This is a genomic window from Sphaerisporangium corydalis, from assembly GCF_025506355.1.
Taxonomy (GTDB): domain Bacteria; phylum Actinomycetota; class Actinomycetes; order Streptosporangiales; family Streptosporangiaceae; genus Sphaerisporangium; species Sphaerisporangium corydalis.
In genome coordinates this window covers 2,847-58,340 of record NZ_JANZYP010000067.1, presented here as the reverse complement: position 1 = coordinate 58,340, position 55,494 = coordinate 2,847, and the positions used below count along the sequence as shown (strand labels likewise).

The 55,494-nt window shown below is 71.5% G+C and carries 53 protein-coding genes; 30 read left to right on the top strand and 23 right to left on the bottom strand.

Going from position 1 to position 55,494, the window contains the following annotated elements:
- Window positions 1-192: 192 nt before the first annotated feature.
- Window positions 193-810, top strand: coding sequence for a DUF47 domain-containing protein (locus NYZ98_RS33715; RefSeq protein WP_262847847.1), 618 nt, complete (start codon window positions 193-195; stop codon window positions 808-810).
- Complete coding sequence (locus NYZ98_RS33710) at window positions 811-1,809, top strand: inorganic phosphate transporter (protein WP_262847845.1); 999 nt, start codon at window positions 811-813, stop codon at window positions 1,807-1,809.
- A gap of 53 nt (window positions 1,810-1,862) precedes the next feature.
- On the opposite strand, the gene NYZ98_RS33705 is transcribed toward NYZ98_RS33710, so the two are convergent.
- A complete protein-coding gene (locus tag NYZ98_RS33705) occupies window positions 1,863-5,723 on the bottom strand; it encodes a tetratricopeptide repeat protein (protein WP_262847843.1) in 3,861 nt (1,286 codons plus the stop codon).
- A 108-nt stretch (window positions 5,724-5,831) separates the two neighbouring features.
- On the bottom strand, window positions 5,832-6,755 hold the full coding sequence (gene mshD, locus NYZ98_RS33700; RefSeq protein WP_262847841.1) for a mycothiol synthase: 924 nt from the start codon (window positions 6,753-6,755) through the stop codon (window positions 5,832-5,834).
- A gap of 100 nt (window positions 6,756-6,855) precedes the next feature.
- Between mshD (NYZ98_RS33700) and NYZ98_RS33695 the strand changes: the two genes are divergently transcribed.
- On the top strand, window positions 6,856-8,568 hold the full coding sequence (locus NYZ98_RS33695; protein ID WP_262847839.1) for a bifunctional metallophosphatase/5'-nucleotidase: 1,713 nt from the start codon (window positions 6,856-6,858) through the stop codon (window positions 8,566-8,568).
- A gap of 132 nt (window positions 8,569-8,700) precedes the next feature.
- On the opposite strand, the gene NYZ98_RS33690 is transcribed toward NYZ98_RS33695, so the two are convergent.
- Window positions 8,701-9,420 (bottom strand): winged helix-turn-helix transcriptional regulator, encoded by a 720-nt coding sequence (locus NYZ98_RS33690; RefSeq protein WP_262847837.1) that lies wholly within the window; start codon window positions 9,418-9,420, stop codon window positions 8,701-8,703.
- A gap of 212 nt (window positions 9,421-9,632) precedes the next feature.
- Here NYZ98_RS33690 and NYZ98_RS33685 point away from each other — a divergent pair, with 212 nt between their 5' ends.
- The gene (locus NYZ98_RS33685) at window positions 9,633-10,250 is read left to right on the top strand and encodes a DUF47 domain-containing protein (protein ID WP_262847847.1); all 618 of its coding nucleotides are present in this window, start codon (window positions 9,633-9,635) and stop codon (window positions 10,248-10,250) included.
- Window positions 10,251-11,249, top strand: coding sequence for an inorganic phosphate transporter (locus NYZ98_RS33680; RefSeq protein WP_262847845.1), 999 nt, complete (start codon window positions 10,251-10,253; stop codon window positions 11,247-11,249). It begins immediately after the preceding gene.
- A gap of 53 nt (window positions 11,250-11,302) precedes the next feature.
- Here NYZ98_RS33680 and NYZ98_RS33675 read toward each other — a convergent pair whose 3' ends face one another.
- Entirely contained in the window at window positions 11,303-15,163 is a 3,861-nt protein-coding gene (locus NYZ98_RS33675; protein ID WP_262847843.1) for a tetratricopeptide repeat protein, read from the bottom strand.
- A 108-nt stretch (window positions 15,164-15,271) separates the two neighbouring features.
- The gene (gene mshD / locus NYZ98_RS33670) at window positions 15,272-16,195 is read right to left on the bottom strand and encodes a mycothiol synthase (RefSeq protein WP_262847841.1); all 924 of its coding nucleotides are present in this window, start codon (window positions 16,193-16,195) and stop codon (window positions 15,272-15,274) included.
- Between the two features lie 100 nt (window positions 16,196-16,295).
- Here mshD (NYZ98_RS33670) and NYZ98_RS33665 point away from each other — a divergent pair, with 100 nt between their 5' ends.
- On the top strand, window positions 16,296-18,008 hold the full coding sequence (locus NYZ98_RS33665) for a bifunctional metallophosphatase/5'-nucleotidase (RefSeq protein ID WP_262847839.1): 1,713 nt from the start codon (window positions 16,296-16,298) through the stop codon (window positions 18,006-18,008).
- Window positions 18,009-18,140: 132 nt separating this feature from the next.
- On the opposite strand, the gene NYZ98_RS33660 is transcribed toward NYZ98_RS33665, so the two are convergent.
- Window positions 18,141-18,860, bottom strand: a complete 720-nt coding sequence (locus NYZ98_RS33660; protein ID WP_262847837.1) for a winged helix-turn-helix transcriptional regulator — start codon at window positions 18,858-18,860, stop codon at window positions 18,141-18,143.
- A gap of 292 nt (window positions 18,861-19,152) precedes the next feature.
- Between NYZ98_RS33660 and NYZ98_RS33655 the strand changes: the two genes are divergently transcribed.
- The 10 genes from NYZ98_RS33655 (at window position 19,153) to NYZ98_RS33615 (ending at window position 25,650) form a co-directional block, all read left to right on the top strand.
- On the top strand, window positions 19,153-19,410 hold the full coding sequence (locus tag NYZ98_RS33655; RefSeq protein WP_262847835.1) for a MoaD/ThiS family protein: 258 nt from the start codon (window positions 19,153-19,155) through the stop codon (window positions 19,408-19,410).
- Between the two features lie 144 nt (window positions 19,411-19,554).
- Window positions 19,555-20,232, top strand: a complete 678-nt coding sequence (locus NYZ98_RS33650) for an LmeA family phospholipid-binding protein (RefSeq protein WP_262847833.1) — start codon at window positions 19,555-19,557, stop codon at window positions 20,230-20,232.
- Entirely contained in the window at window positions 20,225-20,776 is a 552-nt protein-coding gene (locus NYZ98_RS33645; RefSeq protein ID WP_456115262.1) for a sigma-70 family RNA polymerase sigma factor, read from the top strand. Before NYZ98_RS33650 ends, NYZ98_RS33645 begins: the two co-directional genes overlap by 8 nt.
- Window positions 20,773-21,591, top strand: a complete 819-nt coding sequence (locus tag NYZ98_RS33640; RefSeq protein WP_316249630.1) for an anti-sigma factor family protein — start codon at window positions 20,773-20,775, stop codon at window positions 21,589-21,591. Before NYZ98_RS33645 ends, NYZ98_RS33640 begins: the two co-directional genes overlap by 4 nt.
- 177 nt (window positions 21,592-21,768) lie before the next feature.
- On the top strand, window positions 21,769-22,140 hold the full coding sequence (locus tag NYZ98_RS33635) for a thioredoxin family protein (protein WP_262847855.1): 372 nt from the start codon (window positions 21,769-21,771) through the stop codon (window positions 22,138-22,140).
- Window positions 22,141-22,172: 32 nt separating this feature from the next.
- On the top strand, window positions 22,173-22,256 hold the full coding sequence (locus tag NYZ98_RS41610; protein ID WP_380708059.1) for a putative leader peptide: 84 nt from the start codon (window positions 22,173-22,175) through the stop codon (window positions 22,254-22,256).
- 116 nt (window positions 22,257-22,372) lie between these two features.
- Window positions 22,373-22,783, top strand: coding sequence for a DUF4395 domain-containing protein (locus tag NYZ98_RS33630; protein ID WP_262847828.1), 411 nt, complete (start codon window positions 22,373-22,375; stop codon window positions 22,781-22,783).
- Between the two features lie 14 nt (window positions 22,784-22,797).
- Window positions 22,798-23,637: a sulfurtransferase gene (locus tag NYZ98_RS33625; protein ID WP_262847826.1), complete on the top strand. Its 840-nt coding sequence runs from the start codon at window positions 22,798-22,800 to the stop codon at window positions 23,635-23,637.
- Complete coding sequence (locus NYZ98_RS33620; protein ID WP_262847825.1) at window positions 23,637-23,936, top strand: DUF1416 domain-containing protein; 300 nt, start codon at window positions 23,637-23,639, stop codon at window positions 23,934-23,936. The genes NYZ98_RS33625 and NYZ98_RS33620 overlap by 1 nt, the downstream gene beginning before the upstream one ends.
- 235 nt (window positions 23,937-24,171) lie before the next feature.
- A complete protein-coding gene (locus NYZ98_RS33615; protein WP_262847823.1) occupies window positions 24,172-25,650 on the top strand; it encodes a hypothetical protein in 1,479 nt (492 codons plus the stop codon).
- On the opposite strand, the gene NYZ98_RS33610 is transcribed toward NYZ98_RS33615, so the two are convergent.
- From NYZ98_RS33610 to NYZ98_RS33600, 3 genes are read right to left on the bottom strand one after another with little or no spacing between them, the layout of a single operon-like run.
- Window positions 25,544-26,407 carry a hypothetical protein gene (locus NYZ98_RS33610; RefSeq protein ID WP_262847821.1) on the bottom strand — a complete coding sequence of 288 codons (864 nt, stop codon included), beginning with the start codon at window positions 26,405-26,407 and terminating at the stop codon, window positions 25,544-25,546. The genes NYZ98_RS33615 and NYZ98_RS33610 overlap by 107 nt on opposite strands.
- The gene (locus tag NYZ98_RS33605) at window positions 26,407-27,060 is read right to left on the bottom strand and encodes a hypothetical protein (RefSeq protein WP_262847819.1); all 654 of its coding nucleotides are present in this window, start codon (window positions 27,058-27,060) and stop codon (window positions 26,407-26,409) included. Before NYZ98_RS33605 ends, NYZ98_RS33610 begins: the two co-directional genes overlap by 1 nt.
- Entirely contained in the window at window positions 27,060-27,737 is a 678-nt protein-coding gene (locus NYZ98_RS33600; protein WP_262847817.1) for a hypothetical protein, read from the bottom strand. The genes NYZ98_RS33605 and NYZ98_RS33600 overlap by 1 nt, the downstream gene beginning before the upstream one ends.
- Before the next feature lie 216 nt (window positions 27,738-27,953).
- Here NYZ98_RS33600 and NYZ98_RS33595 point away from each other — a divergent pair, with 216 nt between their 5' ends.
- Window positions 27,954-29,318: a hypothetical protein gene (locus tag NYZ98_RS33595; protein WP_262847815.1), complete on the top strand. Its 1,365-nt coding sequence runs from the start codon at window positions 27,954-27,956 to the stop codon at window positions 29,316-29,318.
- Between the two features lie 2 nt (window positions 29,319-29,320).
- Here NYZ98_RS33595 and NYZ98_RS33590 read toward each other — a convergent pair whose 3' ends face one another.
- The 3 genes from NYZ98_RS33590 to NYZ98_RS33580 form a co-directional block, all read right to left on the bottom strand.
- Entirely contained in the window at window positions 29,321-29,983 is a 663-nt protein-coding gene (locus NYZ98_RS33590; protein WP_262847813.1) for a hypothetical protein, read from the bottom strand.
- Window positions 29,984-30,077: 94 nt separating this feature from the next.
- Window positions 30,078-30,737: a hypothetical protein gene (locus tag NYZ98_RS33585; RefSeq protein WP_262847811.1), complete on the bottom strand. Its 660-nt coding sequence runs from the start codon at window positions 30,735-30,737 to the stop codon at window positions 30,078-30,080.
- Complete coding sequence (locus NYZ98_RS33580; protein WP_262847809.1) at window positions 30,737-31,390, bottom strand: hypothetical protein; 654 nt, start codon at window positions 31,388-31,390, stop codon at window positions 30,737-30,739. The genes NYZ98_RS33585 and NYZ98_RS33580 overlap by 1 nt, the downstream gene beginning before the upstream one ends.
- A gap of 215 nt (window positions 31,391-31,605) precedes the next feature.
- On the opposite strand from NYZ98_RS33580, the gene NYZ98_RS33575 reads away from it, so the two are divergent.
- The 4 genes from NYZ98_RS33575 to NYZ98_RS33560 all read left to right on the top strand — a co-directional run bounded on the left by NYZ98_RS33575 (window position 31,606) and on the right by NYZ98_RS33560 (window position 38,690).
- A complete protein-coding gene (locus NYZ98_RS33575) occupies window positions 31,606-33,537 on the top strand; it encodes a hypothetical protein (RefSeq protein WP_262847807.1) in 1,932 nt (643 codons plus the stop codon).
- Between the two features lie 62 nt (window positions 33,538-33,599).
- Window positions 33,600-36,683 carry an ATP-binding protein gene (locus tag NYZ98_RS33570; protein ID WP_262847804.1) on the top strand — a complete coding sequence of 1,028 codons (3,084 nt, stop codon included), beginning with the start codon at window positions 33,600-33,602 and terminating at the stop codon, window positions 36,681-36,683.
- Between the two features lie 71 nt (window positions 36,684-36,754).
- A complete protein-coding gene (locus NYZ98_RS33565; RefSeq protein ID WP_262847801.1) occupies window positions 36,755-37,984 on the top strand; it encodes a DUF1727 domain-containing protein in 1,230 nt (409 codons plus the stop codon).
- A complete protein-coding gene (locus NYZ98_RS33560; RefSeq protein ID WP_262847799.1) occupies window positions 37,974-38,690 on the top strand; it encodes a type 1 glutamine amidotransferase in 717 nt (238 codons plus the stop codon). The genes NYZ98_RS33565 and NYZ98_RS33560 overlap by 11 nt, the downstream gene beginning before the upstream one ends.
- Window positions 38,691-38,805: 115 nt before the next feature.
- On the opposite strand, the gene NYZ98_RS33555 is transcribed toward NYZ98_RS33560, so the two are convergent.
- The gene (locus tag NYZ98_RS33555; protein ID WP_262847796.1) at window positions 38,806-39,168 is read right to left on the bottom strand and encodes a DsrE family protein; all 363 of its coding nucleotides are present in this window, start codon (window positions 39,166-39,168) and stop codon (window positions 38,806-38,808) included.
- A 99-nt stretch (window positions 39,169-39,267) separates the two neighbouring features.
- Here NYZ98_RS33555 and NYZ98_RS33550 point away from each other — a divergent pair, with 99 nt between their 5' ends.
- From NYZ98_RS33550 to ygfZ, 3 genes are all read left to right on the top strand, one after another.
- Window positions 39,268-39,756, top strand: coding sequence for an FABP family protein (locus NYZ98_RS33550; RefSeq protein WP_262847793.1), 489 nt, complete (start codon window positions 39,268-39,270; stop codon window positions 39,754-39,756).
- 463 nt (window positions 39,757-40,219) lie between these two features.
- Window positions 40,220-40,660 (top strand): Fur family transcriptional regulator, encoded by a 441-nt coding sequence (locus NYZ98_RS33545; RefSeq protein WP_262847791.1) that lies wholly within the window; start codon window positions 40,220-40,222, stop codon window positions 40,658-40,660.
- Window positions 40,661-40,669: 9 nt separating this feature from the next.
- Window positions 40,670-41,731, top strand: coding sequence for a CAF17-like 4Fe-4S cluster assembly/insertion protein YgfZ (gene ygfZ, locus NYZ98_RS33540; protein ID WP_262847789.1), 1,062 nt, complete (start codon window positions 40,670-40,672; stop codon window positions 41,729-41,731).
- An 83-nt stretch (window positions 41,732-41,814) separates the two neighbouring features.
- Here ygfZ and dtd read toward each other — a convergent pair whose 3' ends face one another.
- Window positions 41,815-42,240, bottom strand: a complete 426-nt coding sequence (gene dtd / locus NYZ98_RS33535) for a D-aminoacyl-tRNA deacylase (RefSeq protein WP_262847787.1) — start codon at window positions 42,238-42,240, stop codon at window positions 41,815-41,817.
- 180 nt (window positions 42,241-42,420) lie between these two features.
- Here dtd and NYZ98_RS33530 point away from each other — a divergent pair, with 180 nt between their 5' ends.
- Complete coding sequence (locus tag NYZ98_RS33530; RefSeq protein ID WP_262847785.1) at window positions 42,421-43,377, top strand: asparaginase; 957 nt, start codon at window positions 42,421-42,423, stop codon at window positions 43,375-43,377.
- A 73-nt stretch (window positions 43,378-43,450) separates the two neighbouring features.
- Here the strand turns inward: NYZ98_RS33530 and NYZ98_RS33525 are convergent, their stop codons facing one another.
- The 6 genes from NYZ98_RS33525 to NYZ98_RS33500 form a co-directional block, all read right to left on the bottom strand.
- Window positions 43,451-45,073: a DUF2207 domain-containing protein gene (locus NYZ98_RS33525; RefSeq protein WP_262847783.1), complete on the bottom strand. Its 1,623-nt coding sequence runs from the start codon at window positions 45,071-45,073 to the stop codon at window positions 43,451-43,453.
- A gap of 101 nt (window positions 45,074-45,174) precedes the next feature.
- Window positions 45,175-45,507: a DUF2516 family protein gene (locus NYZ98_RS33520; protein WP_262847781.1), complete on the bottom strand. Its 333-nt coding sequence runs from the start codon at window positions 45,505-45,507 to the stop codon at window positions 45,175-45,177.
- A gap of 286 nt (window positions 45,508-45,793) precedes the next feature.
- Entirely contained in the window at window positions 45,794-46,234 is a 441-nt protein-coding gene (locus NYZ98_RS33515; RefSeq protein WP_262847779.1) for a hypothetical protein, read from the bottom strand.
- A gap of 3 nt (window positions 46,235-46,237) precedes the next feature.
- Window positions 46,238-46,714 carry a helix-turn-helix domain-containing protein gene (locus NYZ98_RS33510; RefSeq protein WP_262847775.1) on the bottom strand — a complete coding sequence of 159 codons (477 nt, stop codon included), beginning with the start codon at window positions 46,712-46,714 and terminating at the stop codon, window positions 46,238-46,240.
- 69 nt (window positions 46,715-46,783) lie between these two features.
- Complete coding sequence (locus NYZ98_RS33505; protein WP_262847773.1) at window positions 46,784-47,704, bottom strand: M56 family metallopeptidase; 921 nt, start codon at window positions 47,702-47,704, stop codon at window positions 46,784-46,786.
- 2 nt (window positions 47,705-47,706) lie between these two features.
- Window positions 47,707-48,063: a BlaI/MecI/CopY family transcriptional regulator gene (locus tag NYZ98_RS33500; protein ID WP_262847771.1), complete on the bottom strand. Its 357-nt coding sequence runs from the start codon at window positions 48,061-48,063 to the stop codon at window positions 47,707-47,709.
- 128 nt (window positions 48,064-48,191) lie between these two features.
- Here NYZ98_RS33500 and NYZ98_RS33495 point away from each other — a divergent pair, with 128 nt between their 5' ends.
- Complete coding sequence (locus tag NYZ98_RS33495) at window positions 48,192-48,713, top strand: O-acetyl-ADP-ribose deacetylase (protein ID WP_262847769.1); 522 nt, start codon at window positions 48,192-48,194, stop codon at window positions 48,711-48,713.
- A gap of 237 nt (window positions 48,714-48,950) precedes the next feature.
- On the opposite strand, the gene NYZ98_RS33490 is transcribed toward NYZ98_RS33495, so the two are convergent.
- A complete protein-coding gene (locus NYZ98_RS33490; protein WP_262847768.1) occupies window positions 48,951-49,793 on the bottom strand; it encodes a class I SAM-dependent methyltransferase in 843 nt (280 codons plus the stop codon).
- Between the two features lie 90 nt (window positions 49,794-49,883).
- On the bottom strand, window positions 49,884-50,624 hold the full coding sequence (locus NYZ98_RS33485; protein WP_262847766.1) for an SDR family NAD(P)-dependent oxidoreductase: 741 nt from the start codon (window positions 50,622-50,624) through the stop codon (window positions 49,884-49,886).
- A 182-nt stretch (window positions 50,625-50,806) separates the two neighbouring features.
- Between NYZ98_RS33485 and mshA the strand changes: the two genes are divergently transcribed.
- The 3 genes from mshA to NYZ98_RS33470 all read left to right on the top strand — a co-directional run bounded on the left by mshA (window position 50,807) and on the right by NYZ98_RS33470 (window position 53,459).
- Complete coding sequence (gene mshA / locus NYZ98_RS33480; RefSeq protein WP_407696438.1) at window positions 50,807-52,087, top strand: D-inositol-3-phosphate glycosyltransferase; 1,281 nt, start codon at window positions 50,807-50,809, stop codon at window positions 52,085-52,087.
- A 115-nt stretch (window positions 52,088-52,202) separates the two neighbouring features.
- Window positions 52,203-52,697 (top strand): type III secretion system chaperone family protein, encoded by a 495-nt coding sequence (locus NYZ98_RS33475; RefSeq protein ID WP_262847764.1) that lies wholly within the window; start codon window positions 52,203-52,205, stop codon window positions 52,695-52,697.
- An 18-nt stretch (window positions 52,698-52,715) separates the two neighbouring features.
- Window positions 52,716-53,459, top strand: a complete 744-nt coding sequence (locus NYZ98_RS33470) for a phosphoglyceromutase (protein ID WP_262847762.1) — start codon at window positions 52,716-52,718, stop codon at window positions 53,457-53,459.
- A gap of 55 nt (window positions 53,460-53,514) precedes the next feature.
- Here NYZ98_RS33470 and phoU read toward each other — a convergent pair whose 3' ends face one another.
- Complete coding sequence (phoU, locus tag NYZ98_RS33465) at window positions 53,515-54,174, bottom strand: phosphate signaling complex protein PhoU (RefSeq protein ID WP_262847760.1); 660 nt, start codon at window positions 54,172-54,174, stop codon at window positions 53,515-53,517.
- A 127-nt stretch (window positions 54,175-54,301) separates the two neighbouring features.
- Here phoU and NYZ98_RS33460 point away from each other — a divergent pair, with 127 nt between their 5' ends.
- Entirely contained in the window at window positions 54,302-55,465 is a 1,164-nt protein-coding gene (locus NYZ98_RS33460; RefSeq protein ID WP_380708056.1) for a sensor histidine kinase, read from the top strand.
- Window positions 55,466-55,494 lie beyond the last annotated feature (29 nt).

Below are 55,494 nucleotides of genomic sequence, written 5' to 3'. Positions count from 1 at the left end.
GGGGGGAGCGGCTGGGGGTGGGGTGGAACGGTGGGGGGTGGGGGTGCGATGTATCGGTGTCATCGGGCGAACGGAGGGCAGCGAGGAAGCGAACGGAAAGTTACAAGAGGGAGTGCTAGTCACGAACTTCGCATTTCAGCCGGTACCCCTTACTCTTCTCTGCGGACCGTCCCCGCACATCTGGAGAACGACGTGCGCCTGCGTCTCACGCCTCGTGAGGACAGCTATTACGACTTGTTCGCCGACTCGGCGAACAACCTCGTCACCGCATCCCGCCTGCTGGTAGAGATCATCAGCGACGGGTCGGACAGGGAAGCCCTGGCCGAGAAGATGCGCGCCTGCGAGCACGCGGGCGACGAGCGTACTCACGCGATCATGAATCGGCTCAACGAGAGCTTCATCACGCCCTTCGACCGCGAGGACATCTATCGTCTCGCGTCGAATCTCGACGACGTGATGGACTACATGGAGGCCGCCGCCGACCTCATCGGCCTCTACAAGATCGACCATCTCCCCAAGGAGGTGGTCCGTCAGGTGGAGGTGCTGGAGCGGGCCGCGGAGCTGACCGCCGAGGCCATGCCGAGGCTGCGGTCGATGAGCAACCTCAACGAGTACTGGATCGAGATCAACCGCCTGGAGAACCAGGCCGACCAGGTCTACCGGCGTCTGCTCGCCAAGCTCTTCGGCGGTGAGTACGACGCTCTGACCGTGATGAAGATGAAGGAGGTCATCGACCAGCTCGAGATGGCCGCGGACGCGTTCGAGCACGTGGCGAACACGATCGAGTCGATCGCGGTCAAGGAAAGCTAAGTGGAGCTCGCACTTGTCATCGGCGTCATCGCCATAGCCCTGGTCTTCGACTACACCAACGGCTTCCATGACGCCGCCAACGCGATCGCGACCTCGGTCTCGACCCGCGCTCTCACGCCCCGGGCCGCGTTGTTCATGGCCGCGGCCATGAACTTCGTCGGCGCGCACATCAGCACCGAGGTGGCAAGGACGGTCGGCACCGGCATCATCGATCCGCCGACCGGATCGCACGGCCTGGTCATCGTGGGCGCCGGCCTGATCGGCGCGATCACGTGGAACCTCATCACGTGGTACTTCGGCCTGCCCTCGTCGAGCAGCCACGGGCTGATCGGCGGGCTCGTCGGGTCGGCTCTCGCGGCGTCCAGCACGATCCACTGGAGCGGGGTGCTGGAGAAGGTCGTCATCCCGATGGTCCTGTCCCCGATCGTGGGCTTTCTGCTGGGCGCCATCATCATGATCGCGATCCTGTGGATCTTCCGCAGGGCCAACCCGCACCGGGCCGGCAAGAACTTCCGGTACGCCCAGACGGTCTCCGCCGCCGCGATGGCGCTGGGTCACGGCCTCCAGGACGCCCAGAAGACGATGGGCGTGATCTTCCTCGCGCTCTACACGGGCGGTTACGTGGCGGCCAAGGACCCGATCCCGCAGTGGGTCATCCTGGCCGCCGCCGCGGCGATCTCGCTGGGCACGTACTCCGGTGGCTGGCGCATCATGCGGACGCTGGGGCGGCGGATCATCCACCTCACTCCGGCGCAGGGGTTCGCCGCGGAGACGGCGGCCTCGATCGTCCTGTACACGATGGCCATCGCGGCGAAGGCGCCGATCTCCACGACCCACACCATCACCAGCGCGATCATGGGCGTCGGCGCGACCAAGCGTCTGTCCGCGGTCCGGTGGGGGGTGGCGGGCAACATCGTCACCGCGTGGGTGCTGACGATCCCGGCCGCGGCCCTGGTGGCGGCCGTGTCCTACTTTTTCCTGCATTGGGTGATCGAGTAGCCGGAGACCAAGCCGGAGACCAGGCCGGAGACCAGGCCGGAGACCACCGAGCCTCAGGCGCCGCCGAAGGAACCGTCGACGGGACCGCCGAAGGAGCCGCCGAGCCATCGCTGGATGTTCTGGATGCGCTGCTCGCACTCCCGCATCTCGCGGACGTTCCCGACCGCCTCGTGCGACAGGCGCAGGGCCCTCAGCGCCTCCACCTGGCCGGAGTGGTTGCCGGTCTCGCGGTGCAGGCGGAGGTTCTCGTCGAGGTCGCGCAGCGCCCCCGCGTGGTCGCCGCGGTGCTGCGCGATCAGCCCGAGCGTGTGCCGGCACGCCGCCTGTTCCCGCAGGTCGCCCGCGTCCCTGACGATCTCCAGTGACTCCCTGGCGTACCGCTCGGACTCGTCGGGGCGGTCCATGGCCAGCAGGATCCGCGCCAGGTTGTTGATCGCGGACCCTTCGTACTGCCGGTCGCCGATCTCGCGGATGGCCCGGATGGCCTGTACGGCCTTGTCGAGGGCCTGCTCGGGCCTGCCCATGCGCAGCAGAATGCGGGCCATGGTGTCCAGGCCGATGCCCATGCCGTCCCCGTGGCGTTCCCTGATGGACAGCGACGTCTCCGCCGCGCGGAGCGCGTCCCGCTGGAGCCCCAGCCGGGCGTACGTGCGGGCGAGCCCGCCGAGGGTGCGGGCCTCGCCCGTCGGGACGTCGAGCTCCCGCCAGAGCTTGAGCGCCTCCAGGCCGTGCTGGAGCGCGTCCTCGTAGCGGGCGAGACGCCGCATGGTCCGGGAGAGGTTCTCCAGGTCCTGGGCCTCGCCGGCCCGGTCGGCGATCTCCCTGCGGATCTCCAGGGCGAGGTTGAGGTGCTCGCGCGACTCGGCGTACCGGCCGAGCTTGAAGTACACGACGCCGATGGCCGCGCGCGCCTCGGCCTCGCCGCGCTTGTGGCCGATCTCGTGCGCGAGCCGTACGGCGTGCCAGATGCGGGACAGGGCCTCGGCGTGGGCGCCGTCGTCGCGCAGCAGCTTGCCGAGGATGGTGAGGGTCTCGCCTTCGCCGTGCCGGTCGCCGCTGGCCCGGGAGACGCGCAGCGCCTGCTCGGCGTCGCGGCGGGCCAGGCCACGCAGCCCGAGCTGGCGGTGAATGCGGGCCAGCTCGCGGTACGGGTCGGCGGACTGGGGCTCGTCGGCGAGCCCGGCGGGCCCGGCCAGGTCGATGCGCAGGGACAGTGCCTCCAGCCCTCGCATGACGGCCTTTTTCGGGTCGCCCCAGAAGTAGTGCAGGCGGGCCAGGTTGAGCAGGGTCTCGGCCTCGCCGGCGCCGTCCTTGATCGCCCGGCGGATGCTCAGCGCACGCAGGGCGTGGTCCTCGGCGCTGACGTACTCGCCGAGCCGGCGCAGGTTCTGCGAGATCGTGTCCAGCGCCTCGGCCTCGCCCGCCCTGTTGCCGGCCAGGCGGTGCAGGCGCAGGGACTCCTCGGAGTGCTCGATCGCGAGCCGGTAGCGGCCGAGGACTCCGCGGACGTCGGCCAGGTTGTCCAGGGCGTTGGCCTCGCCGAGGCTGTCGCCGAGCCGTTTGAAGCCCCACCGGGCGTCCTCGCCGTAGCTGAGCGCCTTGACGTTCTGGCCGATGCTGCGGTGGGCGATGGCGAGGTGGTGCAGCATCTGGGCGGTGGCGGGCCATTCGTCCACCGCCTGCGCGGACGCCAGCCCGGCCTTGTGCACGTCGATGACGTCCCTGACGTAGCCGCGTGAGGTCATGAAGTCGTACACCGCGTCGGCGAGGTTGAATGCGTAGGAGTGCAGGCCGTGCCTGGCGGCCTGGTGGGCGGTGGCGACCAGGTTGCGGCGCTCGCTCTCGAACCAGGTCAGGTGCCGTTCGCGGTCGGCGCCGGAGGTGGACGGCGGGGGTACGGCGCGGGCGTGCAGGAGGCGCCGGTTGCGTCCGAGGGCGTCGCCGGCCCGCATGGCGGTGGCCAGGTAGTGGGTCAGCAGGCGCCGTACGGCTCCGGTGCGGTCGGCCTCGCCGTCCTCCAGCAGCATGCGCTCCCTGGCGAAGACCGCGAGCAGGTCGTGCACCATGAAGCGCTCCGCCTTGCCGTCCGGAGAACGCCCATTGTCCGAATCGTCCCCCGACCCGACACCGTCCCCCGACCCGACACCACCCACGGCCGCGACCAGGTGCAGGCGGTCGAGGGCACGCAGGTGGCGCAGAGTGGCGGGGACCGTCTCGTCCAGCAGCGCCGCGCAGGACTCGACGCCGAGATCCGGGCCGGTCATCAGCCCGAGGTACCGGAAGGCGCGCCGCAGCCCGGGCGGCAGCGCGCGGTAGGACACCTCGAACGCGGGCCGCACCGCCGCGCGGGGCTCGTCCTCCTGGGCCAGTTTGGACAGCCGGTCCTGCCCGTCCAGCTCGCGGACCGTGTCAGCGATCTGCTCGGCCGGGTTCTCCACCAGTTTGGCCGCGGTGATCCTCAGCGCCAGCGGCAGCATGGAGCACTGCCGTACGAGCCGGGTGGCGTCGGAGGGGTTCTCGCGGACCCGGGAGTCGCCGGGCCCGAGTACGGCGGCCATGAGCTGGACGGCCTCCTCCTCCGCCATGACGTCCAGGGGCAGCGGTTCGACGCCGTCGGCCGGGGTGAGGCCGGGACGTCCCGCGAGCCTGGCCTGGGTGGTGACCAGCAGGAGACAGCGGTTGGACGGCGGCATCAGGGCCCGGATGAGGTCGGGGCTCTCGCCCGCGTTCTCGACGACGATCAACAGGCGGCGGTCAGCGAGCCTGCGCTGGTAGGCGGCCACGAGGTCGCTCTCGTCCACGGGCATCTGGTGCCCGCTGACGCCGAGGCCGCGCAGGAGCTGCCCGACGGCCTCGGCGACGGTGAGGGACCGGTTGCGCACGCCGCGCAGGTCGAGGTAGAGCTGGCCGCCGCTGAAGTGCTCGTCCTTCACCGAGTGGCCCCAGTAGGTGGCCAGGGCGGACTTGCCGACCCCGGCCATGCCCTCGACGATCACTGCGCGCGGGCGGTCGGCGGCCGAGGCCAGGGCGTTGAGGTCCTGGAGCGCGGCCTTCCTGCCGGTGAAGCACGGGACGACCGGGGGGAGCTGGGCGGCGCCGGTGCCGGTGGCGGGGATCCTGATCGCGGGGACCTGCCGTTTGCCCGCGGCCCTGCCGGGGGTGCCGCTCGGGGTGAACGGCGCCGGGTCCCATTCAGCGGCCCAGGGCCCTGCGGCGGCGCGCAGGGCGTCCATGTCCTTCACCGTGATCGTGGTGCCGCGCTGTTCGAGGAGGTCGGCGTGCGCGTGGGCGCAGGTGGCGTGAGGGCCTTTGGGCCGCCATACGTGGAAGGCGCGCGCGACCGCGACCCGGTCGACGCCGGCGAAGCTCGCCAGGTCGGTCTGGGTGAGCGGCGGCCCGATCGTCACGCCCGTGCCGGACGGGCGGCCGAAGCGCAGAGCCAGCTCGATCAGGTGCAGCGCGATGCGGGCGGGCGCGCGTACGCCGGGGCCGGGGGCGCGGCGGCGGGCCACGAGGACGCGGCGGTGGCCGAGGCCCTTCATCAGGGCGGCGCCGGCGGACAGCTCCTCGGCGAGGAAGTTGACGAACCGGTCCTTGGGCACCTGTAAGGCCCGCACGGCGGTCAGGGTCTCGATGCGTCCCCGGTAGGGCCAGTCCCACAGGGCGAGTTCCCCTTCCAGGTGCCCTGGCCCGAAGATCTCGATGAGCGACTCGTCGCCGGCGGCGGTGCCGTACACCTCTTTGGCGTAGCCGTCGAGCAGGACGGTGACGCTGCCGGGCAGGGCGTCCCTGTCGCCGAGGGTCTCGCGGGGGGCGAACTCGCGGACCCATCCGATGGCGTGCAGGGATTCGCGTTCGATCTGGCCGAGCAGGGACCAGAACGTTCCTGGTCCCCCGGGGTGGAGGTTGGTCACGTTGTGCCTCGCTGTGCTTGTCGGCGCGGGGCGGCACGCGCTGGGGTGTGCGCGCGCTTACAGCGTGACTGTTCGCTTAAGGGTGGGATGTGTCAATTGACATACCTATTAGCCGTGCCGATACATCACATCGACCTTCCACCTGGTGAAGCCGAAAGATTGGTAAAGATGGATGGCCGAGGGATTGTCCTCGTCGACGTACAGCATCACCTGGTCCAGGCCGGCGGACCGCAGGTGGTCCAGGCCGGCCAGTGTGAGCGCCCGGCCGAGGCCGGTGCCCTGCTCGGAGGGGTCGACCCCCACGACGTACACCTCGCCGATCGGCGCGTGGGACAGCTCGGGGCCGCCGTCGGCGTGCACCTTGGTCCAGTGGAAGCCCGCGAGCCGGGCCCCCTCCCCGGCGGTCTCGCGCACGGCGAGGAAGAAGCCGGAGGGGTCGAACCACGGCTCCCGCTCGCGCAGCGTGAGGTCGTCCATGGTCCATGAGCCCTGCTCAGGGTGGTGGGCGAACGCACGGGCGTTCACGGCGAGCCACGCCTCCTCGTCCGCGCCCGGCTCGAACGCGCGCAGCCGCACCCCGTCGGGCAGCTTCGCGGGGGGCAGGGGGTCGGCCGTAGGCCGGCGCATCTGCCAGAGCGACCGGGCCCGGGTGAAGCCCAGCGCGGCGCCCAGCCGGGCCGCCTCGGGGCGGTCGCCGTGCGCCCACAGACGGAGCCGGCCGCCGCTCTCGGCGAGCGCCGCCTCGGCGAGCAGGCGGCCGAGGCCCTGGCCCCGGTGGCCCGGGTGGACGACCAGCTCGCCGCTCGGCCCCTCCTCGCCGTCCGCCCCGACGTGCGCGAAGCCCGCCAGCGTGTCATCCTGGTAGAGCAACAGGGCCTTGGTCCCGTCGCCGCCTCCGTGGCGCAGGTGGAGCATCACCTGCTCGTTGAGCGGGCTGATGGAGTCGGCTTCGGCGGCCGCGGCGGTCAGGGCGGCCACGTCGGCCACCTCCTGGTCGCCGAGGCGTTCCCTGATGTCCACGCGGGCATTCATGCTGGAACTCTAATCTGGCAGAAAACGCCACTAACTAGCGGGGTAAATCGTTACCTCTGGGTCGTTTTATGCTTGGCTTCCGTCTCTAACCTCGTGGGTTATGACCTCTCGATCGTTCATGCGGATCGCGGTCGCCGGAATCGTCGCGGCGACCGGTCTCGCTTTCACCGCCGGTACCGCGTCGGCGCACCCGAAACCCCCCAAGCCTCCCCAGACGGTGCCCGTACGGCTGGTGTCCATCAACGACTTCCACGGCAACCTGGAGCCCCCGACCGGCTCCGGCGGCGCGATCGTCGACGAGAGCGGGGTGTCGGTGCCTGCGGGCGGCGCCGCCTACCTGGCGACCCACCTCAAGTCCCTGGTCAACCGGGACAGCGTCGTCGTGGCCGCCGGTGACCTGATCGGCGCCTCGCCGCTGATCTCCGCCGCTTACCACGACGAGCCGACCGTCGAGCTGCTGGGCAAGCTCGGCCTGAAGGTGTCCTCGGTCGGCAACCACGAGTTCGACGAGGGCATCAGCGAGCTCAAGCGCATCCAGAACGGCGGCTGCCACCCCGTCGACGGCTGTTCCCCGGCCGGCCGGTGGCGTGGCGCGAAGTACGAGTACCTCGCGGCCAACGTGCTCAAGGAGAACAACGACCACTACGTGCTGCCGCCGGTCGCCGTCAAGGTGGTCAACGGGGTCAAGGTCGGCTTCATCGGCCTGGTCACGCAGACCACGCCGTCGATCGTCACCGCCTCCGGCATCGCGGGCCTGAAGTTCACCGAGGAGGTCGAGGCGGGCAACCGCGCGGCGCGGCTCCTGCGGCTGGCCGGGGTGAAGGCCATCGTGGCCATGGTCCACGAGGGTGACCAGATCGCCCCGAACCAGAGCCCGGACGCCTGCCCGGTCACCCCGGGCGCGGGCACCCGGATCGCCCAGGGCCTCAGCGCGGACGTCGACCTGGTCGTCATGGGCCACTCCCACCAGGCCTACATCTGCAAGACCCAGGACCCGGCCGGCCAGGACCGGTTCTACACCCAGGGTTCCTCGTTCGGCCGCGTGCTGACGACGGTCGACTTCAAGGTGGACAAGAAGACCGGCGAGGTCGTCCGGTCCTCGGTCGCGGCCGACAACCACGTTGTCACCCGGGACGTCACCCCCGACCCGGAGATCACGCAGTTCGTCCAGACCTGGAAGGACCGGGTCGCCACGGTCGCCAACAAGGCCATCGGCTCCATCACCGCCGACATCGGCAGGGCCGCGGGGCCGTCGGGGGAGACCGCACTCGGTGACCTGATCGCCGACGCGCAGCTCGAAGGCACCAGGACCGGCGGAAACGCCGAGATCGCGCTGATGAACCCGGGCGGGGTCCGCGCCGACCTGACGTACGCGCAGAGCGGGTCGGAGGGCAACGGCGTCGTCACCTACGGCGAGGCCTTCACCGTGCAGCCGTTCAACAACCTCATGCAGGTCGTGACGCTGACCGGGGCCAGGCTCGACGCGCTCCTGGAGCAGCAGTGGCAGAACGGCGGCGCGCTGGTGCGCATCCTGCAGCCGTCCGCGTCGCTGACCTACTCGATGAACCTCTCGCAGCCGATCGGCTCGCGGATCTCGGACATCAAGATCAACGGGACGCCGGTCACCGACGCACAGGAGATCCGGGTCGCGGCCAACAACTTCCTGGTCGGCGGCGGTGACGGTTTCACCGTCTTCCGCGAGGGCACGGGCCTGTGGAGCGGCCCGCTGGACATCGACGCGTTCGTCGCCTACTTCGGGGCGCACTCGCCGATCGCCCCGCCGGCGATCAACCGCATCACGGTCACCGGCTAGCCCCGGGACCGCGAGCGCGGTCACCGGGGATCACCCGGCAGCGAAACGCCCGGCGTCGTCGAGGACGGCGCCGGGCGTCACGCGTTCACGGCGTCAAGCGTTCACAGCGTCCAGGTCACGCGTTCACGGTGTCTATCGGCGGGCGGGAGCGGGCTCGCGGTCCTCGATCTGCTCGCCGCCGCGGTCGGGTACGAAGCGGTACCCAACGTTGCGCACGGTGCCGATCAGGGACTCGTACTCGGCGCCCAGCTTGGCGCGCAGGCGCCGCACGTGGACGTCGACGGTGCGGGTGCCACCGAAGTAGTCGTATCCCCATACCTCCTGCAGCAGCTGGGCGCGGGTGAAGACCCGGCCGGGGTGCTGCGCGAGGTACTTCAGGAGCTCGAACTCCTTGAACGTCAGGTCGAGCGCCCGGGTGCGGAGCCGGGCGGTGTAGGTGGCCTCGTCGATCGACAGGTCGCCGCTGCGGATCTCGTCCGGCACCTCTTCGGTGGCGGCGATCGACAGCCTGCCGACGGCCAGCCGGAGCCGGGCCTCGACCTCCGCCGGTCCCGCCGTGTCGAGGAGGACGTCGTCGGCCCCCCACTCGGCGGTCATCGCGGCCAGGCCGCCCTCGGTGACGATCACCATGAGCGGGCAGTCGATGCCGGTAGTACGAAGGAGACGGGAGAGGCTCTTGGCGTGCACCAGCTCCCTCCGCGCGTCCACCAGCACAGCGTCGGCGGGTGGTGCGTCGATCAGTGCCGACGCCTCCGCGGGGGCGACCCGGACCGAGTGGAGAAGCAACCCGAGGGCGGGCAGCACCTCCGCCGAGGGTTCCAGAGCGTTGGTGAGCAGGAGCAGGTTACTCACAGCACCTCCTAATCAAGAGGCTGACCCGGGGCTGGGGGTGGGGTGGAACGGTGGGGGGTGGGGGTGCGATGTATCGGTGTCATCGGGCGAACGGAGGGCAGCGAGGAAGCGAACGGAAAGTTACAAGAGGGAGTGCTAGTCACGAACTTCGCATTTCAGCCGGTACCCCTTACTCTTCTCTGCGGACCGTCCCCGCACATCTGGAGAACGACGTGCGCCTGCGTCTCACGCCTCGTGAGGACAGCTATTACGACTTGTTCGCCGACTCGGCGAACAACCTCGTCACCGCATCCCGCCTGCTGGTAGAGATCATCAGCGACGGGTCGGACAGGGAAGCCCTGGCCGAGAAGATGCGCGCCTGCGAGCACGCGGGCGACGAGCGTACTCACGCGATCATGAATCGGCTCAACGAGAGCTTCATCACGCCCTTCGACCGCGAGGACATCTATCGTCTCGCGTCGAATCTCGACGACGTGATGGACTACATGGAGGCCGCCGCCGACCTCATCGGCCTCTACAAGATCGACCATCTCCCCAAGGAGGTGGTCCGTCAGGTGGAGGTGCTGGAGCGGGCCGCGGAGCTGACCGCCGAGGCCATGCCGAGGCTGCGGTCGATGAGCAACCTCAACGAGTACTGGATCGAGATCAACCGCCTGGAGAACCAGGCCGACCAGGTCTACCGGCGTCTGCTCGCCAAGCTCTTCGGCGGTGAGTACGACGCTCTGACCGTGATGAAGATGAAGGAGGTCATCGACCAGCTCGAGATGGCCGCGGACGCGTTCGAGCACGTGGCGAACACGATCGAGTCGATCGCGGTCAAGGAAAGCTAAGTGGAGCTCGCACTTGTCATCGGCGTCATCGCCATAGCCCTGGTCTTCGACTACACCAACGGCTTCCATGACGCCGCCAACGCGATCGCGACCTCGGTCTCGACCCGCGCTCTCACGCCCCGGGCCGCGTTGTTCATGGCCGCGGCCATGAACTTCGTCGGCGCGCACATCAGCACCGAGGTGGCAAGGACGGTCGGCACCGGCATCATCGATCCGCCGACCGGATCGCACGGCCTGGTCATCGTGGGCGCCGGCCTGATCGGCGCGATCACGTGGAACCTCATCACGTGGTACTTCGGCCTGCCCTCGTCGAGCAGCCACGGGCTGATCGGCGGGCTCGTCGGGTCGGCTCTCGCGGCGTCCAGCACGATCCACTGGAGCGGGGTGCTGGAGAAGGTCGTCATCCCGATGGTCCTGTCCCCGATCGTGGGCTTTCTGCTGGGCGCCATCATCATGATCGCGATCCTGTGGATCTTCCGCAGGGCCAACCCGCACCGGGCCGGCAAGAACTTCCGGTACGCCCAGACGGTCTCCGCCGCCGCGATGGCGCTGGGTCACGGCCTCCAGGACGCCCAGAAGACGATGGGCGTGATCTTCCTCGCGCTCTACACGGGCGGTTACGTGGCGGCCAAGGACCCGATCCCGCAGTGGGTCATCCTGGCCGCCGCCGCGGCGATCTCGCTGGGCACGTACTCCGGTGGCTGGCGCATCATGCGGACGCTGGGGCGGCGGATCATCCACCTCACTCCGGCGCAGGGGTTCGCCGCGGAGACGGCGGCCTCGATCGTCCTGTACACGATGGCCATCGCGGCGAAGGCGCCGATCTCCACGACCCACACCATCACCAGCGCGATCATGGGCGTCGGCGCGACCAAGCGTCTGTCCGCGGTCCGGTGGGGGGTGGCGGGCAACATCGTCACCGCGTGGGTGCTGACGATCCCGGCCGCGGCCCTGGTGGCGGCCGTGTCCTACTTTTTCCTGCATTGGGTGATCGAGTAGCCGGAGACCAAGCCGGAGACCAGGCCGGAGACCAGGCCGGAGACCACCGAGCCTCAGGCGCCGCCGAAGGAACCGTCGACGGGACCGCCGAAGGAGCCGCCGAGCCATCGCTGGATGTTCTGGATGCGCTGCTCGCACTCCCGCATCTCGCGGACGTTCCCGACCGCCTCGTGCGACAGGCGCAGGGCCCTCAGCGCCTCCACCTGGCCGGAGTGGTTGCCGGTCTCGCGGTGCAGGCGGAGGTTCTCGTCGAGGTCGCGCAGCGCCCCCGCGTGGTCGCCGCGGTGCTGCGCGATCAGCCCGAGCGTGTGCCGGCACGCCGCCTGTTCCCGCAGGTCGCCCGCGTCCCTGACGATCTCCAGTGACTCCCTGGCGTACCGCTCGGACTCGTCGGGGCGGTCCATGGCCAGCAGGATCCGCGCCAGGTTGTTGATCGCGGACCCTTCGTACTGCCGGTCGCCGATCTCGCGGATGGCCCGGATGGCCTGTACGGCCTTGTCGAGGGCCTGCTCGGGCCTGCCCATGCGCAGCAGAATGCGGGCCATGGTGTCCAGGCCGATGCCCATGCCGTCCCCGTGGCGTTCCCTGATGGACAGCGACGTCTCCGCCGCGCGGAGCGCGTCCCGCTGGAGCCCCAGCCGGGCGTACGTGCGGGCGAGCCCGCCGAGGGTGCGGGCCTCGCCCGTCGGGACGTCGAGCTCCCGCCAGAGCTTGAGCGCCTCCAGGCCGTGCTGGAGCGCGTCCTCGTAGCGGGCGAGACGCCGCATGGTCCGGGAGAGGTTCTCCAGGTCCTGGGCCTCGCCGGCCCGGTCGGCGATCTCCCTGCGGATCTCCAGGGCGAGGTTGAGGTGCTCGCGCGACTCGGCGTACCGGCCGAGCTTGAAGTACACGACGCCGATGGCCGCGCGCGCCTCGGCCTCGCCGCGCTTGTGGCCGATCTCGTGCGCGAGCCGTACGGCGTGCCAGATGCGGGACAGGGCCTCGGCGTGGGCGCCGTCGTCGCGCAGCAGCTTGCCGAGGATGGTGAGGGTCTCGCCTTCGCCGTGCCGGTCGCCGCTGGCCCGGGAGACGCGCAGCGCCTGCTCGGCGTCGCGGCGGGCCAGGCCACGCAGCCCGAGCTGGCGGTGAATGCGGGCCAGCTCGCGGTACGGGTCGGCGGACTGGGGCTCGTCGGCGAGCCCGGCGGGCCCGGCCAGGTCGATGCGCAGGGACAGTGCCTCCAGCCCTCGCATGACGGCCTTTTTCGGGTCGCCCCAGAAGTAGTGCAGGCGGGCCAGGTTGAGCAGGGTCTCGGCCTCGCCGGCGCCGTCCTTGATCGCCCGGCGGATGCTCAGCGCACGCAGGGCGTGGTCCTCGGCGCTGACGTACTCGCCGAGCCGGCGCAGGTTCTGCGAGATCGTGTCCAGCGCCTCGGCCTCGCCCGCCCTGTTGCCGGCCAGGCGGTGCAGGCGCAGGGACTCCTCGGAGTGCTCGATCGCGAGCCGGTAGCGGCCGAGGACTCCGCGGACGTCGGCCAGGTTGTCCAGGGCGTTGGCCTCGCCGAGGCTGTCGCCGAGCCGTTTGAAGCCCCACCGGGCGTCCTCGCCGTAGCTGAGCGCCTTGACGTTCTGGCCGATGCTGCGGTGGGCGATGGCGAGGTGGTGCAGCATCTGGGCGGTGGCGGGCCATTCGTCCACCGCCTGCGCGGACGCCAGCCCGGCCTTGTGCACGTCGATGACGTCCCTGACGTAGCCGCGTGAGGTCATGAAGTCGTACACCGCGTCGGCGAGGTTGAATGCGTAGGAGTGCAGGCCGTGCCTGGCGGCCTGGTGGGCGGTGGCGACCAGGTTGCGGCGCTCGCTCTCGAACCAGGTCAGGTGCCGTTCGCGGTCGGCGCCGGAGGTGGACGGCGGGGGTACGGCGCGGGCGTGCAGGAGGCGCCGGTTGCGTCCGAGGGCGTCGCCGGCCCGCATGGCGGTGGCCAGGTAGTGGGTCAGCAGGCGCCGTACGGCTCCGGTGCGGTCGGCCTCGCCGTCCTCCAGCAGCATGCGCTCCCTGGCGAAGACCGCGAGCAGGTCGTGCACCATGAAGCGCTCCGCCTTGCCGTCCGGAGAACGCCCATTGTCCGAATCGTCCCCCGACCCGACACCGTCCCCCGACCCGACACCACCCACGGCCGCGACCAGGTGCAGGCGGTCGAGGGCACGCAGGTGGCGCAGAGTGGCGGGGACCGTCTCGTCCAGCAGCGCCGCGCAGGACTCGACGCCGAGATCCGGGCCGGTCATCAGCCCGAGGTACCGGAAGGCGCGCCGCAGCCCGGGCGGCAGCGCGCGGTAGGACACCTCGAACGCGGGCCGCACCGCCGCGCGGGGCTCGTCCTCCTGGGCCAGTTTGGACAGCCGGTCCTGCCCGTCCAGCTCGCGGACCGTGTCAGCGATCTGCTCGGCCGGGTTCTCCACCAGTTTGGCCGCGGTGATCCTCAGCGCCAGCGGCAGCATGGAGCACTGCCGTACGAGCCGGGTGGCGTCGGAGGGGTTCTCGCGGACCCGGGAGTCGCCGGGCCCGAGTACGGCGGCCATGAGCTGGACGGCCTCCTCCTCCGCCATGACGTCCAGGGGCAGCGGTTCGACGCCGTCGGCCGGGGTGAGGCCGGGACGTCCCGCGAGCCTGGCCTGGGTGGTGACCAGCAGGAGACAGCGGTTGGACGGCGGCATCAGGGCCCGGATGAGGTCGGGGCTCTCGCCCGCGTTCTCGACGACGATCAACAGGCGGCGGTCAGCGAGCCTGCGCTGGTAGGCGGCCACGAGGTCGCTCTCGTCCACGGGCATCTGGTGCCCGCTGACGCCGAGGCCGCGCAGGAGCTGCCCGACGGCCTCGGCGACGGTGAGGGACCGGTTGCGCACGCCGCGCAGGTCGAGGTAGAGCTGGCCGCCGCTGAAGTGCTCGTCCTTCACCGAGTGGCCCCAGTAGGTGGCCAGGGCGGACTTGCCGACCCCGGCCATGCCCTCGACGATCACTGCGCGCGGGCGGTCGGCGGCCGAGGCCAGGGCGTTGAGGTCCTGGAGCGCGGCCTTCCTGCCGGTGAAGCACGGGACGACCGGGGGGAGCTGGGCGGCGCCGGTGCCGGTGGCGGGGATCCTGATCGCGGGGACCTGCCGTTTGCCCGCGGCCCTGCCGGGGGTGCCGCTCGGGGTGAACGGCGCCGGGTCCCATTCAGCGGCCCAGGGCCCTGCGGCGGCGCGCAGGGCGTCCATGTCCTTCACCGTGATCGTGGTGCCGCGCTGTTCGAGGAGGTCGGCGTGCGCGTGGGCGCAGGTGGCGTGAGGGCCTTTGGGCCGCCATACGTGGAAGGCGCGCGCGACCGCGACCCGGTCGACGCCGGCGAAGCTCGCCAGGTCGGTCTGGGTGAGCGGCGGCCCGATCGTCACGCCCGTGCCGGACGGGCGGCCGAAGCGCAGAGCCAGCTCGATCAGGTGCAGCGCGATGCGGGCGGGCGCGCGTACGCCGGGGCCGGGGGCGCGGCGGCGGGCCACGAGGACGCGGCGGTGGCCGAGGCCCTTCATCAGGGCGGCGCCGGCGGACAGCTCCTCGGCGAGGAAGTTGACGAACCGGTCCTTGGGCACCTGTAAGGCCCGCACGGCGGTCAGGGTCTCGATGCGTCCCCGGTAGGGCCAGTCCCACAGGGCGAGTTCCCCTTCCAGGTGCCCTGGCCCGAAGATCTCGATGAGCGACTCGTCGCCGGCGGCGGTGCCGTACACCTCTTTGGCGTAGCCGTCGAGCAGGACGGTGACGCTGCCGGGCAGGGCGTCCCTGTCGCCGAGGGTCTCGCGGGGGGCGAACTCGCGGACCCATCCGATGGCGTGCAGGGATTCGCGTTCGATCTGGCCGAGCAGGGACCAGAACGTTCCTGGTCCCCCGGGGTGGAGGTTGGTCACGTTGTGCCTCGCTGTGCTTGTCGGCGCGGGGCGGCACGCGCTGGGGTGTGCGCGCGCTTACAGCGTGACTGTTCGCTTAAGGGTGGGATGTGTCAATTGACATACCTATTAGCCGTGCCGATACATCACATCGACCTTCCACCTGGTGAAGCCGAAAGATTGGTAAAGATGGATGGCCGAGGGATTGTCCTCGTCGACGTACAGCATCACCTGGTCCAGGCCGGCGGACCGCAGGTGGTCCAGGCCGGCCAGTGTGAGCGCCCGGCCGAGGCCGGTGCCCTGCTCGGAGGGGTCGACCCCCACGACGTACACCTCGCCGATCGGCGCGTGGGACAGCTCGGGGCCGCCGTCGGCGTGCACCTTGGTCCAGTGGAAGCCCGCGAGCCGGGCCCCCTCCCCGGCGGTCTCGCGCACGGCGAGGAAGAAGCCGGAGGGGTCGAACCACGGCTCCCGCTCGCGCAGCGTGAGGTCGTCCATGGTCCATGAGCCCTGCTCAGGGTGGTGGGCGAACGCACGGGCGTTCACGGCGAGCCACGCCTCCTCGTCCGCGCCCGGCTCGAACGCGCGCAGCCGCACCCCGTCGGGCAGCTTCGCGGGGGGCAGGGGGTCGGCCGTAGGCCGGCGCATCTGCCAGAGCGACCGGGCCCGGGTGAAGCCCAGCGCGGCGCCCAGCCGGGCCGCCTCGGGGCGGTCGCCGTGCGCCCACAGACGGAGCCGGCCGCCGCTCTCGGCGAGCGCCGCCTCGGCGAGCAGGCGGCCGAGGCCCTGGCCCCGGTGGCCCGGGTGGACGACCAGCTCGCCGCTCGGCCCCTCCTCGCCGTCCGCCCCGACGTGCGCGAAGCCCGCCAGCGTGTCATCCTGGTAGAGCAACAGGGCCTTGGTCCCGTCGCCGCCTCCGTGGCGCAGGTGGAGCATCACCTGCTCGTTGAGCGGGCTGATGGAGTCGGCTTCGGCGGCCGCGGCGGTCAGGGCGGCCACGTCGGCCACCTCCTGGTCGCCGAGGCGTTCCCTGATGTCCACGCGGGCATTCATGCTGGAACTCTAATCTGGCAGAAAACGCCACTAACTAGCGGGGTAAATCGTTACCTCTGGGTCGTTTTATGCTTGGCTTCCGTCTCTAACCTCGTGGGTTATGACCTCTCGATCGTTCATGCGGATCGCGGTCGCCGGAATCGTCGCGGCGACCGGTCTCGCTTTCACCGCCGGTACCGCGTCGGCGCACCCGAAACCCCCCAAGCCTCCCCAGACGGTGCCCGTACGGCTGGTGTCCATCAACGACTTCCACGGCAACCTGGAGCCCCCGACCGGCTCCGGCGGCGCGATCGTCGACGAGAGCGGGGTGTCGGTGCCTGCGGGCGGCGCCGCCTACCTGGCGACCCACCTCAAGTCCCTGGTCAACCGGGACAGCGTCGTCGTGGCCGCCGGTGACCTGATCGGCGCCTCGCCGCTGATCTCCGCCGCTTACCACGACGAGCCGACCGTCGAGCTGCTGGGCAAGCTCGGCCTGAAGGTGTCCTCGGTCGGCAACCACGAGTTCGACGAGGGCATCAGCGAGCTCAAGCGCATCCAGAACGGCGGCTGCCACCCCGTCGACGGCTGTTCCCCGGCCGGCCGGTGGCGTGGCGCGAAGTACGAGTACCTCGCGGCCAACGTGCTCAAGGAGAACAACGACCACTACGTGCTGCCGCCGGTCGCCGTCAAGGTGGTCAACGGGGTCAAGGTCGGCTTCATCGGCCTGGTCACGCAGACCACGCCGTCGATCGTCACCGCCTCCGGCATCGCGGGCCTGAAGTTCACCGAGGAGGTCGAGGCGGGCAACCGCGCGGCGCGGCTCCTGCGGCTGGCCGGGGTGAAGGCCATCGTGGCCATGGTCCACGAGGGTGACCAGATCGCCCCGAACCAGAGCCCGGACGCCTGCCCGGTCACCCCGGGCGCGGGCACCCGGATCGCCCAGGGCCTCAGCGCGGACGTCGACCTGGTCGTCATGGGCCACTCCCACCAGGCCTACATCTGCAAGACCCAGGACCCGGCCGGCCAGGACCGGTTCTACACCCAGGGTTCCTCGTTCGGCCGCGTGCTGACGACGGTCGACTTCAAGGTGGACAAGAAGACCGGCGAGGTCGTCCGGTCCTCGGTCGCGGCCGACAACCACGTTGTCACCCGGGACGTCACCCCCGACCCGGAGATCACGCAGTTCGTCCAGACCTGGAAGGACCGGGTCGCCACGGTCGCCAACAAGGCCATCGGCTCCATCACCGCCGACATCGGCAGGGCCGCGGGGCCGTCGGGGGAGACCGCACTCGGTGACCTGATCGCCGACGCGCAGCTCGAAGGCACCAGGACCGGCGGAAACGCCGAGATCGCGCTGATGAACCCGGGCGGGGTCCGCGCCGACCTGACGTACGCGCAGAGCGGGTCGGAGGGCAACGGCGTCGTCACCTACGGCGAGGCCTTCACCGTGCAGCCGTTCAACAACCTCATGCAGGTCGTGACGCTGACCGGGGCCAGGCTCGACGCGCTCCTGGAGCAGCAGTGGCAGAACGGCGGCGCGCTGGTGCGCATCCTGCAGCCGTCCGCGTCGCTGACCTACTCGATGAACCTCTCGCAGCCGATCGGCTCGCGGATCTCGGACATCAAGATCAACGGGACGCCGGTCACCGACGCACAGGAGATCCGGGTCGCGGCCAACAACTTCCTGGTCGGCGGCGGTGACGGTTTCACCGTCTTCCGCGAGGGCACGGGCCTGTGGAGCGGCCCGCTGGACATCGACGCGTTCGTCGCCTACTTCGGGGCGCACTCGCCGATCGCCCCGCCGGCGATCAACCGCATCACGGTCACCGGCTAGCCCCGGGACCGCGAGCGCGGTCACCGGGGATCACCCGGCAGCGAAACGCCCGGCGTCGTCGAGGACGGCGCCGGGCGTCACGCGTTCACGGCGTCAAGCGTTCACAGCGTCCAGGTCACGCGTTCACGGTGTCTATCGGCGGGCGGGAGCGGGCTCGCGGTCCTCGATCTGCTCGCCGCCGCGGTCGGGTACGAAGCGGTACCCAACGTTGCGCACGGTGCCGATCAGGGACTCGTACTCGGCGCCCAGCTTGGCGCGCAGGCGCCGCACGTGGACGTCGACGGTGCGGGTGCCACCGAAGTAGTCGTATCCCCATACCTCCTGCAGCAGCTGGGCGCGGGTGAAGACCCGGCCGGGGTGCTGCGCGAGGTACTTCAGGAGCTCGAACTCCTTGAACGTCAGGTCGAGCGCCCGGGTGCGGAGCCGGGCGGTGTAGGTGGCCTCGTCGATCGACAGGTCGCCGCTGCGGATCTCGTCCGGCACCTCTTCGGTGGCGGCGATCGACAGCCTGCCGACGGCCAGCCGGAGCCGGGCCTCGACCTCCGCCGGTCCCGCCGTGTCGAGGAGGACGTCGTCGGCCCCCCACTCGGCGGTCATCGCGGCCAGGCCGCCCTCGGTGACGATCACCATGAGCGGGCAGTCGATGCCGGTAGTACGAAGGAGACGGGAGAGGCTCTTGGCGTGCACCAGCTCCCTCCGCGCGTCCACCAGCACAGCGTCGGCGGGTGGTGCGTCGATCAGTGCCGACGCCTCCGCGGGGGCGACCCGGACCGAGTGGAGAAGCAACCCGAGGGCGGGCAGCACCTCCGCCGAGGGTTCCAGAGCGTTGGTGAGCAGGAGCAGGTTACTCACAGCACCTCCTAATCAAGAGGCTGACCCGGGGCGGGAGGATACGGCTTCGCTCACGCACCGCATCCGCCTCCTCCCCGCGTTGTGACGGCGCCAGCCGTACAAACACGTAAAGGACCCGGGGGCTACGTCGCCCAGGTCCCGTCAGTACGTGAGGATAGCCCACAGGAAAGGCGCGTCCATAGTGCGTCGGCCCGGTGAACGGTCCATCACGCGGGAAATAACCGTAACCATTCCCTTGCGGTGAGTGATTGACACTTGTGCGGTACTCATGCTTAGACGACGGAGGTGGCTGATGGCAAGGGGTATGGTGCGCTACTGGGCGGCGGCCAAGGAGGCCACGGGGGTGGCCGAGGAGGCGTTCGACGCCGTCACGTTAGGTGACCTGGTGGCGCAAATCACACTAAAACATGAAAATCCAGACCTAGTACGCGTTCTCGGACGATCGTCCTTCCTCGTGGATGGCCATCCGGCGGGCACGCGCGATCCCCACGCGGTGGAACTGCCGGAAGGGGCCACCGTGGAGGTGCTTCCTCCCTTCGCCGGCGGCTGATCGTACGGACTCGTTGGGACCTGCCCGGGTTGATGGTCATTCTTGGTGAATTGCCCTGGTTGATAGGTGTTTTGTGGATGACCCCCAGGGGAGTAGGAGGGCGGATACTCTCATTCACAGGGGTGAGCCTCCCTAAGGAGTCGGATGCGCAAGCTGATCGTGTTCCTGATCCTGCTGGGCGTCATCCTGGCCGTCGTCGACCGCGTCGCGGTGAGCGGCGTGCAGAGCGAGGTCGCCCGCCAGGTGGCGGCCAAGTACGACCTGGCCACCCCGCCCAAGGTCGAAGTACGCGGCATTCCCTTCCTCACCCAGGCGATCGCCGGCCGGTACGAGGAGATCAGTGTGGCGATGGGCGCGATGACGACCCCCGACGGCGCGAAGATCTCGCGCATCGACGCCGTCCTGCACGGCGTCAACGCCCCCCTCATGGACCTGATCCAGGACTCCGCCAAGGCGAGCATCGTCGCCGAGAAGGTCACCGGCACCGTCGTGATCTCCAAGGAGACCCTGGACGCCCGCGCCCCGCGCGGCCTGCGCGTCGAGGGCAACGGCGACGACACGCTCAACGTCACCGGCAAGCTCACCGTCGCCGGGATCACCATCCCGGTCACCGCGAAGCTGAAGATCGAGGTCGTCGCGGGCGGCGTGCGGCTGACGCCGGAGAACGTCAACGGCATCAAGGTGCCCGACGCCAGCAGGCTGATGAGCTTCAACGTCCCCATCAAGAACCTGCCGCTCAACATCAAGATCCAGAAGGTGCGCACGACCTCCGAGGGGCTGGCGGTCGACGGCACGGCGACGGACGTGCCGTTACGTGACTGAACCGGACCTCCCCCTCGTACGTCGTGAAGATGTGAGCCACGCCGGAACCGCCGACGAGCAGCTGATACGAACGCTTTTCGCGGAGCACGCGGGGTCACTTTATGGTTACGTGTTGCGACTCACGGGTGATCCGGGCAAGGCGGAGGACGTGGTACAGGAGACGCTGTTACGGGCGTGGCGGCACCCTGACGCGCTGGCCGACCGGCCGGTGCGGGCATGGCTGTTCACCGTCGCCCGCAACCTGGTCGTCGACCACCACCGCGCCCGCAGGTCCCGCCCGCAGGAGACCACCGACGACGCCCTGGCCGTGGTGCCCGCCGAGGATGAACTGGACCGCGCCGTCGAGTCCTGGGGCGTCGCCGACGCCATCGCCGCCCTGCGGCCCGAGCACCGCGCCGTGCTGCTGGAGACCTACTACCGGGGCCGCTCGGTGAAGGAGGCCGCGGAGTCGCTGGGCATCCCCGTCGGCACGGTCAAATCACGGACGTACTATGCCCTTCGCGCGCTGAAACTGGCGCTGGAAGAGCGGGGGCTCGCGCCATGAGCCCGTGCGAGGAGATGCGGATGTCGCTCGGCGTGTACATGGTCGGGGCGCTGGACCCCGAGGAGGCCGCCGGCGTCGAGACCCATCTGGCCACGTGCCCGGAATGCCAGGCCGAGTTCGACGAGCTCAGCGGCCTCGCGGCGCTGCTCGGCCGGGTCTCGGAGGAGGACATAGAGCAGGTCGCCAGCCCGCCGCAGGCCGTGCTCGACCGCCTGATCACCGCCTCGGCCAGGCGCCACCGGCTGAACCGGCTGTTCATGGGCCTGGCGGCCGGCCTGGTCACCGTCGTGCTCGGCGGCACGGCGTGGCTGGCCGTGGGAGGCAGGACCAGGGACGCGAGCACGGTCGCGGCGCCCGCGAGCAGCACCATGAGCGACAACGGGGCCGCGAGCGGCACCAGCCAGGAGTCCCCCGGCAACGAGGCCATGCTGTCCACTCCCCGCGCGTCCGCCTCGTCCATGCTGAAGCAGGACCCGTCGGGCACCGTCCCGGTGCCCGACGACGCCGGGCGGCGGGCCCCGGTGACCGCGACCAACGGGCGGATCCACGCCGAGCTCAGCCTGACGCCCGGCGAGGAGGGCACGACCATCCAGATCGCCCTGTCCGGCATCGCCGACGGCACCTCCTGCAGGGTGACCGCCGTGGCGACCGACGGCACCCGCTCCCCGGCGGGGAGCTGGACGGTCGACCTCGCGGAGTACCACGGGGGACCGGCCGAGTTCGTCGGGCACACCGAGCTGACCATCGACCGGATCCGCAGCTTCGACATCCGCGCCTCCACCGGCAAGCGCCTGCTGTCGATCTACCTGCCCTGACCGCGCGACCGCCGCGCCCGTGGACGGAAACCGGCCCAGGCGGCTCCACGGAGATCGGCCCGCGCGGGTTTCCCCGCGCCGGGAATGGCGGCAGGACGGGTCGTGTTGTGGCTGGCGATGACAGGCCTGCTGGTGCTCTGCGCGACGCTCGCCGCCGGAACCGTCGCCGGACTGGTGATGCGGCGGCGTAATGGCGCCGTGCGCGGGGTGAGGAGGGACATGGACGTGGTCGCCGCCGGCGAGCTCGGCGAGGAGCTGGGCGAGCGGGCCACGCTGGTCCAGTTCTCCACGGCCTTCTGCCAGCCCTGCCGCGCGACCCGCCGCATCCTCTCGGAGGTCTCCGGGATGGTGCCAGGCGTGCGGCACGTGGAGATCGACGCGGAGTCCCGGCTCGACCTGGTCCGGCGGTTCGACATCATGCGCACGCCGACGGTCCTGGTGCTCGACGGCGCGGGCCGCGTGACCAAGAAAGCGTCCGGTCAACCGCGCAAGGCCGACGTCATCGCGGCCCTGGGTTTCACCGCATCTCATGAAACGGACGCGACGTGACAGATGGCGAGACGGCGGGTACTGTCGTGGACATGACGCCCTGGACGGAGCTGCTGACGAAGCGGCGCGCGGTTGACTTCTGCCGCGTGGCCACCGCGCTCTGTCGTATGGCCTGAGGGCGATCTCCCGGCTTTACCGCCGCGCCGAGATCACGCGGGTGCCTCCCGCCGCACCGGTCTGAAAAGTGCCTGGTCCTTGTCTTTCGGCACGATCCCTTCAGGAGCATCCCGCCATGCAGGTTGATCCAAGAAGCACGCGCTTTTCCGCGGCCGTGACGACGCTCATCCTGGCGCTGGTCCTGATCACGGGCAACGTCTGGCTGCTGCTGGCCCAGGGCGTCGTCTTCGCCCTGGGGGTCGCCGGAACGGCGCCGTACGGGCTGGTGTTCAAGCGGCTGGTACGGCCGAGGATCGGCCCGCCCGCGGAGATGGAGGACGCCGCCCCGCCCCGCTTCGCGCAGGGTGTGGGCCTGGTGTTCGCCCTCGCCGGGGTGGCCGGCTTCGCCGCGCAGGTCACTCCCCTCGCGCTCGGCGCGACCGCCGCGGCCCTCATGGCCGCCTTCCTGAACGCGGCCTTCGGCTTCTGCCTGGGCTGCGAAATGTACCTCTTCATCCGCCGCCTAATGCCCGCCGCAACCCGATAACCGGAGGTTTCCCAATGAGCCGCTCCGCCGTACTGGTGGACGCCGACTGGGTCGAGGCCAACCTCGACACCTCTGGCGTCGTGCTCGTCGAAGTCGACGAGGACGCCAGCGCCTATGACAAGGGCCACATCCGTGGTGCCGTGAAGATCGATTGGAAGCAGGATCTGCAGGACCCGGTCCGCCGCGACTTCGTGGACCGTGAGGGCTTCCAGGCCCTTCTGTCGGCTCGGGGCATCGGCAACGACGACACCGTGGTCCTCTACGGTGGCAACAACAACTGGTTCGCCGCGTACGCGTACTGGTACTTCAAGCTCTACGGTCACCAGAACGTCCGGCTGCTCGACGGCGGGCGCAAGAAGTGGGAGCTGGACTCCCGCGAGCTCGTCACCGAGGCCGCCGCCCGCCCGGCGACCCAGTACTCCGCCAAGGACCAGGACCTGTCGCTGCGGGCCTTCCGCGACGACGTCCTGGCGGCGATCGGCAAGCTGAACCTGGTCGACGTCCGCTCGCCCGACGAGTTCTCCGGCAAGCTGCTGGCCCCGGCCCACCTCCCGCAGGAGGCGGCGCAGCGCGGCGGCCACATCCCGACCGCGCGCAACGTCCCGTGGTCCAAGGCCGCGAACGACGACGGCACCTTCAAGTCCGACGAGGACCTGCGCTCGCTGTACTCCGGCGAGGGCGTCGACTTCGGCAAGGACACGATCGCCTACTGCCGCATCGGCGAGCGTTCCGCCCACACCTGGTTCGTGCTGCACGAGATCCTCGGCCAGGCGAACGTGAAGAACTACGACGGTTCGTGGACCGAGTACGGCTCGCTTGTCGGCGTGCCGATCGAGTTGGGGGAGGCCCGCTGATGACCATCCAAGGTTGCGCAGCACCGGAGCAGACCGTCACGCTGCCGGCCGGGATCGATCTTTCGACCCAGGCCGTCATCCAGGGCGTCGTCACCGGCGCCGGCACGGCGTACGCTCGCCTGCTGGACCATTCCGGCGAGTTCACCGGCGAGGTGGTGGTGTCCGACGAGGGCATCTTCCGCTTCTTCGCCGCGCCGGGCTCCTGGACCGTCCGCATCATCGCGGGCGGCGGCGTGAGCAAGGACGTCGCGGTGGAGGCCCGCCTCGGCGAGGTCTCCCAGCTCCAGGTCGCCGTCTGACGACCGGCCGTTAGCCTCGCCGCCGGGGCGGCGAGCGGGCTTGAGACGCGGAGGGCCGGCGTCCCGGTTACGGGACACCGGCCTCTCGCGCGTTCCGGGCCTTTCACGCGTCCGTGGCCGTACGCTCCGATCGCGGGCACCCGGCGGGAGGCCGTAATAGGGGCCCGGCACCGGGTGGGTCTCGTTCTGATGATGCGGCTGCGACGCCTGGGGTGCCGTCGATAGGATGCACCGGATGTCCGAATCCATCCGCATCCCGTCGGCCTGGTCGCTGCCGCTGCACACGCTGCGCCTGGCCGGGCGGTGCCTGCTGCCCCTGGTCATGTGGTACTCGGCGGGACAGCTCGTGCGGTTCGGCCTGCTCGCCGGCGGCACCGACCTGTCCCACGGCTCCATGCGCGACCTGCGCCTCACGCTGACGATGCTGATCTTCGTGATCATGGTCATGGCCAGCATGGTCGTCAGCGTCGGCATGTTCCACACCCTGCGCGGCTCCCTGTCGGAGATCCGCGCGCGGCGCGCGGACGGCGAGGAGGACGAGGGGTTCGTCGGCGGCCTGAGCCGGGTCATCGTCCCCTTCGTGGCGCTCTACCTGGCCTGGCGGTGGGACCTGGACGATGTGCGCGCCTTCCTCACCACCGACATCAAGCGGCAGAGCGGGGAGAAGGGGTACCTCGGCGCCTTCGCCGACCTGACCACCGGCCAGCCGACGGACACGGCGATGGGGCTCACCTCGCTGAGCTTCAACATCACGCTGATCATCATGATCGCCGCCTTCCTCGGGCGGTACGTCTTCATGCTGCTGCACGAGAAGCGGGGGAACCGCCCGGCGGCCATCGCCCTGGCGTTCTGCGAACTCGCCTTCGTCTACTACGGCCTGCAGGTCATCGCCTCGCGCGGCGCCTGGATCGGCAGCCGCTCGATCGTGAACTGGTGGAACGACGTCGTCGCCGGCATGGAGCGGATCATCCCCGGCTGGGAGGCGTTCTGGGCCACGATCGGCGCGATCAGGCCGTTCGCCTGGGACGCGCTGGTGCTGCCCGCCGCCTGGCTGACCGTCGCCATCCTGATGTACGGCGCGTACGCCGAGGACGCCACGACCGTGATCAAGGGCACGCGGCTGGAGACGACGGCCGAGCAGGCGACCCGGGCGATCAACAGGCGCACCCACTCCCTCACCCGCCAGCTCCTGACGGCGTTCTTCGGCCGCTGGGCCCACTGGGTGGCGCTGGCCAACACCATGCGCCTGGTCGTACGGGCCGGCGCGCCGCTGTTCGGGATGTTCGCCCTGTGCTTCGCCGGGATCAAGGTCGGCGAGGGCTACGCGGCCCGCGGCCTTGAGTACCTGGCCGGCAACGACTACCCGGTGCTGTACTGGGACGTCGTCTTCGTCCCGATCAACTTCGCCGTCGACCTCGCGGTCACGGTGCTCACCACCTGCCTGCTGGCCGCCACGTTCGACGTCGCCGCCGGCGCGGAACGCCGGCGGCGCGCCCTCGCGTCCGCCGCACAGGCGGCCGGCCCCGAGGGACCTCGTCAGGCGCTCGGCGAGCCGCGGTACGGCGCCGCCCCCGCCGGTGCCGGCCACGAGGCCGGCGGCCCGGCGGTCAGCGGTCGAACCGCAGAGCGTCGCCCGACTGCTGCCTTCCCAGGTACGGGTTCGGCCACAGCGTCAGCTCGACCTGGTCCACCATCTCCTTGGGCACCAGGCTGATCAAGGTGAACCGCCCGGCGACGCCGGGCGTGAGCTTCTCCGGCGACTTCCACGGCTCGACCATCCACGTGCGGCCCGCCTTGTCGGCCAAGTAGAGGCCCGGCGGGGTGAGCGCGAACCTGGTGCCGTCGGCGTTCAGCGGGGTGGCCTGCAGTTCGATGCGCAGCATCGTGCGGCCGGGCTGCTGGGCCGCCTGCGGGTCGGTCATGGTGGACACGCCGATGAGCCGCCACTTGGCGTCCGCCAGCGTCGCCTCCTGCCCCGCCGAGACCTGCTGGACGTTGGCGGGCGGCACGTCCTTCTCGTACCGCTGAAGCGCGTCGTACCCGCGCATCGCCAGGAAGGCGGCGGTCAGGCCGACGGCGCCGGCGATCTGCAGCCCGATCTTGGCCACTTTGGGGATCGGCGCCCGCCGCCGTTTGGGCGGCGGCGCTGCCGGCGCGGGCGGCGCGGGCGGGGCCGGAACCGCGGCGGCGGCCGAGGGCGGCACCGGGGGCCCGCTGAACGGGGGCCGGGTGAAGGGCTGCGGCACGGGGGCGGGGGGCGTCGGGACCGGCGGCGGCCACGTCGGGCGGCGCGGCGCCGGGCCGTCCTCGATGACGGGGATCGGCACCGTGGAGGAGCCGCGCGGCTCCCGCTCCGGGGGCGGCCACACCCTCGCGTCCGGCCGGGGCAGCCGCTTGGACGGGGTGAACCAGGACGGCTCGGCCGCGGGCGGGCTCCAGACGCCGGTGTCCTCGGGGTTCTGGTCGCTCATCAGCCGCTCACCTCGTAGACGTCCTTCGCGGCGCCGGCCATCTGGCGCGCCTTCGGTCGGTCGAACCCGAGGTCGAACGAGGTCTCCGGCATGTAGTCGTCACCGAACAGCGTCTTCGGCTCGGCGACGACGACCCGGGCCCCGGCCAGCTTGTCCGCGGGGACGTCGAAGAAGAACAGCCCGGAGCGCCACCACCCCGGCTGGATCCACTTGTCGCCGAGCGTCGCGGACAGGCTCACCCGGTCGGTCGGCTCGAAGCGCAGGCCGTCGGCGGTGAGCACGAACGAGGTGACCTGGGTGGGCCTGCGGGGCGCCGTCAGCCCGACCTTGACGATCATGAACGTCTCGTCGGCCTTCGCGTCGTCGGTGCTGTACTGCTTCTTCACCCGCACCGTCCTGGCGAACTCGACACGTTCGAGCCGGGCGGAGAAGTGGGAGGTGCGCAGCTCGTCGTGCATGCCGCCGGACACGGTCAGCGGGTCGCTCTTCTCGTCGGCGGTCAGCACGAACGTCTGGGCGTACACCGCGGCGCTCACCAGGGCGATGCCGACGACGCCTCCCACGATCTTGCGCCACAGCGGGACGCGGCGCGGAGGGAGGGGACGCAGCGGCGCGGCGGGCGCCTCGGGTACCAGGCCGTGGGCGGCGGACATCACGCCTCCACCCGGACCGGCAGCGTGACCTGGGCGACGACGATGGGCGAGTAGTGGAACTGCCTGCCGTGCGCGCGGTCCTCGGCCGTGGGCGCGACGGGCGTGGTGACCAGCCGCCATTCGTGCGTCTTGTAGAAGAAGCTCTCGGCCCACGCGTACATGCCGGCGTCGATCTGGACGCTCTTGGGGGGCGGCTTGCCCTCCGGCAGCTCGTACGCCAGGACGACGGTGGCCGGCACGCCGGGGTGCATCTGGCCGTAGGAGTGGCCTCCGGAGACGGCCACGACGCGCGGTCCGCCGGTGACGTTCGTCGAGGCGGGGTCGTCGAGCGGCTTCCCGTCGGCCCTGACCCCGACGAGCGCGTCGTCCATCATCTGCGCGAGGAGGGTGATCTCGCTCTTGTTGGTCACCTTCAGGACGAGCTGCAGGTAGCGCCGGTCGGAGACGCCGATGCCGTCCTTGCCGCCCAGGCGGACCACGGCGTCGTCGAACCGGGTGACCATCCGGCCCTGGTCGATCTCCGCGCCCTTGCCGGCCTGCTCCGGCGGCTTCTCGGGGGCCTCTTTGAGGCCGCCGGCCGCCGCGCTGACTCCCACGGTCGCGGCGGCCAGGACGACCAGCACCGGTATGAGCACCGGTCGCCGGCGCGGGCGGCCGCCAGAAGGGGTGGACGTCATGGCACAGGATGGTAGTCGGTGTGCCTTTCCCTTCCGCCTCGTTGGTCCCATAGATACGCGGTAGAGATCCGCGAATGCGGATGAACCGGGCAAACGCCCGCCGAAACCCGAATCGTTACCCCGTCGCCGGGCACCCCGTGCGGCCGGGCGAGATCCGGGCCGCTCGTTGTGGCGATGCCCTGCGGGCCTCGGGCTGTGATCGATAACATGCCCAGGATGTCCGAATCGATGGCCTTGGGGGCTGGGTCACCGCGCGCCGCCGCGCACGCCACCACCGGCGTCCGCTGGTGGAGGCGCTCGGCGTACGGGCTGCCGCTGTACACGCTGGCGATCTGGACCCGCTGCCTGGTCCCGCTCGTGCTGTGGTTCACCGTCGGCAAGCTGGGCAGGTTCGGGCTGCTGGTGGCCGGGTCGGAGCTGTCGCACGGCTCCTTCCGCCAGTGGCGCCTGGCCGGCGTCATGCTGGTCTTCGTCGCCATGGTCATGCTCGGCATGGTCGTGACCGTGGGCATGCTGCACTCCCTGCGCGGCGCGCTGACCGAGCTGCGCGCCCGGCGCGAGGAGGGCGAGCGGGACGAGCCGCTGTCCGCCGGGCTAGGCCGGGCGATCATCGTCTTCGTCGCGATCTACCTCGCCTGGGGGTGGCAGACCGCGGACGCCCGCGACTTCGCCGACGCGGACATGGAACGCTACGCCGACCAGTACGACACCTACACGGCCGCGCTGGTGAACAACGCCCTGGGGCACGGCGACGCCCCGGCCAAGCCCGTCCCCCCGGACGCGGGGACCAACCTGGTGCTCGACCTGAAGGTCGCGGTGGCCTTCACGGCCGTGGCCCTCGTCGCCCGTTTCGTGCTCTCGGCGTTCCACGAGCGCAGGGGCGGCACCAGGCTCGCGTTCGGCGTGGCCTTCTGCGAACTGGCCGCCACCTTCTACGGCGCCGTCCTGCTGGTCACCCTCGCGGGCGATCGGTCGGCCTGGCTGCGTGAGCGGGTGGCCACCGCCTGGTGGGACGAGCACTGGGCCGCCCTGGAGGCGGCGGTGCCCGGCTGGCGCACGGCCGCCGAATGGCTGGGCCAGGTCCGGCCGGACCTCACCGAGGCGGTGGTGGTGCCGCTGACCTGGCTCACGCTGGCGATCCTCGTCTACGGGGCCTACTCCGAGGACGGCCGCGCGCTGGTCGGCGGCACGCCGCTGGAGCGGGTCACGGCGGCGGCCGAGGAGCGGACCCACCCGCTGACCAGGCGCGGGTTCGGGCTGCTGCTGTCGCGCACGGGCCTGGACCGGTGGCCCCCGGTGCTCAACGCCCTGCGGACCACGCTGCGCGGCGGCGCTCCGCTGTTCGCGGTGATGTGCCTGTGCTACGCGGGGCTGCGCGTCGGCGCCGACTACGCCGAGCGGGGTGCGTACCACCTGATCGGCACCGCGCATCGCCAGCTCGAATGGGAGATCTACCAGATCCCCGTCCGCTTCGGCCGCGAGCTGCTGTTCACGACGCTGACGCTGTGCCTGTTCGCCGCGGCCTTCGACGTCGCCGCGACCCGTCAGCGCGCGAAGCGCGGCATCTCGCCCGGCGAGTAGCGTCAGCGCGCGAAGCGCAGCATCTCGCGGGGCGAGTAGGCGAGCACCAGCTCCGCGGTGTCCCGCACCGCGTTCGGCACGGTGGCGACCACCGTGAGCCGGGAGGTCATGCCCGCCCGCAGGTCGAGCTGGGTGAGCGTCCCGCTCGGCAGCGCCTGCCACCGGCGGCCGGTGCGGTCGCGCATCTCGAAGTCGGGGGTGAGGTAGCCGGCGATCTGTTCGGCCGAGGCCGGGGTCACCTCGACGGTCGCGACCACGGACGTGACGCCGGGGTCGTCGCCGAGGGCCCTCGGGCGCACCGACAGGTCCGCCCGCCAGGTCATCCCGTGCAGCGGGGCACCCTGCAGACGCGGGACGTCGGTGACCACCTCGGCCGGATACCGGGCGCCCACCCAGACCGAACGGTCCCAGACCTGCACCCCGATGGTGACCGCGACCAGCGCCACGGCCGTCACCAGCAGCACGACCGCGCGGGCGGCCCGGCGGAGCCGCCGAGGGCGTGCCGGAGGCTCCGGGGGAGCAGGGGGGAGGGTCGCCGGGGGGACGGCCGGCCACGAGCCGGTCGAGAAGATCGACTCCTCGCCGGGCGCGGGAGCCTCGCGGGCCACCGGCTTGAAGGCGTCGAAGGACGCCGGCGCGGCGCCCGCCCCGTTCGTCTCGCTCACGCGCTCACTCCTCGGCCGTCCACGCGCTCACCCTTGGTCATTCCACGTGCGCGTTCCCTGGTCGTCCACGTGCGTCCCCCGGCCGTCCAGACGATCACTCCTTGGCCACGAGCTGCCACGAGCTCTTCACGTCGTCCAGGATGCGCTTGGCCGCCGCGTCGTCGGGCGCGACCGCGAGGACGGCCTCGGGGAGGAGCTGGTCGTAGCGGCCGGGGTAGATCTCGTCATATATCCCGTTCGAGGAGGGCGCGGTGACGACCACGGAGGACCCGGGGAGCGCCTCCCTCGGGACCTCGAACACGAACACCACGTCGACCCACCAGCCGTCCTGCACCGGCCGGTCGGCCAGGGTGAACTCCGGGCCGACCCGGTCGGTGGCCGCGTACTCGACGCCGTCCGCCGTCCGCAGCCACGCGTCGGCGAGCCGGGTCGGTGCCCCGGACGAGGTCGCGCTGACCGTGGTGACGACGAAGACGTCCGGGGTGCCGACGCGGGTGGTGCCGAGGATCATCACGCGCCCGCTGACCGGTTCGGTCGTGGTGGTGAGCAGGCGCAGGGAGGAGGCGGCCACCACCTTGCCGAGCCGCGCGCTGAACCTGCCGGTCGCGGCGGCCGACCCCGCGGCGGCCCGGGTGCTCAGCGGGGCGTCCAGGTCGTCCTGGTCCATCGTGAACGTGTGGGCGTACACGGCGGCGGCGATGACGACGAGCGCGACGACCGCGTTGATAAGGCTCCGCGCGAGCCTGCGGAGCATCACACCGCCTTCCGGACCGGGACGGTGACGTGCGCGGCGACCGAGGGCCGGTCGTCGTCGCCCGGCACCAGCCGCGCGGCGCGGCGTCCGGTCAGGGAGTCCTGGTGGTTCTCGTACCTGGCGAGGTCGACGGCCAGCACGTCGGGGAACCGTCCGCCGCCGGACTCGCCGTCCAGCGAGTCGACCTCGCGGAACCGGATCACCACGGCCGAGGTCCGCTTCGGCGGCAGCAGCCTGCTCGCGGCGCCCTCGCCCGGCACGGTCGAGTCGTACAGCCAGCCCTTCGCGTCAGGGGCCATCAGGGTCTTGCCGTCGGCCGAGGCCACCCGCAGCAGGGACTTCTCCAGGTAACTCAGAGGGACGCTCACCTTGGCGTCGTTGTAGACCCTCAGGTCGAGGTCCATCACGGTGGCGGACGGCACCGCCGGGTCGTCGGCGGGCAGGTAGTGCACTAACGCGCCGTCGATCCGGGTGCGGAACACGTCCTGGTCGATCTCCTGGCCCGCTCGCAGCCACGGCGGGCCCTCCACCGGGGCCCTCTTGAGGCCGCCGAGGGCCGCGACGGCGCCGATGCCCGCGGCGGCCAGCAGAACGATGGCGGGGACCAGGATCGGACGCCGCCGACGGCTGCCGCGATGGACGGGGGACGTCATGGCACCCGATGGTAATCGGGAAGTCTTTCCCATCTGCCTCGTTCGTCCCATTGGGTGGCCCCAGTAGCCAGGAATCTGGTCCGAATGGCGAGAACCCTGCCCGAATACGAGGTCCAACTCATACGCTGTCACAGTCGGAGAGCTAGTCCACGGGCACGAGCCCACAGGCTCCCCAGCGAGCGCGACCATTGACAGGTGGAGGTCCGGTGGCGGACGTGCACCCAGAGCATGCGCAGCTGCAGGCTGACCGGATCTACCTGGGGTGGCAGTACGCCATGCTGTACCCCGATCCCGGCCCGCCGCCCAGGCGTCCCTCCCCCGAGCAGGCCGCCGAGGAGCCCATCGTCGTCGACCCGGCCTGGGTGCGCAGGGAACGCCTCCAGGAGGACCTCCTCAACCGCCCCGTGAAGATCGTCGGGATCTTCATGTCCGTCCTCGCGATCCTCATCCTCGGCCTTGGCGTCAGCGAGATGATCGGCTGGCCGTTCGTCGTCATCGGGCTGGTCGCCACCGGCGGGGTCGCCTCGATCTGCGGGTACGCCGTCCACCAAGGCGAGCGCGCGCTGCGTTCCCGCATCAAGGAGCAGGAGGCGCGGGCCGACCGGCGCCGCGAGCGGCGCGAGCGCGAGCTGTTCGACGCCCAGGAGGAGCACGCCGAGCGCTACCGCGAGTGGGCCGCCAAGAAGGAGCAGTACGACCGGCAGCTCACCTGGTACGCCGTGGCCGTGCCCGACGAGATCGACCGCATCGACGTCGCCGGTGGCACGCTCCCCGGCTGGTCCGCCCTGATCACCCTGCTCGGCGCCACCCGCCTGTACAGCGGCGGCCACCTCACCGTCCTCGACCTGTCCGAGGGCGCCATCGCCAAGGACCTGATCGAGCTGGCCAGGAGGGGCGGCGACGACCCGCTGGTGTGGGTGCTGCCCGTCGACCTGCCGAGGCTCGACCTCGGCGCGACGCTGCCGCCCGAGGCGTTCGCCGACGTGCTCGCGCACGTCGTGAGCGTCAGCGAGGAGCACCGCACGACCCGCGACCTCAGCTTCGACAACGCCATCCTGGAACGGGTCCTCGAAGTGCTGGGCGAGAACGCCACGATCAACCAGGTCACCGCCGCGCTGCGCGCCCTCGCCCAGGTCGGCGACCCGCGCGACGACCTGCGGTTCGGCCTGCTCACGGCCGTCCAGCTCGAACGCATCGGCACCCTGTTCGGCCGGGGCGTCACCGACCGCGTGGTGATCGAGCGCGCCTGGGCCCTGGAGTCCCAGCTCCGCAAGCTGGAGACCCTCGGGTCGGAGGCCGTGCGGCTGCCGCCCGCCCGGCTGCGCGTGGTCTCCATGGACCGCCAGGCCGGCGTCTTCGGCAACCGCGTACTCGGCACCTACGTCGCCACCGCGCTGACGCACATCCTGCGGCAGTCACCGGCCTCGGAGCGGCCCTGGTACCACACGATCATCGTCGCGGGCGCCGACAAGCTGCGCGGCGACGTGCTCGACCGCCTGATGGACGCCTGCGAGACCTCCCAGACCGGCCTGGTCCTCACCTACCGGTCCCTCACCCCCACCGTTCGCGAGCGGCTCGGCCGGGGGCACGCCGCCGTCGCGTTCATGCGGCTCGGCAACGCCGAGGACGCCCGGGTCGCCAGCGAGCACATGGGCACCGAGCACCGCCTGGAGCTCGCCCAGCTCACCGAGACCATCAGCCCGGCCGTCGACGGCGTGAACGGCTCCTACACCTCCACCGTCGCCAACGCCGGGCGCACCGGCGCCGAGGAGGAGGAGAAGGACGAGGGCGACCTCAAGGAGGGCATCACCGAGTCCACCGAATGGGGCCGCAGCGCCACCAAGGCCATGGGCGAGGAGCGCGTGCTGCACCGCAGCCGCGAGTTCCTGGTCGAGCCGCACCAGCTCCAGCAACTCCCCACGACCTCGGTGATCGTCACCCATGCGACGGCCGAGGGACGGCAGGTGCGCCTCGCCGACGCCAACCCGGCCATCCTCACCTTCCCCAAGACCACTTTGGGGGAGTTCGAGGAGGTCCGCCGGGTCATGCTGACCCCTCCGGAGCCCGAACCGGTCCTCGAAGAGGACCCCTTTCCGCCGAACCTCGGGCCGCCACCGGAGCGGCTCGACTGGCGGACACGGCATTGAACGGGTAATCCCCTGGCAAACGACGGTGGCATAAGGGATTTGGGCTTGATATGCAGGCAAGCGTGTCTTCCGCAGCGCCCAGCGCGCCGTTCCCCCTGAGTGGTCCGTGGTACCGCATCCAGGCGATCACCGCTCCCTCGCGCAGCTCGTCGGCCGAGTGGGACTTCGTGACCGTCCTGCCCGCGGTGCTGTCCGCTGCCCAGCGCAACCGGCCGTTCGTCATCGGCTGGCTGTCCCGGGGGTCGGGCGCGCCGCTGGAGCTGATCACCAACGCGGGCCCGCTCACCCCGCCGCGCCCCCCGCGCCGCGCCTCCACCGCCACCGTCGAGGAACCGCCGCAGGGGCCGCAGCCGCTGCTGTTCCCCGGCGGCGCGCGGGGCGTGGAGATCGGCGACGACTGGCTCGCCGACCTCGCCGACCTGGCCTGGACCGCCTGCCCCGGACGCCAGGCCCCGCCGCTGAACGGCCGCAGGGAACCCGGCCCCGACGAGCTGCTGCGCCCGACGCTGTTCGAGTCCACGCTGGTCACGCTGATGTCGCGCCCGTTCGCCTGGGTCGTCGTGGCCGAGCCGACCGACCTGCTCGACGCCGAGGTCGCCCACCTGCGCACCCAGCTGAACGTGCTGCGGCAGTACGGCGACGCCTCCGAGCGCAGCCGGTTCGACGCCGAGCGGGCCGAGCGGCGCATGCAGGAGCTCGACGCGTTCCGCGAGGCGGGCCTGTGGAACGTCCGGGTGCTGGCCGGCGCCGCCGGATCCGACGAGCTGCGGCAGATCGCCCCGGTGCTGGTCGGCTCGGTGGAGATGAGCCACCACCCCTACCGGCTGCGCAGCGCGCTGTCGCTGCCGAGCCTCGCCGGGTTCGGCCGCTCCACCAGCGGCGAGCCGGTGTACGGCTTCGCCGAGGCGCTCGGGGTGACCCTCCAGGACCCGGCCGACGGCGCGGCGTCGCCGTTCGCCGCCACCGCAGGGGCGCTCGCCGCCCTGGCCGGGCTGCCCCGCCGCGAGGTGCCCGGCGTGCGCGTCCTGGACGCCGGGTTCTTCGACGTCACCAGCGAGGCCGACGTGCGCAACACCGGGGAGCCGGTGCTCGACCTGGGCGCGATCATCGACGGCCAGGACCGCGCGGTCGGATCGTTCCGTGTGCCGCTGGCCACGCTCAACCGGCACACCTTCATCGCCGGGGCGACCGGGTCCGGCAAGTCGCAGACCGTGCGCCACCTTCTGGAACAGCTCAGCGAGGCCGGCATCCCCTGGCTCGCCATCGAGCCGGCCAAGTCCGAGTACGCCGCGATGGCCGGCCGGATCCAGCACCTGGCGCCCCTGACGGTGATCAACCCCTCGGCGCCGGACATGGTGCCGTTCAGCGTCAACCCGCTGGCCCCCGAGCCCGGCTACCCCGTCCAGGCGCACATCGACATGGTCAGGGCGCTGTTCATGGCCGCGTTCGACGCCGAGGAGCCGTTCCCGCAGATCATGTCCCTGGCGCTCCAGCGGGTGTACGAGGCCAACGGGTGGGACGTCGTCACCGGCGGCGGCATCCCCGGCGCCGCCGTGCAGCCGTCGGTGCCCACCCTGGAGCAGTTACAGACCCACGCTCTCGAGGTCATCCAGGAGATCGGGTACGGCAACGAGGTGCAGGCCGACGTCGAGGGGTTCATCAGCCTGCGCCTGCGCAGCCTGCGGGTCGGCTCGGCGGGCCGGTTCTTCGAGGGCGGCCACCCCGCCGACATCGGCGGGCTCCTGCAGGGCAACGTCGTGTTCGCGATCGAGGACGTGGCCAACGACGAGGACAAGGCGTTCCTGATGGGCACGCTCATCATCCGCATCGTGGAGCACCTCCGCATGCGCGCCCGCCGGGAGAAGGCGCGCGGCCTCCAGCACGTCATCGTGATCGAGGAGGCCCACCGGCTGCTGCGCGACCGGGGGTCCCAGCGGGCCAGCACCCACGCCGTGGAACTGCTCGCGGGCATGCTCGCCGAGATCCGCGCGTACGGCGAGGGCATCGTCGTGGCCGAGCAGATCCCCACCAAGCTGATCGCCGACGTGGTGAAGAACACCGCGCTGAAGGTCGTGCACCGGCTGCCCGCCGAGGACGACCGCCGGCTCGTCGGCGCCGCCATGAACCTCAGCGAGGAGCAGTCCCGCCAGGTCGTGTCCCTCCAGCCGGGCACCGCGGCGGTGTTCGCCGACGGCATGGACCGGCCGCTGCGCATCCAGGTGCCCCTCGGCGAGGACCGCGAGCACGTCCTGGCCGGCCCGACCCCGCCGATCCGCGGGCGCAGGTCCGCCGCCTGCGGGCACGAATGCACGACCGGCAAGGCGTGCACGCTGTTCGAGCTGCGCGAGGCCGACCTGCTCGCCGACGCGCCCGAGTGGGCGTGGCTGCGCATCTGGACCGACACCGTGGTGCTGGCCTTCTGCACCAACCGGTCGCTGCCCGGCGTCCCGCGCGTCCTGGCCGACATCTGGTCCGAGCTGCCCGCCAGGCGCCGCGAGTGCCTGCTCGCGACGCTCGTCGAGCGCGCGGTGGCCCGGCGGGCCTGGGCGCTGCGCACGTTCTTCGACCCGGCCCTGCTGACCGTACGGGCGGCCGAGGTGGCGGCGGGCCTGCTGGACCCCGGAGGCGAGGACCGGCCGGCCCCCGGCGGGCGCCCCGGCGTCGAGTGGGTGATCCCGCAGGTCCGCTGGGTGCACGAGGTGGACAGGCTGTTCCCCTACGGTCACCAGGCGCCCGACCTGCGCAGCCCGGCGCCCGCCATGGAGTACGCCCTGTTCGGCACCGGCCCCTCCGGGCGGCCGTACGCGCGGAACGGGGCCGACGGGCCGGTGACGGCAGGCGCCCCGGCGCGCGCCGAGCTGCTCGGCCACCGCGCCAAGGCGCTGCGCCACCACCCGCTGTCGATGGAGGTGGACCGCAACCGGGCCCTGGCCTGGCGCGCGCTGCTCGGCGACGACGAGCACGAGGGCGTCCAGGCGGACTTCACGACCGTCACGCTCGGCGTCGAGCCCCGCGACCGCGTACGCCACATCGCGCGGGCGATGGGCGCGGCCTGGCTGGAGACCGTGCTCTCCTGGCCCCACCGCTTCGTCCTGCCGTTCGAGGGGGGCGCGGAGCACCAGGCGGAGCTCTCCTTCCTCGACTAGCGAGCGCTCGTCCATTCCATTGCGGGGAACAGCTTCGCGATCTTCGCGTGGGCCGCACTAGGATCTCGGGCATGACCCAGCTACCGCTGCGGGCGCAGCTCGCGAGTGCCCTCGGGCGTACGGCCGCCACCCTGTCCCGGGTGACCGGGCGTGGCGACGGATCGGTGATCGGCGGGCGCGTCGGGCTGATGCTGGAGCCGGACCTGCTGCGCAAGCTGGCCGCCGACCGCAAGCTCGTGCTGATCAGCGCCACGAACGGCAAGACGACCACCACGCGGCTGATCACCTCCGAGCTGCAGGAGCTCGGCGAGGTCGCCACCAACGCCTTCGGCGCGAACATGCCCGCCGGACACGTCTCGGCGCTGTCGCAGTCCAAGCAGGCGCCCTTCGGCGTGCTGGAGGTCGACGAGAAGTACCTCCCCGAGGTGCTCGCCACCACCGGCGCGACCGTCGTCTGCCTGATGAACCTCAGCCGTGACCAGATGGACCGCGCCGCCGAGATCTGGCTGCTGGCCCAGAAGTGGCAGCGGGCGCTCACGGACGTCGACACGCACGTGATCGCCAACTGCGACGACCCGCTGGTCACCTGGGGCGCCTCGACCGCCTCCCGCGTGACCTGGGTGTCCTGCGGGCAGCCCTGGAAGGAGGACTCCTGGTGCTGTCCCCAGTGCGGCGGGCCGCTCGACCGCAAGGACAACGACTGGGCCTGCCGCGAGTGCACCTTCCGCCGTCCCGAGCCCTCCTGGGTGCTGGACGACGACGCGGTGATCGACCCGCGCGGACAGCGGTGGGTGCTCGACCTCCAGCTTCCCGGCCGGGCCAACCGCGCCAACGCCGCCATCGCGCTGGCCACCGCCGAGACCTTCGGCCTGCCCGCCGACCGCGCCCTGCCGAGACTGCGCGAGGTCACCTCCGTCGCCGGCCGGTACACCACGGTCGAGCGTGACGGCCGCTCGATGCGGCTGCTGCTCGCCAAGAACCCCGCCGGCTGGCTGGAGGCCTTCGAGGTCTCCGACCCGGCGCTGCCGATCGTCCTGTCGGTGAACGCCCAGGGCCCCGACGGCCGCGACACCTCCTGGCTGTGGGACGTCGACTACCGCATCCTGACCGGCCGCCCGGTGTACGTGACCGGGCAGCGGCGGCTCGACCTGGCGCTCCGCCTCGACGTCGCGGGCGTGCCCTTCGAGCTCTGCGAGACCTTCGACGCGGCCGTGGCCCGCCAGGCGCCCGGCCGGGTCGACGTGATCGCCAACTACACAGCCTTCCAGCAGATTCGAGCGGAGTTCGGCCGTGCCGTCTGACAGCGCCCTGCGCATCGTATGGATCTACCCGGACCTGTTGAGCACCTACGGCGACCAGGGCAACGTCCTGATCCTGGAGCAGCGGGCCCGCACGCGGGGCATCCCCGTCGAGACCGTCTACGTCCGGTCGGCCGACCTGGTGCCCGACTCGGGGGACATCTACCTCATCGGCGGCGGCGAGGACCGGCCGCAGATCCTCGCGGCCGAGCGGCTCCGCCGCGACGGCGGCCTGCACCGCGCGGTCGAGCGGGGCGCGTCGCTCCTGGCGGTCTGCGCGGGCTACCAGATCATGGGGTCGGTGTTCGGCGGCGAGGAGGGCCAGCCGGTGGCGGGCATCGGGCTGCTCGACATCGAGAGCGTCCGCGGGCCCGCCCGCGCGGTGGGCGAGCTGGCCGCGGAGGTGGACACCGGCCTCGGCGGGCACATGCTGACCGGTTTCGAGAACCACATGGGCGTCACCCGCCTGGGCCGGGGCGTGCGCCCCCTGTCGCGCACCATCGTCGGCACGGGCAACGGCGACGGCACCGAAGGCTGCCACGTCGGCCAGATCGTCGGCACCTACCTGCACGGGCCGGCGCTGGCGCGCAACCCGTGGCTCGCCGACGTGTTCCTGAGCTGGGCCACCGGCGGGCCGCTCACCCCCGTGGACGACACCTGGTACGACCTGCTGCGCGCCGAACGGCTCAAGGCCGTCCTGCCCGGCTGAGGCGGGCTGGCCTGGACGAGCACGGCCGGGCGGCCCGCCTGAACGCACGGCCGGGCGGCCCCGCCTGAAACGAGCACGGCGGGCGTCGGGGCCCGTCCCGCCCGCGTCGCGTGGTTCAGTAGACGAGCGCCTGGACCCCCTCGCCCAGGGCCTCCTCCACGAACGTGGAGGCGCCGGCGATGCGGATGCCGTCGATCAGGTCGTCAGGCCCGATGCCCCGGCGCGAGGCGCACTGCGTGCACACGGTCACCCGGCCGCCGGCCAGGATGACGTCCAGCAGGTCCTGCAGGGGGGTCGCCTCGGGGAGGGCGAACTCCTTGGCCCGCCCGGGCAGGCCGAACCACGCCGACTCGCCGGTCAGCCAGAACGACACCCCGACCCCGCTCGCCACCGCCGCGGCGGCCACGGTGAAGGCCTGGTTGCACCGCTCAGGGGCGTCTGAGCCTGCCGTCACCTTTATCAGCATTGATCGTGCCATGCACTGAGCCTATGCGGGGACGCCGGTGATCCACCAGGTGAACGTCCTGTTCGGTGTCGCGGCGCGAGCCGGATCGCCGGGCATTTAGGCTCATGTGCCATGGACTCCCAGCAACTGCATGAAGCCCTGGAGCCGATCTCCTTCCTGCTGGGCAGGTGGGAGGGCGCCGGGGTGGGCGGATACCCGACGATCGAGAGCTTCAGGTTCGGCCAGGAGATCACCTTCGGCCACAACGGCAAGCCGTTCCTGAGCTACCAGAGCAGGACCTGGCTGCTCGATGACGACGGCGCCATGGTCAGGCCGCTCGCCGTCGAGTCCGGCTACTGGCGGGCGCTTCCCGAGCGGCAGCTCGAGATCGTGCTGGCCCACCCCACCGGCATCGTCGAGATCTACCTCGGCGAGGTCGTGTTCCACAAGATCGAGATGACGACGGACGTCGTGGCCCGCACCGCCACCGCCAAGGAGTACACGGCGGGGCACCGGCTCTACGGCCTGGTCAACGGGAACCTGATGTACGCCTACGACATGGCCGCCGAGGGCCAGGAGCTGACCTCGCACCTGTCCGCGGAGCTGAAGAAGGTCGGCTGAGCCCCGGGACGCCCACGGCTCGTGCGTGGGGCCGTGAGGGTGTCACAGGGTCGTGAGGGCGAAAAAGAACCCCGGGCGTACTCCGCCTCTGGTGAGACGGGCCGGCTGGACCATGGGGGGAGTTGACTCCCCCCGCCGACTGCCCGGGGTCCCGGTGTCTGTCTTGGATTCGCCGGACGCCGCCGGTGCCCGGGAGGGCACGACGCCTGGACGAGAGGTCCTTGACTGGCGATGCCCTAGCGGACAGCCACCTCGCTAGCCCAATAATGACTAACCATCGTTTGGACCACCTCCCTTCTGCGTGCCTCGTACGGTATGCGAGCGCCTTCGGGAGAGGCAAGCAATTATTTTCGGCGGGCCTGGAAGGGACTCGGAGCACGTCCGGGGGCTCCGGGGCCGGGGCCGCCGCGAGCCTCGCGCCGGCGGCCCCTCATCGCGCGTGCGGGGCTCGTAGACTCGGGGCATGACCGGGACATGGCATGAGGAGCTGCGCGCACGCGGATACCGGGTCACCCCGCAACGGCAGCTCGTGCTGGAAGCGGTCACCCACCTGGGTCACGCCACCCCCGAGGACATCTGCGGCCAGGTGCAGGAGACCGCCAGGGGCGTCAACATCTCCACGGTCTACCGCACCCTGGAGCTCCTCGAAGAGCTCGGCATGGTCACCCACACCCACCTCGGCCACGGCGCCCCCACCTACCACCTGGCGAGCAAGGCCGACCACGTCCACCTGGTCTGCCGGGGCTGCGGCCAGGTCACCGAGGTCCACCCCGAGTTCGTCGCCGGCATGGTGACCAAGCTCCGCGACGAGCTCGGCTTCGAGACCGACGTGCAGCACCTCACCGTGTTCGGCCGCTGCCACGACTGCCCCCCTGAGTCACGGAAATCGGCCGCGGCGCAATAGCCTTGGGGTATGCGAAGCCCTATGCTCGACACCCCAGGAGCCGTAGCGGCCCATTCCCCCGACGCCACCGTCGCCGCCCACTACGGCGAGCCGTACGCCGAGCAGCGCGCGCTCGCGGCGGGCGAGGCCCTGGTCGACCGGGGTGACCGCGAGGTCGTCCGGATCTCCGGGCCCGACCGGCTCTCCTGGCTCAACAACCTGAGCTCGCAGAAGGTCGACGACCTGGCGGTGGGCACGCCCACGCAGACGCTGCTCCTCGACCCCCAGGGCAGGCTGGAACACCACCTTGCCCTGGTCGACGACGGCGAGTCCGTCTGGGCGCACGTCGAGCCCGGCACCGCCGCCACGCTGGTCGCCTTCCTGGAGAAGATGCGGTTCATGCTCCGCGTCGAGGTCACCGACGTGACCTCCGCGTACGCCGTGGTGACCGTCCAGGCCCCCGGATCCGGCGAGGCCCCGGCGCGGCCCGCGCCGGAGGGGACGATCGCGATCGGCGGCGACCTGCTGGTGCCGCGCGAGCGGCTGGCGGGCCTTCCCGAGGAGCTCGGGCTGCGCCCGGCGGGGCTGTGGGCGTACGAGGCGCTGCGCATCGAGGCCCACCTGCCCAGGGAGGGCTTCGAGACCGACCACAAGACGATCCCGCACGAGGTGGGCTGGATCGGGTCCGCCGTCCACCTCACCAAGGGGTGCTACCGGGGCCAGGAGACCGTCGCGCGGGTGCACAACCTCGGCCACCCGCCCCGGCGCCTGGTGTTCCTCCACCTGGACGGCAGCGTGGACACCCTCCCGCCGCACGGCACGCCCGTGACGCTCGGCGTGGGGTCGCCCAGAGAGGCCGACCCCGAGGCCGCGGTCGAGGGGACCGCCGAGCCGGGCCAGATCGGCTTCGTCGGGTCCTCGGCGCGGCACCACGAGCTCGGGCCCATCGCCCTGGCCGTGGTCAAGCGCACGGTGCCGGTGGACGTCGCCCTGCTGGCCGGGGGCGTCGCGGCGAGCCAGGAGGTCATCGTGCCGCCGGACGCGGGGCGCAACGTGTCCATCGACCCGGCCCTCCGCCGCCGCCTCCGCTGACCCCGCCCTCACCGGCCCGGCTGATCCCGCGCGGCCCTCACCGGCCGTACTGAGGGCGCCGGGCCTGGTACGGCGGGCTCGGGTCAGATGTCGATGACCAGGGTGATGGGGCCGTCGTTGACCAGCGCGACCTTCATGTCGGCGCCGAAGACGCCGGTCTCCACCCGGGCGCCCAGCGCCCGAAGCTCGGCCACCACGGCGTCGACCAGCGGCTCGGCCACCGGCCCCGGCGCCGCCGCCTGCCACGTCGGGCGGCGGCCCTTCCTGGCGTCCCCGTACAGCGTGAACTGGCTGACGACCAGCAGCGGCGCCCCGATGTCGGAGCACGACTTCTCGCCGGACAGGACGCGCAGGCCCCAGAGCTTGGCGGCCAGCCGCGCGGCCTCGGCGGGGCCGTCACTGTGGGTCACGCCGACCAGGACGAGCAGGCCCGGCTCGTCGATCGCCCCCACGCTCCGCCCGTCGACGGTCACCGACGCGGACGACACCCTCTGCACAACGGCACGCATGGTGCGAGATTCTCCCACCCCGGCCGGACGGCCGCGAACGACCGGGCGGGAGCGATCGCGATCGACCTGGCGGGGGTGATCGTGGACGACCGGGCGGGGGTGGTCGTGAACGACCGGGTGAAAGTGGTCGTGAACGACCCGCGCTCACCGTCCGTAAAATCAGATGCGAGGGGAGATGACGTGTCGACTGAGCATGTGATCGTTGAAGTCGTCCGGTCCGGTTTCGTGGAGTCGGTGCACCGCGCCCGGATCTTCGCGCTGGACGCCGCAGGAGCGCCGGCGGTGGCGCGCGGCGACGTGGCCGCGGCCGCCTCGCCGCGCTCGTCCATGAAGCCCCTGCAGGCGCTCGGCATGCTGCGCGCCGGGCTCGACCTGGACGGCCGGCCACTGGCGCTCGCGTGCGCCAGCCACGCGGGCGAGGACTTCCACGTCGAGGGGGTCCTGAAGATCCTCGCGAGCGCCGGCCTGACCGAGGCCGATCTCGGCTGCCCCGAGGACCTGCCCCTGGACACCGCGACGGCCCACCGCGTCCTGCGCGCCGGGGGAGGTCCGGCCCGCGTCACGATGAACTGCTCGGGCAAGCACTCCGCCATGCTCGCGACCTGCGTGCTCAACGGCTGGCCGACCGCCACCTACCTGAGCCCGGCGCACCCCCTGCAACGGGCGATCCGCGCCACCGCCGAGGAGCTCACCGGCGAACGGGTCGCGGCCACCGGCGTGGACGGCTGCGGCGCGCCGCTGTTCTTCGCCTCGATGGCCGGGGTCGCGCGGGCCTTCCGGGCGTTCGGGCTGGCCGAGCCCGGCTCCCACGAGCGGCGCATCGCCGACGCCATGCGGGCCCACCCTGAATGGACGTCGGGCACCACGCGCCCGGAGGCGGCGCTGATGCGGGCCGTCCCCGGGCTCATGCTCAAGACGGGCGCCGAGGCGTTCGAGGCGTTCACCTTCGAGGACGGCCGCGCGGCCACCATCAAGATCGAGGACGGCGGCCAGCGGGCCAGGGTGCCGGTCACGGTGGCGACTCTGCGGGCGCTCGGGCTCGGGCTGGACGCCCCGGAGCTGGACGCGCTCGCCGCCCCGCCGCAGTTCGGCGGCGGGCGGCCCGTGGGCGAGGTCCGCGTCCGCGGCCTGGTGTGAGCCGACCGGCCCTCGCCTCGTCCGGTGAGGCGGGCCGGCCCTGGCCTCGTTTGCAAGGCCGGGGCAGGACGGGTCAGATCGAGCGGCGGAACTGGCGGGAGGCGGAGATCGCGCCCGAGGTGGTCAGCGTGAACGTCCGCATGGAGTCGGCGAACTTCGACAGGTCCCACTCGGCGGGGCCCTGATACCAGTAGAGGTGGTCGGCCTGCCTGCCGTCGCCGTTCATCGAGCCCACCACGCGCGCCCAGCGGTCCACGTTGTCGAAGACCACCGCGTACGGCAGGTAGCGGGAGAACAGCTCGATGCGCTGCGCCGGCGGCACCTCGCCGATCTCGCCCGAGGCGAGGTACTCGCGGAAGCCGAGGGTGTGGGCCAGGGCGGTGGAGCCCCGCGAGGTCTTGGCCGGCATGTACTGCCCGCCCACCGACAGCGCCGCGCCCGCGATGATCAACGCCAGCCCGATCAGGCCGTAGGTGGTGAGCCAGGCGAGCAGGACGGTGGCGAGCACGCCGAGCCCGGTGACGATCACCCCGATGGTGGTCCAGCGGGTGCGCACGGTGTCGGGGCGGCGGGCGAACCAGCCCTGGGCCACCACGTCGCGGTAGAGCGCGTCGCGCACCTTGCCGAGCCCGGCGGCGAACGAGCCGTGCAACTGGGACAGCAGCACCGAGTCCCGCCCGTCGAAGATCGCCAGGTGCAGCGCGCGCTCGTAGTCCAGCAGGCTTTCCAGGGGCGCGTCGGGCACCTTCACCAGCAGCCAGTCGGGGGCGTCGTAGGCGCCCCTGGGCTGCTCGTCGACGTGGACGAACCCGCGGACCGCGAGGTCCACGATGGTGGCCGTCACGTCGATCACGTCGGCCTGCTCGTCGATCAGCGTGCCGATCTGCCCGGGGCGCACGCCGTCGGGCGGGGAGAACCGGCCGTCGTGCACCGGGGTGACCGGCCCGCCGGCCTCGCTGTCGAGCACCCGGGCGTCCCTGCCGCGCGTCCAGTAGAGCAGGACGACGCCGCCGAGCAGCAGCACCAGGAGCAGGATGAGCGCGCCGCCGGTGAGCGGGCTGAGCGTGAAGGCGTTGGCGAGCTCGAACCGCCGCTCCAGGATCGGCCTGCCGCCGCTGGCACCGGCGGGGAAGCCGACGACGACGGTGAGCGCCTGGGCGGGGCCGAGGCCCTGCTGCTCGAACTCGGCGCGGGTGCCGCTCTCGTCCATGGAGGCCGCCGTGCAGCCGGTGGCGGCGGTGATGTCCCCGGCGAAGCAGGACAGGTTCTGGATGGGCGCGGGGCCGGTGAGCTTGACGACGGCGCTCTTGACCGGGGCCGACCAGCCGCTGACGGCGTACCAGCGCAGCTCCTCGCCGCCGCCGGTCGGGTTCACCGCCCCCGCGACGTCGTACTCGATCGTCGCGGTGCCCTTGCCGCCGAGCGTGATGGTGTCTCCGGCCAGGGTGCCGTCACCCTTGAAGCCGGTCACGCGGTACACGCGGTCGCTGGAGTCGTCGTACCGGGTGCGGGTGAGCAGGGTGCGGGTGACCTGGCCGGTGTAGGCGATCTGCTCCTTGACGTGGAGCACGCCACCCGCACGCAACTCCACGGAGACGTCCGTTTTGCTGATGCCGTCCGCCGCGGCATGGGCCGGGGCGGCTATGAGGACGCTGAGCGCGAGCGCGAGCGTCAGCCGACGGGCGAGATCCACCATGGGGCGTCAGCCTAGCGGTCGGCACGGGCCCTTCGGAGCGAGACGCCTATGTCTGATCAATTGCCACTAAAGCGGGACAACCTGGCCTGGTCGTGGCCGGGTCACCAGGGCCCGTACGGGCCGTTGCCGCTGCCACCGCCCTTGCCGATCTCACCGACGGCCGGCTTGACGTCGGCCAGGTAGACACCCGAGCCGATCACCGACGCGATGGTGAAGATGCTCAGGACCGACAGGTACTGCACGGCGGCGGCGAAGGAGAACAGGGTGGCGAGGCCGAGGATCAGCAGCCACAGCCGCTTGTTGAGCTTGCCCGCCACCGCGAACGCCCTGGCCGGGGTCCTCAGCGCGTGGAACAGCGCCCACGCGCACAGGCCGAACGCCCCGATGGCGAGCAGCCAGAAGATGAGATCCAGGACACCGTGAATCTCGAACATCGCCTCTCCCAGGGGTCATATGAATGGCCGGGTTCAGCCTAGCCCGGACGGGGACTTCCCGGGGGACCGTGACGTTCGTCACGATCCGGGCTGAACACGGTGATGTGAAGGTGCCGGTCGCCAGTCGTACCGATCGGTCGGTGCCGGTCCGGTCATGTGGTCTTCGTCATGCGCGGAGGTGCTGGCCGGCCCGCGCTCGGACAACGCGCGCGGGCCGTACTCCGACAACGCGCACGGCCCGCCCGGGGTTCCGGACGGGCCGTGCGGAGATCGGTGGTCGCGCGGGTCAGGCCTTGGCGCCGGGGCCCCGGGTGTTCTTGCGGGGCGCGGTGGTGCGGCTGGCGATCGCCGGCTCGGCGGTCGTGGAGACCTCCTCCAGCTCCAGCGCGGCCTCGCCGGTCACCTTGCTGACGACCTTGCGGCCCCGGCTGGCGAACTCGTCGTACAGCAGGGCGGCCTTGGCGCTGATGGTGTCGGCGTACTCCTTGGCCTTCTCGGGCAGGTCCTTGGCGACGGCCTCGGCCTTCACCTGGACGGTGCTGGCGTACTTCCTGGCCATGGTCGGCAGGTCGCGGGCCGTGGTGCCGGCCTCGGCCCTGCGGGACTGCAGCCGCTGGATCTGCTCGGGCAGCTCGCGGAGCTTCTCGACCGCGTAGTCTCCCGCGCCGGCGACGGCGTAGAAGGGCTTGGACTCGGCGATCTTCTTGACCTCGTCGTTGAGAGGCATGGGTCAACCTTCCTTGGGTTCGTGAATGACGTGGCCGTCCGGCGGGGAGGGCACACCCTCCTCGGGAACCGTGCCGGCTCCGGAGGACCCCGGCTCGGCGCCGGCCTCCTGGGCGGCCCGCTCGGCCAGCGCCTCGGCGGCCCGGTTCTCCTTGCGGAACGACTCGTAGATATCGATCAGCACCTGACGCTGCCGCTCGGTGAGCGTGCGGTCGGCGAAGATCGCCGCCAGCACGTCACTGTCCGGCTCGCGGTCCTCGATGAGGCCCGCCTGCACGTATAGCGCCTGGGACGAGATCCGCAGACCCTTGGCGATCTGGTTGAGGATCTCCGCGCTCGGCTTGCGAAGCCCGCGCTCAATCTGACTCAGGTAGGGGTTGGAGACCCCCGCCTGAGAGGCGAGCTGGCGCAGAGAGATCTTCGCCTGTGTCCGCTGGTCGCGGATGTACTCACCGATTGAGCCGACCTTCGGTAGTTCCATGCCTTTAGTCTGCATCACAGTGCTTGCAAATGCAAACGTACTGGTTAACGCCAGCAAGCACTCGGCGGGTCAGCCAGGGTAGATCCACAGCAGCGGGGCGGAGACGAACAGCAGCGCGGAGAAGGTCACCAGGCCGTACCGGCATCGTCTCGGCAGCACCGCACCCGGCTTGATCAGGCGGTTCACCCGGGCCATGACATGCTCGCCCGCCATGCCCAGCGCGCCGTGCGGGGCCGGCACCGTCCCGGCCGTGCCGAACCGGAGCAGCGCGGTCGCCAGGCGCCGCGGCGAGCAGTAGCGGCGGGCGTGGTCGTCGGCGGCCATCTCGACCAGCAGGGCCACCGAGGAATGGGCGTCGCGCACCACGCTCAGCCAGGGCAGCGCCCATTTGAGCGCCGTGAACGGCAGCAGGACCAGGTCGTGGCGCTCGCGTACGTGGGCGGCCTCGTGGGCGAGGACGGCGGTGAGCTCGTCGCGGTCGAGCAGGGACAGCGTGCCGGCGCTGACCACGACCTCCGACCGCAGGCCGGGCAGGCAGTACGCCGCCGCCTTCGGGTGGTCGACGACGCGCACGCCGGGGATGCCCGGGTCGTCGTGGGCGATGAGCGACAGCAGCACGCGGTGGCGGCGCCGGGCGCGCAGCGTCTGCGCCCCGGCCAGCAGCAGCACCACGACGAGCACGGCGAGCAGTGTCAGGCCGGCGGCCAGCGCGCCGGCGCGCGGCAGGTCGTACGGCGAGAGCAGGCCGTACCCCATACCGAAGGAGACGGCAGACTCGGCGAAGGCCCGCAGGCCGTACAGCACGCCTCCGCCGTAGGGCTGGAGCGCGTAGGAGAGCAGGGCGCCGACGCTGGCGAGGCCCCAGGTCACGCCGAGGGACTGCCAGAGCAGGATGGCCGCCCGGGGGGCCCGCCACGGCCACCGGGCCAGCGTGAGCCGCCATGCGCCCATCGCGCACGCTGTGGCGAGCGCGGCAAGGACGGCGGCCATGGTCACTCTTCTTCCAGCTCCGTGAGGGCTTTACGCAGGATCTCGGCCTCGGTGCCCGAGACCGTCTGGGCGAAGCGCGTGAGCGCCGCGGAACGGTCACCGGTCATGTCGAGGGCTTCCAGCATAAGCTCAGCGACGTACGCGTCGCGGCTCGCACCGGGTTCGTATCGCCAGGCGCGGCCGTCGCGGGTGCGGCTCAGGAATCCTTTGCGGGTCAGCCGGTCGAGGACCGTCATGACCGTGGTGGGGGCGAGGTCGCGGTCGGCGATCAGTCGGCCGACCTCCCTGGCGGTCAGGGGGGCGTCGTGGGCCCACAAGATGTCCATGATGCTGCGCTCAAGCTCGCCAAGACCCTTCACGCAACAAGCCTACCTTGGGTAGTACTACGTCGTGTAGAGGGCAGGGGTGAGTCTCGTCACCCCACGTGGGGGGCGCTGACACGGCCGGGGAATTGTCAGCGCCCGCCGCGCCTGGAAGCCTCTGGGGCATGGAGATAACTCTGGTGCAGGGCGACATCACCGAGCAGCGCGTGGACGCGATCGTGAACGCGGCCAACTCCTCGCTCATGGGCGGTGGCGGGGTGGACGGCGCCATCCACCGGCGCGGCGGCCCGGAGATCCTCAAGGAGTGCCGCGCCCTGCGGGCCTCCCGGTACGGCGGCGGACTGCCCACCGGGCAGGCGGTCGCGACCACCGCCGGGCTGCTCCCGGCGCGGTGGGTGATCCACACGGTCGGCCCGGTGTACGCCGAGTCGCAGGACCGTTCCGCCCTGCTGGCCTCCTGCTACGCCGAGTCCCTGAAGGTCGCCGACGAGCTCGGGGCCAGGGTCGTCGCGTTCCCTGCGGTGTCGGCGGGGATCTACGGCTGGCCGATGGACGACGCGGCCAGGATCGCCCTGTCGACGGTGCGGGACGCGGCCACCGACGTGGAGCAGGCCCGCTTCGTCCTGTTCGGCCCGGACGCCTACACGACCTTCCAGGCCACTCTCGACCGGCTGACCCAGGCCTGACCCCGCCTGACCCAGGCCTGACCCCGCTTGAGCCGGCCTGACCCCGCCTGACCCAGGCCTGACCCCGCTTGAGCCGGCCTGACCCCGCCTGACCCAGGCCTGACCCCGCTTGAGCCGGCCTGACCCCGCCTGACCCAGGCCTGACCCCGCTTGAGCCGGCCTGACCCCGCCTGAGCCAGGGCCTCTACCCGCCCTCATGGCCCTGTCCCGCCTGGATCCGGCCTGAGCCCCCGCCCCTCAGCCGCCGGGGCCGGGCGTGGCGCGTCCGTGAGGGGCCAGGGCCGTCCAGGGGACGGTCACCTCGCCGAGGCGCCAGCGCCGCCGGCCGCCGAGCGGGGGAGCGGCGGCGACCGGCCACGTACCGGCCAGCCGTTCCACCGCCGCCACCCACCGCGACCGGGCCCCGTAGGCGCCGTACGGCGCGGCCAGCGCCCAGGCCCGGTCGAAGTCGCGCAGGAAGTCGTGGACGCGCTCACCTGGGACGTTGCGGTGGATGAGCGCTTTCGGCAGCCGCTCGGCCAGGTCGGAGGGCCGCTCGAAACCGGCCAGGCGGGCCGCCAGCGTCAGCGTGCGCGGGCCGCGCGCGTCCAGCGCCACCCACGCCGCGCGGTGCCCGATCTCCGAGCAGGTGCCCTCGACGATCACCCCGTTCGCCGCCAGGCGGGACCGCAGCAGGTCCCACGCGTCCCACGCCTGCGCCTCGCCGTACTGGCGGAGCACGTTGAAGGCGCGGACGATCAGCGGCGCCCGGTCCACGGGCAGCTCGAACCCGCCGCGCACGAACGACAGCCCGGGCCGCTCGTACGGCTTGGCCGCCGCGACGCGGACCGGGTCGATCTCCACCCCGACCACCTCGACGTCGGGACGGACGCGCCGCAGCCGCGTGAACAGCTCGGAGGTGGTGACGTGCGAGGCCCCGTACCCGAGGTCGACCACCAGCGGCCGGTCCGCGGAGACCAGCAGCGGGCCGTACACCGCCGCCGTCCACCGATCGGCCCTGCGCAGGCGGTTGTGGCCCGTCGTGCCGCGGGTGGCCTCGCCGACGGGCCGCCGCCCGGCAGGGACGCGGGCGGCGTTCACGGGCCGGCCGTGCCCCGGCTCATGGTCAGGAGACCCGCTTTGGTCGGGAGGCCCGCCTGGCTCATGGTCGGGAGGCCCATCTGGTCATGGTCAGGAGACCCGGTGGACCTTGTGCTGCGCGGCCTGCGCGCGGGGGCGGATCACGAGCCGGTCGACGTTGACGTGGGCGGGCCTGGTGACGCACCAGGCGATGGCGTCGGCGACGTCGTCGGCGGTCAGCGGGTTCGGCACGCCCTCGTACACCTGCTCGGCGCGCCCGGCGTCACCGCGGAAGCGGGTGAGGGAGAACTCCTCGGTGTGGACCATGCCGGGGGCCACCTCGATGATCCGCACCGGCTCCCCGACCAGTTCCAGGCGGAGCGTCTCGGTCATGGAGGTCTGCGCGTGCTTGGCCGCGCAGTAGCCGCCGCCGCCCTCGTAGGAGACCAGCCCGGCCACCGAGGTCAGCATCAGCAGCACCCCGTCGCCCGACTCGACCAGCTTGGGCAGCAGGGCCCGCGTCATCCGCAGGCTGCCGAGCACGTTGACCTCGTACATGCGCTGCCAGTCGTCGACCAGGCCCTCCGCGACCGGTTCGAGGCCTACGGCGCCGCCGGCGTTGTTGATCAGCACGTCGCACCGGTCGAGCGCGGCGGCCAGCTCGGCCACCGAATCGTCGGAGGTCACGTCCAGGGTGACCGGCCGGATCGCGGGGACCTCCGCCGCCAGCTTGTCCAGCCGGTCGCGGCGCCTGGCCGCCGCCACGACGTCGAAGCCCTCCGCCGCGAGCCGGCGCGCCGTGGCCTCGCCGATGCCGCTGCTCGCGCCGGTCACCACCGCTGTCTTGGTCATGTCCCCATCCTCACGGTCGCTTTTGGTGCCTCGATCGGGCGCTCCCGCTCGCGGGCCGCCCGTCCGTCATCCTGCCAGCGCGGCCGGGTACCAGGTGCGGAGGGCATACCACTACTTGTCAGGGAATCTCCTGACCTATCCGGCGGTTATATCCCCTCTGGAGGTGGTGCCAGGTGCCGCGAGTGCCGCTCGCACGCCGGATCAACCGGATCGCGACGATCAGCATGCACACATCCCCGCTGGACCAGCCGGGCACCGGCGACGCGGGGGGCATGAACGTGTACATCGTGGAGGCGGCCAAACGGCTCGCCGGCCTCGGTGTCGAGGTCGAGATCTTCACCCGCCAGACGTCCCGCGACCTGCCTCCCACCGCCGAACTCGCCCCGGGCGTGACCGTACGGCACATCACCGCCGGCCCGTACGAGGAACTGGACAAGGGCGACCTGCCCGGCCAGCTCTGCGCGTTCCTGTCGGGCGTCCTGCGCACCGAGGCGCTGTACGAGCCCGGCCACTACGACGTGATCCACTCGCACTACTGGCTGTCCGGCCAGGTCGGCTGGCTGGCCAAGGAGCGCTGGGGCGTGCCGCTGGTGCACACCATGCACACCATGGCCAAGGTCAAGAACCTGCTGCTCGCCACCGGCGACCGGCCCGAGCCCCGGGCGCGCGTGCTCGGCGAGGAACAGGTCGTCGAGGTCGCCGACCGCCTGGTGGCCAACACCTCCGACGAGGCCAGGGAACTGATCGAGCTCTACAGCGCCCCGTCTGAACGTGTCGCCGTGGTGAACCCGGGGGTCAACCTCCAGGTGTTCCAGCCCGCCTCCATGGGCGCCGCGCGCCACCGCCTCGGCCTGCGGCAGGACGCCCACATCATGCTCTTCGTCGGCCGCATCCAGCCGCTCAAGGCCCCGGACGTCCTGATCAAGGCCGCCGCCCGGATGATCGCCGACGACCCGTCGCTGCGGTCCCGGCTGGTCATCGCCTGTGTGGGCGGCCCCAGCGGCAACGGGCGCGCCCGGCCCTCCCACCTCACCGAGCTGGCGGGCGAGCTGGGCGTCCTCGACCTGCTCCGGCTCGCGCCGCCCGCACCCCAAGACGAGCTGGCGGACTGGTACCGGGCCGCCGACGTCACGGTCGTCCCGTCCTACAACGAGTCGTTCGGGCTCGTGGCACTGGAGTCGCAGGCCTGCGGCACCCCCGTCGTGGCCGCGTCGGTCGGCGGGCTGCGCACGGCCGTCAAGGACGGCGTCTCCGGCCTGCTGGTCGACGGGCACGAGACCCCGATGTGGGCCGAGGCGCTGCGCGCGTTCGTCGACCGCCCCGCCTGGCGCGACGCGCTCGCCGCCGGGGCCAGGGAGCACGCGGCGGCGTTCGGCTGGTCGGCCACGGCCGCGCGGCTCATGGAGGTGTACACCGGTGTGGTGAACCGGCTGCACAGCGTGCCGGTGGCCGCCACCCTGTGACCGCGGGCCGTCCGCGTCGTGCGGGCGGCCGTCGTGCGGGCGGGCGTACCATCCCGCTGGCCGGCTCCTGGTACATGTGGTTTCGCCGGGTAGGAATGCGGGAGTGTGCACTGTTATGGATCACGAGGCAGTCGTCGAGTCCGCGCTGAAGGCGGCGGAGGTCACCTACGAGCGCCCGCGCCCGGGCTCCTTCCTGGTCAAACTGCCCGGTCACCACAAGCTGGCGACCATGACGTGGCTGACCATCGACGACCGGGCCCTGCACGTCGAGGCGTTCTTCTGCCGCCAGCCCGACGAGAACCACGTCGAGTTCTACCGCTGGCTGCTGACCAAGAACGGCTCGATGTACGGCGTCCACTTCGCCGTCGACACCGTCGGGGACGTCCACCTGGTCGGGCACCTGCCGCTCGCCTCGGTCTCGGACGAGGAGATCGACCGCCTGCTCGGCTGCGTGCTGACCTACGCCGACGAGTGGTTCGACCGCGCCCTCGAACTGGGCTTCGCCTCCTCCATCCGGCGCGAGTGGGACTGGCGCGTCAAGCGGGGGGAGTCGCTCGCGAACCTGCGGGCGTTCGAGGGGATCGTCGAACGAAGCAGGCGCGAAGGCTGAGACCCTAAACTTGGGCACATGGCTACTTTGGTGCTGTTGCGTCATGGCGAGAGTGAGTGGAACGCGAAAGGCCTGTTCACCGGATGGGTCGACGTCACACTCTCGGCTGCTGGTGAGGAGGAGGCGCGGCGCGGCGGCAGCCTGCTGCTCGACGCGGGAGTGCGGCCCGACGTGCTGCACACCTCGGTCCTGAGCCGGGCGATCCAGACCGCCAACCTCGCGCTCGGCGCCGCCGACCTGCTGTGGCTGCCGGTCTCGCGGTCCTGGCGGCTCAACGAGCGCCACTACGGCGCCCTCCAGGGCAAGAACAAGGCCCAGACCCGCGAGGAGTTCGGCGACGAGCAGTTCGCCCTGTGGCGGCGCTCCTTCGACGTGCCGCCGCCCCCGATCGCGGACGACGACGAGTTCTCCCAGGCGGGCGACGCGCGGTACGGCACGCTGCCACCCGAGCTGATGCCCCGCACCGAGTGCCTCAAGGACGTCGTCCAGCGCATGCTGCCCTACTGGTACGACAGCGTCGTCCCCGACCTGGCCGCGGGACGCACGACCCTGGTGGTCGCGCACGGCAACTCGCTGCGCGCCCTGGTCAAGCACCTCGACGGCATCGGCGACGACGAGATCGCCAAGCTGAACATCCCGACCGGCATCCCGCTGCGCTACGAGCTGGACGCCGACTTCAGGCCGCTCAAGCCCGGCGGCGAGTACCTCGACCCCGAGGCCGCCAAGGCCGCCATCGAGGCCGTGGCCAACCAGGGCAAGTGACCCCAGACGCGAGAAGAGCCCCGGACCGTCGCGGTCCGGGGCTCTTTCCCTTCGGTCACGAAGCGGAGTTGCTCTCGGGACGGCTGCCGGTCACCAGGTAGACGACGTCGCGGGCGACGCGCACGGCGTGGTCGGCGTACCGCTCGTAGTAGCGGCCGGTGAGGGTGATGTCGATCGCCGGCTCGATGCCGTGCGCCCAGTCCTTGGACAGCAGCACCCGGAACAGCCTGCGGTGCAGCCGGTCCATCGCGTCGTCGTCGTCGTCCAGCTCCTTGGCCAGCTCGACGTCGTGGTTGGCGATGCAGCTCCCGGTCTTGGTGACCAGGCGCTCGGCGATCTGTCCCATCTCCAGGATGGTGTCGCGCACCTCCGGCGGGATGGCGGAGTCGGGGTGGCGCATCCGCGCGATCTTCGCGACGTGCTCGGCGAGATCGCCCATGCGCTCCAGGTCACCGCCCATCCGCAGGGCGGTGATGGCGACGCGCAGGTCCACCGCCACGGGCTGCTGGGTGGCCATCAGCTCGAAGATGGAGGTCTCGATCTCGGCGTAGAGACGGTTGACCTCGGCGTCCTGGGAGATCACGCTCTCCGCGAGCTGGAGGTCGGCGTCCAGCAGAGCGGTGGTGGCCCTGGAAATGGCCGAGCGGACCAGGCTGGTCATCTCCACCAGCCGGTCGTTGAGAGCGTTGAGTTCGTCGTGGAAGGCGTCGCGCATGCGGCCCACGCTACGCGCGCGATCGTGAACGAACTCCGTCCATGAGATGAACTCTCCGGGAAAGGGAGCCCTTGGGGGTCCTGGCCAGCGAAGAAGGCCGCCTACCATCGAAAGCGTGAGTGAGATCGTGACGAGCCTGTCCGCCCTGGCGGGGTTTGTCGTCGGGGCGATCGTGATGGTGGCGGTCGGCAGGCCCCGGGACAGACGCCGCTCGGAGACCGTCGAGAACTCCGACACCATCCTGCCCGCCGGAGTGGCCTCGGTGCTGGCGGTGCTGCCGTCCTCGGCCGTCGTCCTCGACCGCGACGACAGGGTGCTGCGGGCCAGCTCGGCCGCCCGCGCCTTCGGCCTGGTCAAGGGCGATCACCTCATGGCCGCCGAACTGCTCGCCCTGGCCCGCCAGGTGCGCAGGGACGGGGAGATCCGCGAGAGCGAGTTCGAGGTCGCCCGCCACAAGTTCGGCATGGAGACCACCACCTTCGCCGTACGGGTCGCGCCGCTCGGCACCCACGGCCAGGTCCTCGTGCTCGCCGAGGACCAGACCGAGCGCCGCCGCGTGGAGGCGGTCCGCCGCGACTTCGTCGCCAACGTCAGCCACGAGCTGAAGACGCCGGTGGGCGCGCTGAGCCTGCTAGCCGAGACCGTACAGGACGCCGCGGACGACCCCGTCGCGGTCACCCGCTTCGCCGGGCGCATGCAGCACGAGGCCGCCCGGCTCACCTACCTCGTCCAGGACCTGATCACGCTCTCCCGCATCCAGGGCGGCGAGCCCGTCCCCACGCCCGGGTGCGTGCCCGTCGACGAGGTGCTCCACGAGGCCATCGACCGGTGCAACACCAAGGCGCTCGCCAAGGACATCTCCCTGGTGGCCGGCGGCACCGAAGGCCTGCGGGTGTGGGGGGACGACGAGCTCCTCGTGACCGCGCTGCGCAACCTGATCGACAACGCCGTCGCCTACAGCCCCGAGAACACCCGCGTCGTCGTGAGCGCCAGGCCCGCGGGGGACACCGTCGAGGTGAGCGTCAGCGACCAGGGCATCGGCATCCCCGAGACCTCCCAGGAACGCATCTTCGAGAGGTTCTTCCGCGTCGACGCCGCCCGCTCGCGGGCGACCGGCGGCACCGGCCTCGGCCTCGCCATCGTCAAGCACGTCGCCGTGGCCCACGGCGGCGAGGTGACGGTCTGGAGCAAGGAAGGCTCCGGGTCCACCTTCACCCTCCGTCTGCCGGCCTTCGGCGGAACGGCGATAGCCGTACCCAGCACATCGATCCCCATGGAGGCCGCGAAGTGACCCGCGTGCTCGTTGTCGAGGACGAGGAG

Excerpts from the sequence above, each read along its gene's own strand:
- NYZ98_RS33635 (WP_262847855.1), top strand. The coding sequence starts at position 21,769 with ATGCGGCGGCGTAATGGCGCCGTGCGCGGGGTGAGGAGGGACATGGAC.
- NYZ98_RS33610 (WP_262847821.1), bottom strand. The coding sequence starts at position 26,407 with ATGAGCGACCAGAACCCCGAGGACACCGGCGTCTGGAGCCCGCCCGCG.
- NYZ98_RS33550 (WP_262847793.1), top strand. The coding sequence starts at position 39,268 with ATGGACTCCCAGCAACTGCATGAAGCCCTGGAGCCGATCTCCTTCCTG.
- NYZ98_RS33555 (WP_262847796.1), bottom strand. The coding sequence starts at position 39,168 with ATGGCACGATCAATGCTGATAAAGGTGACGGCAGGCTCAGACGCCCCT.
- NYZ98_RS33650 (WP_262847833.1), top strand. The coding sequence starts at position 19,555 with ATGCGCAAGCTGATCGTGTTCCTGATCCTGCTGGGCGTCATCCTGGCC.
- NYZ98_RS33580 (WP_262847809.1), bottom strand. The coding sequence starts at position 31,390 with ATGACGTCCCCCGTCCATCGCGGCAGCCGTCGGCGGCGTCCGATCCTG.
- NYZ98_RS33495 (WP_262847769.1), top strand. The coding sequence starts at position 48,192 with ATGGAGATAACTCTGGTGCAGGGCGACATCACCGAGCAGCGCGTGGAC.
- mshD (WP_262847841.1), bottom strand. The coding sequence starts at position 16,195 with ATGAATGCCCGCGTGGACATCAGGGAACGCCTCGGCGACCAGGAGGTG.
- NYZ98_RS33525 (WP_262847783.1), bottom strand. The coding sequence starts at position 45,073 with ATGGTGGATCTCGCCCGTCGGCTGACGCTCGCGCTCGCGCTCAGCGTC.
- NYZ98_RS33475 (WP_262847764.1), top strand. The coding sequence starts at position 52,203 with ATGGATCACGAGGCAGTCGTCGAGTCCGCGCTGAAGGCGGCGGAGGTC.
- ygfZ (WP_262847789.1), top strand. The coding sequence starts at position 40,670 with ATGCGAAGCCCTATGCTCGACACCCCAGGAGCCGTAGCGGCCCATTCC.
- NYZ98_RS33505 (WP_262847773.1), bottom strand. The coding sequence starts at position 47,704 with ATGGCCGCCGTCCTTGCCGCGCTCGCCACAGCGTGCGCGATGGGCGCA.
- NYZ98_RS33520 (WP_262847781.1), bottom strand. The coding sequence starts at position 45,507 with ATGTTCGAGATTCACGGTGTCCTGGATCTCATCTTCTGGCTGCTCGCC.
- NYZ98_RS33620 (WP_262847825.1), top strand. The coding sequence starts at position 23,637 with ATGACCATCCAAGGTTGCGCAGCACCGGAGCAGACCGTCACGCTGCCG.
- NYZ98_RS41610 (WP_380708059.1), top strand. The coding sequence starts at position 22,173 with ATGACGCCCTGGACGGAGCTGCTGACGAAGCGGCGCGCGGTTGACTTC.
- NYZ98_RS33585 (WP_262847811.1), bottom strand. The coding sequence starts at position 30,737 with ATGCTCCGCAGGCTCGCGCGGAGCCTTATCAACGCGGTCGTCGCGCTC.
- NYZ98_RS33600 (WP_262847817.1), bottom strand. The coding sequence starts at position 27,737 with ATGACGTCCACCCCTTCTGGCGGCCGCCCGCGCCGGCGACCGGTGCTC.
- NYZ98_RS33565 (WP_262847801.1), top strand. The coding sequence starts at position 36,755 with ATGACCCAGCTACCGCTGCGGGCGCAGCTCGCGAGTGCCCTCGGGCGT.
- NYZ98_RS33630 (WP_262847828.1), top strand. The coding sequence starts at position 22,373 with ATGCAGGTTGATCCAAGAAGCACGCGCTTTTCCGCGGCCGTGACGACG.
- NYZ98_RS33625 (WP_262847826.1), top strand. The coding sequence starts at position 22,798 with ATGAGCCGCTCCGCCGTACTGGTGGACGCCGACTGGGTCGAGGCCAAC.
- NYZ98_RS33605 (WP_262847819.1), bottom strand. The coding sequence starts at position 27,060 with ATGTCCGCCGCCCACGGCCTGGTACCCGAGGCGCCCGCCGCGCCGCTG.
- NYZ98_RS33510 (WP_262847775.1), bottom strand. The coding sequence starts at position 46,714 with ATGGAACTACCGAAGGTCGGCTCAATCGGTGAGTACATCCGCGACCAG.
- phoU (WP_262847760.1), bottom strand. The coding sequence starts at position 54,174 with ATGCGCGACGCCTTCCACGACGAACTCAACGCTCTCAACGACCGGCTG.
- NYZ98_RS33695 (WP_262847839.1), top strand. The coding sequence starts at position 6,856 with ATGACCTCTCGATCGTTCATGCGGATCGCGGTCGCCGGAATCGTCGCG.
- NYZ98_RS33640 (WP_316249630.1), top strand. The coding sequence starts at position 20,773 with ATGAGCCCGTGCGAGGAGATGCGGATGTCGCTCGGCGTGTACATGGTC.
- NYZ98_RS33515 (WP_262847779.1), bottom strand. The coding sequence starts at position 46,234 with ATGCCTCTCAACGACGAGGTCAAGAAGATCGCCGAGTCCAAGCCCTTC.
- NYZ98_RS33655 (WP_262847835.1), top strand. The coding sequence starts at position 19,153 with ATGGCAAGGGGTATGGTGCGCTACTGGGCGGCGGCCAAGGAGGCCACG.
- dtd (WP_262847787.1), bottom strand. The coding sequence starts at position 42,240 with ATGCGTGCCGTTGTGCAGAGGGTGTCGTCCGCGTCGGTGACCGTCGAC.
- NYZ98_RS33545 (WP_262847791.1), top strand. The coding sequence starts at position 40,220 with ATGACCGGGACATGGCATGAGGAGCTGCGCGCACGCGGATACCGGGTC.
- NYZ98_RS33665 (WP_262847839.1), top strand. The coding sequence starts at position 16,296 with ATGACCTCTCGATCGTTCATGCGGATCGCGGTCGCCGGAATCGTCGCG.
- NYZ98_RS33485 (WP_262847766.1), bottom strand. The coding sequence starts at position 50,624 with ATGACCAAGACAGCGGTGGTGACCGGCGCGAGCAGCGGCATCGGCGAG.
- NYZ98_RS33595 (WP_262847815.1), top strand. The coding sequence starts at position 27,954 with ATGTCCGAATCGATGGCCTTGGGGGCTGGGTCACCGCGCGCCGCCGCG.
- NYZ98_RS33615 (WP_262847823.1), top strand. The coding sequence starts at position 24,172 with ATGTCCGAATCCATCCGCATCCCGTCGGCCTGGTCGCTGCCGCTGCAC.
- NYZ98_RS33470 (WP_262847762.1), top strand. The coding sequence starts at position 52,716 with ATGGCTACTTTGGTGCTGTTGCGTCATGGCGAGAGTGAGTGGAACGCG.
- mshD (WP_262847841.1), bottom strand. The coding sequence starts at position 6,755 with ATGAATGCCCGCGTGGACATCAGGGAACGCCTCGGCGACCAGGAGGTG.